The organism is Variovorax sp. YR634, assembly GCF_900106655.1.
In the GTDB taxonomy this organism is placed as follows: Bacteria; Pseudomonadota; Gammaproteobacteria; order Burkholderiales; family Burkholderiaceae_C; genus Variovorax.
Genome location: NZ_FNOL01000012.1, coordinates 109,516 through 164,073, shown reverse-complemented (window position 1 = coordinate 164,073; position 54,558 = coordinate 109,516). Strand labels below are relative to the sequence as shown.

Genomic DNA, 54,558 nt, shown 5'->3' with positions numbered 1-54,558 from the left:
GCGCGAGCGCCAGCTTGACTATCAAAAAGATAGCTACACACGCCGTAATGACCAAGGCCAGCAGGCCATAGAGCACGAATCGCAGGATCTTCTTCAAGGCACGTTCTCGGATCGTCAGATCGGTTTTGCCACCGTGACAGCTTGCCACGGCCCATGGGATTGGCCGCTGGCCGCTGCCCAGTACCAGCTTGAAGTGTCTGTGAAAGCAGTGCCCCGGGCATCGACGATGCGCTCGCAAACGCGGATTTTTTGCGCGCCGTGCCGTTGCGCAACAAAACAGCGCCACATGCGCTCCTGTGCATCGCGTTCCAGGCGCGCCTGTTCGATGCGGTAGCCCAACGCGCGATAGCAATCGGTCGCCGGGTGCAGCATGCGCGTGGGCTGCGCCACCTCGCGCATCACCAGGGTCTGCGTGCCGTCGGTCATGCGGCCGATGGCGCCGGGGAAGCGATCGGCAAAGCGCTGCTCCACGTCGCTCAGGGCTAGCGGGCGCAACGGAACGCCATCCCACTCGCTAGGCCATTCGTGCGACATCACGGCAGCAACCGGTTCGGCTGGTGCGCGCATGGCCGCGGTTGCAGACCACAGCACGCACAGCACCATCGCCAGCGCAAAAGCTGTCTTGTGGCCGATGCGGTTGATGAAATGGTTTGCAAACCAACGTTCAAAGAACGGTGTCGACATGGCGGCTTCCTTGGGTGGTGATCAGGCCTGGAATGGGATGTTCGGCAGCTTGGGGTTCGGACTGCGCCGGCACCATGAGGCGGGCGATGGCGCCGCACACCACGGCCAGCACCAGCAGGCCCAGCGCGTTGTGTGCCCACGGCGCAAGCGGATGGCCGGCGCCTTCGAAGGCGATCAGCACGCTGTTGCGCACGATGTTCCCGGCCAGCACGAAGAGGCCGACCATCGGCAGGCGGCGCATGAAGGCGCGGTCGCTGCGGCGCGCCCACAGTGCGACGGCGCAGGCCGTGAAGTAGCCGAGCCACACCATCTGCACACCCGAGCAGGGCGCATCGACGATCACAAGGCGGCCATCGATCATCAGGCTCGTGCCCTCGCGCGCCACGTCGAAGCCCGGCGCCAGCAGCCAGCGGCTGACTTCGGCCGTCAGCACGCGCAGCGGATAGCCGGCATAGAACTGCAGCGACGACAGCAGCGGCAGCGCGAGCACAGCAAGGCCAGCCACCGGAAACGCCGCTACACGGCGCGGCAGAAAAGCCAGCAGCCCGCAAGCCAGCGCCAGCACGGCCACCAGCCCGGCCGCAAGCGGCGGCAGCGCGGGCATGAAGCCGAGCCCCGTGCGCAGCAGCGTCGCGAGCACGGTGCCAGCGCCGGCCAGCGCGAGCCAGCCCAGCCGCGGCGAGGCGCGCAGTTCATGCCGGCGGCTCCAGGTCAGCGCTGCGAGGGCGAGCAGCGCCAGCAGCCCCATCGGATCGTCGGAGCCGTCGCGCATGCGCTGCACCATCCAGACCCAGGTCGGCATCAGCGCGATGAATTGCAGCCCCAGCCAGCCGGCGGCCGGCGTGCGGTCGATGTGGATGCCCCAGTCCACGATGCGCGGGTGGCGGTGGGCGAGCGTTGCCAAAGACATTTTTCTTCTCTCTCTTTTGCTTTTGTTCAGGCAGTGAAACGACGCGCGTCATTGCGGCGTGCGCGGCGGCGCAGCATCGCGAGCATCGACAGCACGACGGCGATGGCGCCCAGCGATTCGGGTTCGGGCGTGCTCGGCACTTCGGCGCCCAGCGCGAGATTGCTCACGCCCTGCGGCATCGGCAGCGGCTGGTTCACGCCCACGCTGTCTTGCGGCGCCACGTTGCGCACCACCTTGTCGACGGCGATGAAGCTCGTGTACTGCGTGAGCAGGCTGTACTTCAGGCCGAGCTCGGTGATGCGTTCCTTGAAGGCCGTGCCGCCTTCGAGCGTTTCCTGGTCGCTCAGGCTCTGGATGCGGTGGCGGGCCCACAGCGTGCGCAGCGCGGCGGTGTCCTGGCGGGTGCGGTCGTCGATGCGAACTTCCTGGCGGTACGGGCCGCTGGCGCTCTGGCCTTCGATGATCACGCGGCCCTTGGCTTCGCCACGCCATTTGCCGAACACGATCACCGGGCGTTCGCCGAGCACGTCGGGCAGGGCTTGAGGTTCCACGTCGTACACATCGAGCCCGCCGAAAGTGGCCTTCACGCTGGTGAGCACCGGCGACTCGACCATGCGGCGAAACCGCGCGGCCTGCTCGGGCGCCTGCACCGGGTCGGTGATGATGAAGGGCTCGCCCACGCCGGCGCGTGCAATGCCTTCCATCAGGCTGCGGTTGACCGACGAACCGATCCCGAAAGCGAACACATTGGCCTTCGAGAGGTTGTTGCGCACCAGCTCGAAGGCTTCGCGCTCGACCGTCACGTAGCCGTCGGTCACCACCACGATGCTTCGCGATACGTTTTCTTCCTTGGGCTCGGCGTACGCGCGCTTGAGCGCAGGAATGAGTTCGGTGCTGCCGCTGCCGCTGTAGTTCTGGATGGTGGCGAGCGCCTGTTCGATGTTGGCGCGCGTGGCCGGCACCGACTTGGGCGAGAGCATCTTGTTGCTGCCGGAGAACAGCAGCACGTTGAAGGTGTCGCTGGGGCGCAGCCCGCCGATCAGGCGTTCGAGCACCGTCTTCGCGGTGTCGAGCGGAAAGCCGTGCATCGAGCCCGAGATGTCCACCACGAAGATGTAGTCGCGCGGCGAGATGGCGCTGGCGGCCACGGCCTTGGGCGGCTCGACCATCGCGAGGAAGAAGTTCTCCGCGTTCTCGCCTTGGCCCTTGTAGAGCATCAGGCCCGATTCGATTTTCTCGCCCGCCAGGCGGTAGTCGAGTACGAAGTCGCGGTTGTCGGCGGGGCGGCCGTCGGCCTTGAGCGCGATGTCGGCGTGCTGGTCTTCGTCGCTCTTCTTCACGTCGATGGTGTGCGTGGCCGAGCGGATTTCCTTGATGCCCATCGGCGTGTCGATGCTGGCCTTGAGCTTGAAGTTGGTGGCCGGCGCCACGCCAGCAGGCAGCGTGGGCTGCGCGACCCACTTGGCCTGCGCGTTCTCCGACTGCGGCGAGTTGTAGCGCGGCCCGACCACAGTCGGGAACACGAACTGGTAGTTGCCCGACTGCGGCACCAGCAGTTCGGTATAGCGCAGCTCCACCTTCACGTCGTCACCGGGCAGGATGTTGGCGACGTTCATCTGGAACACATTGGGCAGGTGCTGCTCGAGCAGCGCGGCGGTCTTGCCTTCCTTCTTGGCGGTGTCGTATTCGATCTGCGCCTGCTGCTTCTCGCGGATCTGCGCGGTGATGAGCCGGTCGGCCAGACGCACGTTGAGGCCGCTCACGGCAGCCTTGGTCGAGCCGGGGAAAACGTATTTCGCTTCAATGGCGCGCTGGCCTTCGTTGCGGTAGGTCTGCGTGACCGTCACGTCGGCGATCACGCCCGAGATCTTCACCGAGACCTCGGTGCCCTTCAACGGCAGGCGGTCGACCGAGGGGTCGTCGCTCTTCACGAAGAAATACGGGCTTTCTGTCTTCAGGCGCGGGCCGGCGGGCGCTTCCTGCGCATGCGCCGGGCGCACGCCCATAGCGATGAAGCCCGCGGTCGCCAGGCTCACGGTGGCGAGCCAGAGCCAGCGGCCGGGACGTGGGGTGGTGATGTGGGCATCCATGGCGGGGGTCCTTGTCCGTGCGAACTTGCACAGCCGCAACTGTCGGCACCACGCGAGAAGGCAGTTGGAAGGCTTCTTGAAGTCGAAAACACCCGAGCGCGGCTCTGTGAAGTCTGTGTGAAGCGAAGCGGCGCGCACGCTTCACACGGCCTTCGGATCGCGCGGCGAGCATCGCGGCTTCGCTACAGACGAGGAGAGAAAAAATGCTTCAGTTGTTGAAGGCCCTTCAGAGCTCGGTGCTGGCCAAGGTCGCCGGCCTGTTCTTCCTGCTGTTGCTCCTGTGCATTCCGCTGGGGGAGATCGACTCGATCAACCGCGCCCGCGGCGAGAGCCAGCGCGAAGCAGCCGACGAGCTCGCCGCCACCTATGCGGGCCGCCAGACGATGGTCGGCCCGCTGCTGCTGGTGCCGTATGTGGAGCGCTGGATGGAGCCGCTGCGCGACGCACAGGGCAAAGTGATCGGCCAGGAGCCGCGCAGCAAGGAAATGGCCCACGTGGTGTTCCCTGACAAGCTGCACATCGAAGGCACGATGGCGCCGCAGGAGCGCTATCGCGGCATCTTCAAGATTCCGTTCTACACGCTCAACGCCGCGCTCACTGGCGGCTTCACGGTCTTCGACCCGAAGGCCGTTCCGCACAGCGAGTCCGATTCGAGCATCGAGTTCAAGGTGCCCTTCATCGCCTTCAACGTGAGCGACCTTCGCGGCCTCGATGGCTCGCCCGCGATGACGGTGGGCAGCGAGACACTGCGCTTCAAGCAACGCGTGCCGGGCCTGGCCGACGGTGCATGGTTTGCAGACGGCATCCACGCGCCACTCACCGGTGCAGCGCTCAGTGCATGGCAAGCCAGCACACCGATCGCGTTTGAAATGAAGCTCGGCCTGGTCGGGCAGGACACGCTCTCCATCGCGCCCATCGCCGAGGAAACGACCGCGCACCTGACCTCGCCCTGGGCGCACCCCAGTTTCGGCGGCCGCTTTCTCGCGGCCGAGCGCAGCGTGACGCCGCAGGGCTTCGACGCGCACTGGCGTGTGTCGTCGCTCGTGACTTCGGCGCGCGAGCAGGTACGCGCGGGTCTCTCGGGTCGCGGCAACGCCGCTGAAGCCGCCACCACTCAGGCACGCCAGAACATAGGTCCGCTGCAGACCTTCGACGTGTCTCTCGCGCAACCCATCAACGTGTATTCGATGAGCACGCGCGCCGGCAAGTACGGTGCGCTGTTCATCGGGCTCGTGCTGATGGCCGCCTTCATGTTCGAGCTGTTCCGCAAGCTGCGCCTGCATCCGATCCAGTACGGCCTGGTCGGCCTGTCGATCGCGCTGTTCTTCCTGCTGCTGCTCGCGCTGTCGGAGAAGTTCGCGTTCTGGATGGCATATGCGGGTGCCGCCACGGCGAGCGTCGCGCTGCTGGCCGTGTACTTCAGCGCGGTGCTGGGAGGCTGGCGGCGCGGCCTGTCCTTCGGCGCCTTCGTGGCGCTGCTCTATGGCGCGCTCTACGGCCTGCTGGCTTCCGAAAGCAACGCGCTGCTGCTCGGTGCGCTGCTGATCTTCGGCATGCTGGCCACGCTGATGCTCGTCACGCGCAAGGTCGACTGGTATGCGCTCTCGCGGCGCGTGGAACCGGCACCGGAAGCGCAGGCGGCATGAGACTGCTGCGGGTCATCGCGAGTGCATCGGGCTGGCTGGCCCTGGCCACACTGTGGTTCTGGGCCTGGCACCTGAAGGACCCGCACCTGCGCTTCATGCGCGCGTGGGAACTGCCTCTGCTGTTGGCGATGCTGGTGGCCGGCATCGCAATCGCCTGGCGGTTTGCACGGGGCAACTTGCGCCCGGTCGCTCTGGGCCTGGCATTCGCGGCCTTGCTGACTGCCCTGTGCAACGAGGCGGCCTCGCACCAGCACCGGGCCGAAGTGAATGAATCGGAGGGCCCGCTCGCACAGGCGCTGGGCGCGCATTTCATCGTCGGGTACGACGATGCGAAAAACCTGCGAGAGCTGGCCAGGAAGGGGCTGATCGGCGGAATCTTCGTAACCGGCCGCAATGTAAAGGGCCGCACGGCCGCTGAACTGCGCACTGAAATCGAGGGCCTGCAGGCATTGCGCCGCGAAGCCGACCTGCAACCGCTGATCGTCGCAACCGACCAGGAAGGCGGCGCGGTTTCGCGTCTCTCGCCACTGGTCGAACGCCAGCCTGCACTCGCCTCGCTGCTCGACGCCGATGTGCCCGACAACGAGCTCACACAACGCGCCCATGCCTACGGCGCGCAACAGGGCAAGGCGCTCGCGGCTCTTGGCATCACGCTCAATTTCAGCCCGGTGGTCGACCTGCGCCCCGGCCGCGCACCGGGCCGCTGGGACTTCCACACCCGCATCGACGAACGCGCGATCTCGGCCGACCCCGCCATCACTGCGCAGGTGGCGCTCGCTTACGAGCTGGGCCTTGAATCCACAGGCGTTCGCGGCACGCTCAAGCACTTTCCCGGCCTGGGCGGCGTGGCCGAGGACACCCATCATTTCGCCGCCGAACTGCGCACGCCTGTCGCCCAACTCGCCGCGCACGACTGGAAGCCGTTTCAAGACGTGTCGAAACATTCGGATGCCGCGATCATGCTCGGCCATGTCATCCTTGTAGAGTTCGACGCCGAATATCCGGTCTCTTTCTCGCGCAAAATCGTGCAGCGGGTGATTCGAGGCGAATGGGTCTACCAGGGCCTGCTCGTCACCGACGATCTCACGATGGGCGCAGCCTACAACCGCGGTCTTTGCGATGCCACCGTTCGCGCCCTCAGCGCAGGCGTGGATCTGTTGCTGATCGCCTTCGACCACGACAAGTATTTCGATGCCATGCATTGCGCGCTGCAGGCTGCGCGGCAAGGCACGCTCGACCTCCCGATGCAGGAACGCAGCAGCGCGCGGCGGCTCCAATCCTTTCGCTAGCCAGTAAGCAGCCAACTCTTATGTTCAAACGCTCAAGCTCCAAACCTTCCGACGACGGCAATGCGGCGTCCAACGAACCCCGCGCGCCATGGAAGCGCATTGCCGGCTGGGGCGCCATCGCGGTCGGCTCCGGCGCGCTCGTGGTGCTGGTTGCCGCCATCGTCGCTGCGGTCGCCATCTATCCAAAGCTGCCCGATGTGTCGGAGCTCTCCGACTACCGGCCCAAGCTGCCGCTGCGCGTGTACTCGACCGAAGGCCAGCTGATCGGCGAGTTCGGTGAAGAGCGCCGCAACCTCACGCCCTTCGCCAACATTCCGAAGGTCATGAAAGACGCGGTACTGGCTGTGGAAGACGCGCGCTTCTACGACCACGGCGGTGTGGACTACAAGGGCTTCCTGCGCGCAGCGGTGGCCAGCCTGAAGGGCGGCCGCAAGCAGGGCGCGTCGACCATCACGATGCAGGTGGCGCGCAACGTGTACCTGAGCTCGGAGCGGACGATGAGCCGCAAGACCTACGAGATCCTGCTGGCACTGCGGCTCGAACGGCAGCTCACCAAAGACCAGATTCTCGAGATCTACCTGAACCAGATCTACCTCGGCAATCGCGCCTACGGCTTTGCGGCCGCCGCCGAAACCTATTTCGGCAAGCCGCTGCAGAACGTCACCATCGCCGAAGCCGCAATGCTGGCCGGCCTGCCGAAGGCGCCCGGCGCCAACAACCCCGTGGCCAACCCGCGCCGCGCGCGGGCGCGCCAGCTCTACGTGATCGACCGCATGCAGGAAACCGGCTTCATCACCGCCGACCAGGCTGCAGAAGCCAAGAAGGAAGAACTGCACCTGCGCGACGCCGCCGATCCGAACCGCCTGCATGCCGAGTACGTGGCCGAGACGGTGCGCCAGATGATGTACGCGCAGTACGGCGACAGCATCTACACCAGCGGCATGAAGGTCTATACCTCGCTCGTGGCGGCCGACCAGGCAGCTGCCTACAGGTCGCTGCGCAAGGGCATCATGGACTACGAGCGCCGCCAGCCCTACCGCGGCCCCGAGAGGTTCGTCGACCTGCCGACCGAGCAGAAGGAAATCGATGAAGCCGTGGACGATGCACTGGCCGAACACCCCGACAACGGCGATGTGGTCGCGGCCGTGGTGCTCGACGCGAACGCGAAGGAAATCAGCGCCGTGCGCGCGAACGGCGAAACCATCCAGATCACGGGCGATGGCCTGAAACCCGCGCAGTCGGGCCTCGCGGCGAAGGCGCCGCCGAACATCAAGATCCGCCGCGGCGCAGTCATCCGCGTGGCGAAGACGCCGAAGAACACCTGGGAGATCACGCAGTTGCCCGAGGTCGAAGGCGCCTTCATCGGCATGGATCCGCGCAGCGGTGCCATCAAGGCGCTGGTCGGCGGTTTCGATTTCGGCAAGAACAAGTTCAATCACGTGACGCAGGCCTGGCGCCAGCCGGGTTCGAGCTTCAAGCCCTTCATCTATTCGGCCGCGCTTGAAAAAGGCTTCACGCCCGCAACCGTGGTGAACGACGCGCCGCTGTACTTCGATGCCAGCGCCAACGGCGGCCAGCCTTGGGAGCCGAAGAACTTCGAAGGCACCTACGAAGGCCCCATGCCGCTGCGCACCGCGCTGATGAAGTCGAAGAACCTCGTCACGTTGCGCGTGCTGGAGTCGATCGGCGCGCCCTATGCGCAAGACTGGATCACCAAGTTCGGCTTCGACAAGGACAAGCATCCTGCCAACCTGCCGATGGGCCTGGGCGCCGGCTCGGTCACGCCGATGCAGATGGCGGTGGGCTATTCGGTGTTCGCCAATGGCGGCTACCGCGTCAATCCGTACCTGGTCACGCGTGTCACCGACATGAGGGACAAGGTCATCATGGAAACCGAGCCGCCTGTGCTCGACGAAGCGCGCCGCGCCATTCCGCAGCGCAACGCCTTCATCATGGATTCGCTGCTGCAGAGCGTGGTGAAGAACGGCACCGGCTTCAAGGCGCACCAGGCCCTGAAGCGCGACGACCTCTACGGCAAGACCGGCACCACCAACGACTCATTCGACACCTGGTTCGCGGGCTTCCAGCCGACCATGGTCGGCATCGCGTGGATCGGCTACGACACACCGCGCCAGCTCGGCGTGCGCGGTGAAACCGGCGGCAGCCTGAGCCTGCCGATCTGGATCGGCTACATGCAGACCGCGCTGCAGGGCGTGCCGGTGACGCAGCCCGCGGAACCGCCTGGCGTGGTGAACGTCGACGGCGAGTGGTACTTCGACGACTTCACGCCGGGCCACAACGTAGCGAGCCTGGGCCTGGAAAGCGAAGCGCCGCCACCGCCGGCCGAAGAACTCACGGGTGCGCCCATCGGAGCGCCGCCAGTACCGGAAGAACGCAACAGGATCCTCGATTTCTTCCGGTAAGTCGCAAAGCTGAAAAGAGAAGGCGGGTCGCGGTGCCTACACTCGGTGCTGCTTCCCGCCTTCTCTTTTTCTTCTCCACGCATCCATGGAAATTCTTACTCTGGTGGCACTCTTTGCCGCCGGCTTCTACATCCTCAAGTCCAGGGAACAGCGCATGCGCATCGCGCTGCTGGCCAGCCACCTCGGCCGCTACCAGATTGAAAGGCTGATGGAGAGCCTCACCTCCGGCTACATGCGCTGCCTCGGCGAAGACGACGCCGAGCGCCGCCAGCAGATCTGGCACCTGCTCGACGCCACCGAGGAAAAGCTCTCCGCCCAGTTCGACAGCTTCGCCGCAGAGTTCTCGCGCATGCCCGAACCCGCCACGCGCGTGAGCAAGCTGCCGGTGGCCATTCCGCTGTTCACACAATTCTTTCCGGGTTCGACCTTCGATGTGCGCCAGGCCCTGCTCATCCACGCACGCGGCGTTGCCGGCGTGATGCGCAACGAAGCCGGACGCACGCCTAAATCGAAAGCCTTCACCATGTCGGCCGAGCTGTTCCTGATGCAGCACACCTGCCACTGGTATTGCCGCTCGAAGACGGTGGCGTCGGCTCGCATGATCGGGCAGCACCAGACGCAGTACCTGCAGGCGCTCGGGGCTGTGAGTCCGGAAACTCGCAGCGCCTATTGCGCGCTGATCGGCCGCCCTCAGTGATGTGACAACAACGGCAGCGTGAGCGTCGCCACGGCGCCACCGCGCGACGCGTTGCCCAGATCGATCCGGCCGCGGTGCAATGCCGCGATCTCCTTCACGAACGCCAGCCCCAGCCCCGTGCTCTTCTTCTGGCTGTGCGGCCTGGCGAGCGAATAGAACTTCTCGAAGACTTTTTCCTGCGCGTATTCCGGAATGCCCGGACCGTGGTCGCGCACGCTCACGCGGGCCAGCTTCGAGGTCGTTTCCAGCGTGAGCAGCACTTCGCTGTCGCGCGGTGAGAAATCGATGGCGTTGTCGAGCAGGTTGCTGATGGCGCGGCGCAGCAGGAACGGGTCGCCTTCGGTGCGGGCATCGTCTCGGATGTTCACGAGCAGTTTGATGTTGCGCTTGGCTGCCGCGGGTTGTGCGCTGGCGGCGATGTCCTCGATCAGCGAAGCCAGCGCCACCGGTTCTGTGCGGTCCAGCGTGCGCCGCGTCTCGAGCGCGGTGAGCTCCATCATGCGGTCGACGATTTCCTGGATGCGTTGCGTCTCGCGTTCGATGTTCTTCAGGAATCGTTCGCGCTCGGCATGCGGCATCGACGGCTCCTGCAGCAGCTCGGCCGCGCCGCGGATGGCCGAGAGCGGGCTTTTCACTTCGTGCGTGAAGGTCTGCACGTAGTCGGCCACGTAGTTGCGGCCGGTGAGGGCATCGCGCATTTCGCTGAAACCGGTGCGTACGCCGTCGACTGCGCGCCGCGCCATGCGCACGAGGCTCAGGCTGCGCTGCGCGCGCACCCAGGCCCAGTAGTCGCGGATCAGGCCGAAGGGCCGCACTAGCCAGATCGAGACGATGAGCGTGAGCAGCAGCAGCGCGAGTGCCGAGCCGACGCCCACCCAGATGGTGCGCACGCGGGCGTCTTCCACGAACTGGCCGAAGCTCTGCACCGGCTTGCCCACGCTGACCATGCCGACGATCTCGTTGTTCCAGCGGATCGGTGCGCCCACGTACATGACCGAAGTGCGCGGGTCGCCGTCGACATCGCGCGAGGTGCGCGCGCCGTAAAGACCGGCGAGCGTGCGGCTCACGTCGGCCCATTGCGAATAGTCGGCACCGAGATGCCTGCCGAGCGAATCGAACATCACACGGCCGTTGCGGTCGGTGACGTACACGCGCAGTTCGACACGGCTTTTGTGCAGGTTGTAGATCTGGGCGGAGAACTCGCGCGCGTAGACCGTTCGGAACAGAGGCTCGAGCCGCGCCGTGTTGATGGCACCGGCGATCACGTCCTGCTCGACCAGGCTCGCCACCAACTGCGAGGTTTCGACCAACGATTCCTCGGCCGATTCACGGTAGCGTGGGTCGATGTCGGAAACGACGCGGTACAGCAGGAAGGCGATGCCCGCCGTGTAGATCAGCAGGATGCCGATGAAGATCCGCGTGCGCCGGGTCACGACGCCTTGGCGGGCAGTTCTTCGTTCAGTGCGTAGCCGGTGCCGCGCAGCGTGCGGATCGGCTCCACTTCCGGCGCGATTGCCTTGAGCTTGGCGCGCAGGGTCTTGATGTGCGCGTCTACCGTCCGGTCGAAGCTGTCGCTGGAATCGTCCCAGACAAGTTCGAGCAGTTCGTCGCGCGTGAAGACGCGGCCGGGCCGTTGCACCAGCAGTCTGAGCAACCCGTATTCGTAACGGGAGAGTTCCAGCAGGCGTCCGTAATAACGAATCTGCATGCGCTCGTTGTCGAGCGAAAAGGGCAGTGCGGGTGCCTGTGAGCTCGCTGGAGGCGTCTGGGCCTGGATTTGATGGGGTATCCCATGGTTTGGAGCCGCGCCCGCTGTGGAGGCTCCTGCGCCGTTTCTGGCGCTGCGCCGCAGGATGGTCCGCACGCGGGCGACGAGTTCGCGCGGCGAAAACGGCTTGGCGATGTAGTCGTCCGCGCCCAGTTCGAGGCCCACCACGCGGTCTATTTCGTCGCTGCGGGCCGTCAGGAACACCATGGGCACCTCCGGGCCGCCCATGGACTGGTTGAGCGCCTGGAGGCGCTTGAAGAGCTCGAAACCATTGAGATCGGGCAATCCGATGTCCAGGATGGCCAGCGCCGGGGGTTCCTGCGCGAACTGGGCGATGGCTTCTTCGGCCGTGGCGCACCAGACCGGAATGAACCCGTCGCTCTTGAGGACGTACTGCAGCGTGTCGGCGATGCCTGATTCGTCTTCGGCAATCAGGATCCGGGGTTTGAAGCTCATCCACGAATGTTACCGAGGGGAGTGGACCGGGAGGACTGGTTTTGTTCAAAGGCGCCATCGACTGGCGCGGCCGTTCGCGGCTTTTTTTTCGCGCGCAGCTTTCCCTTTCCCTGTCTTCTTATTCTTCTTATTCAAATTAGTAGTAGTAGATAAGGGTTGCCCTCTTCTGTGGACATGCCGTTTTTTTCGTTATGTGACAAGCACTTGTCATGGCTCTGTCACTGTGCGCAGCTGCGCTTCCGGTTTGTACCCGCCACATGAACAACATTGGGTAACCGATCCGGCCTGTGGATAAGCCATGGCTTGTTCAAAAACTGTCCCCAGAGTTGTGCTTTGACTCCTTCCGGAAAATCTGCGAAAGGCGGTTTTTCCCCGGAGAAATTCATTGCTGAAAATTTGGGCGATCTGTAGATTTCCCTTTTAAATCAAAGACTTGCAACTCCGCTACACAGAAGTACCAACGTTATCCACAGAGTTACTCAAGGTTTGTGGGGAGAAGCTCGCCGGAACCTTCCGGCCCCTTCGACGACCGAACCTGATCCTTCATATTGCGAAATGTTGAACATGACACCTTCAGAAACAAAGTCGATAGTTACCCTGAGCCTGCTGGCTGCCTTTGTCGATGGTGAGAAGCACGAGCGTGAACGGGCCGAGATCAAGCGGATTGCCGAGGGCCTGTCGCAGGCCGATGGCCTGAACCTGCCGACGCTGTACCAGGACGTGCTGATGAAGCGCGTGTCGCTGGCCTCGGTGGCCGGAGAGCTGAAAAGCAGCGAAGCCAGGCAACTCGCCTACGAGATGGCGGTGTGCGTGTGCGACGCGGACGGCACGCAGTCGGAGGCGGAGCGCATGTTCCTGGCCGATGTGCGCACGTCGCTGGGGCTGGATGCTTCGGCGGCCGCGTTTTCGCAGCAGGCCGAAGACATTGCGGCGGTGCCTGTTGCTGCCGCTGCCGGCACCGCGGTCGCGGCGCCATCGACGCCGAATACGCCCGACGCCGCCGAGCTCGACAAGTCGATCCTCAACGCCGCCATCCTCAACGGCGCGCTGGAGCTGCTGCCCGAGACGCTCTCGACCATGGCGATCATTCCGCTGCAGATGAAGCTGGTCTACCGCATCGGCCAGTCGTACGGCTATCAGCTCGACAGCGGCCACATCAAGGATTTCCTGGCCACGGTCGGCGTGGGCCTGACTTCGCAGTACCTGGAGCAGGCCGGGCGCAAGCTGCTCGGCGGCCTCCTTGGCAAGGTTGGCGGTGGATTGCTTCGCGGGCTGGGCAACCAGGCCGTGAGCTCGGGGATGAGCTTCGCTTCGACCTACGCACTGGGCCATGTGGCCAAGCGCTATTACGCCGGCGGCCGCACGCTCTCGACGCAGATGCTGAAGGACGCGTTCTCGGGCGTGGTGAAGGAAGGGCAGAGCCTGCAGACGCAGTACCTGCCGGCCATCCAGGAAAAGGCCCGCACGCTGGATGCGGGCAAGGTGCTGTCGCTGGTGCGGGGCGCCTGATCTAGACCTTGCTCAGGTCGTCGAGGATCGGGCAGTCCGGCCTTGCGTCGCCGTGGCAGCAATGAACCAGGTGGGCCAGCGTGTTGCGCATGGATTGCATGTCGGCAATGCGCTGCTCCAGTTCACCAAGATGCTTTTCGGCGATGCGCTTCACGCTCGAGCTTGCGCGCCGACGGTTGTTCCACAGCCCGACCAGCTCCGCGATTTCTTCCATCGAGAAACCCAGGTCGCGCGAGCGCTTGATGAAGCGCAGCGTGTGGATGTCAGCTTCTCCATACTGGCGGTAGCCGCTTTCGGTGCGCGCCACCGCCGGCAGCAGGCCCAGCCCTTCGTAGTGGCGGACCATACGGGCCGACACGCCGGAGCGCTGCGCCGCTTCGCCGATGGCGACGTGGCCCGTCGTCATTGAACCGCGTAGCCCGCGTTCTCGATCGCGGCCACGATGTCCTTGCGCGGCTGTTCGCTCAGTACGTCGACATGACCCGTTTCCAGATCGACCGTGACCTGCGCTTCGGGGTCCACCGTTTGCACCGCGTTCTGCACCGCGCTCACGCAGTGGCCGCAACTCATGCCCGTGACCTGGAATTTCTGGCTCATCGTAGTAGCTCCTTGAAAGTGATTGACTGAGGGCGCAAGTTTGAACCCTCTCACGATGTCAATGTCCAGCGCAGGGGCACTGAATTTCTCCTCTTGACCTTGCCATGGTGTGAGGCTTTAGCCTTGGCGCATGGAAAAAGTTCTGCAGCAGCAAATCCCCGGCACCACCACGCTCGACCTCTCGGTCGGCGGCATGACTTGCGCCTCGTGCGTGATGCGTGTCGAGCGTGCTCTGAAAAACGTGCCGGGCGTGCAAGACGTGAGCGTGAATCTCGCGACCGAATCGGCCCGCGTGGTGACAGGCGGCAACGAAGACATGGACGTCCTGCTGCGCCGAGCCGTACGGGCCGCAGGCTACGAGCCGCGCGCGGCGAGCACAGCGGCCGAAGAAGCCGCGCTGTCGCCATGGCACGGCTTCGGCCCGGTCGCCGTCGGCCTGGTGCTTTCGATTCCCTTGCTGGCACCGATGCTTGGCGATCCTTTCGGGCAAGACTGGATGCTGCCGCCATGGTTGCAGCTGCTGCTCGCAACGCCGGTGCAGTTCTGGCTGGGAGCGCGCTTCTATCGCGCGGGCTGGCATGCGGCAAAAGCGCGCACCGGCAATATGGATCTGCTGGTGGCGCTCGGCACCAGCGCGGCCTTTGGCTTGTCGCTCTGGCTCTGGTGGCGCGCGGCCACCGGCGAGCATGCGGGCCACGGTGCGATGCCGCACCTGTACTTCGAGGCTTCGGCGGTGGTGATCACGCTGGTGCTGCTCGGCAAGTGGCTGGAGGCGCGTGCCAAACGCCAGGCCACGTCGGCGATCCGTGCGTTGCAGCAGTTGCGGCCCGAAGTGGCTCACCTGGTCGGCGCGCGCGGCAAGGAAAGCGATGTGCCGCTGGCCGAGGTGATGGTGGGCGACCGCCTCGCGGTGCGGCCCGGCGAACGCGTGCCTGCCGACGCACGCGTGATCGAAGGGCAATCCGAAGTCGATGAATCGATGCTCACCGGCGAGCCGCTGCCGGTGGCCAAAGGGCCGGGCGATGCATTGACAGGCGGCGCGGTGAACGGCGACGGCCGCATGGTCATCGAAGTGAGCGCGATCGGCGCCGAGAGCGTGCTCGCGCGGATCATCCGGCTCGTCGAAGACGCGCAGGCGGCGAAGGCGCCGATCCAGCGGCTGGTGGACAAGGTTGCGGCCGTGTTCGTGCCGGTGGTGCTGGTGATTGCGCTCTTCACGCTGGCGGGCTGGCTGATTGCGGGTGCGGGCATCGAGACTGCGTTGATCCATGCCGTGGCGGTGCTCGTCATTGCCTGCCCGTGTGCGCTGGGCCTTGCAACGCCCGTCGCGGTGATGGCGGGTACGGGCGTGGCGGCGCGTCACGGCATCCTGATCAAGGATGCGCGTGCGCTAGAAGTCGCGCACCGCGTCGACACCGTTGCATTCGACAAGACCGGCACGCTGACGATCGGCCGGCCGGTGCTCACTGCGCTGGTACCCGTGGCAGGCACCGATGCCAGTGAAGATCAATTGCTGGCGACGGCCGCCAGCCTGCAGAGCGGCAGCGAGCATCCGCTGGCCAAGGCGGTGCTGGCCGCTGCGGCGCAGCGCAACGTGCAGGTGCCTGCGCTGGGTGTGATGCAGGCGTGGCCGGGTCGCGGTGTGCGTGGTGAAGTCGACGGCGTGCACTGGGCCATCGCCAGCCTGCGTTGGTGCCGTGAACTCGACGCGATGCCCGATGCTGCGGAAGTCGATCGTCTGCAGTCTCAAGGCGCCACGGTGTCCGCGCTGTTGCGCTTCGATGAAGCCGGTGCCGCGCACGTGCAGGCATTGTTCGCCTTCGCCGACGAGCCCAAGCCGCAAGCTGCAGAAGCCATCCGCACGCTGCGTGCACGCGGCCTGCGCGTGGTGATGATTTCGGGCGACAACCTGCGTGCGGCTCAAGCCATGGCGGCGCGGCTGGGCATCGCGGCCGAAGACGTACGCGCCGATGTGCTGCCGGCCGACAAGGCGGCGCAGGTTTCAGCATTGAGGAAGAACGGGCACGTCGTGGCGATGGTCGGCGACGGCGCGAACGATGCGCCCGCGCTGGCCGCGGCCGACGTGGGCATCGCGATGGCGCCTTCGGGTGGCGGCACCGACGTGGCGATGGAAGCGGCCGGCATCACGCTGATGCGTGGCGATCTCGCGCTGGTGGCACAGGCCTTCGAGCTCTCTGCACGCACGGTCGCGAAGATCCGGCAGAACCTGTTCTGGGCCTTTGCCTACAACGTGGCCGGTATTCCGCTCGCCGCCTTCGGCTTGCTGAGCCCGGTGGTGGCCGGTGCAGCCATGGCGCTGTCGAGCGTGAGTGTGATGGCCAACGCGCTGCTGCTGCGGCGCTGGAAGCCCTGACGATGCCTTTTCAGTCGAACAGCAGCGCCATCACGTACTCGTCGACGTAGTTATCTTCGCCGGCCCGCTTGTAGTACTTGCGCAGCGTACCTTCGCGCTCGAAGCCCAGCTTCTCGTAGAAGCGCAGCGCGGGCGCGTTGTCGCTTTCGGCGAAGAGCTCGATGCGCTTGACGCCGGCAGTCTTCAGTGCGTCGATGGCCTCGCCAACCATGGCGAGCGCAACGCCCTGGCCATGGAATGCGGGATCGACAGCGAGCGTACCGAGGCCGGCTACATGCTGAATGCGACCCGGATAGCGCGTGGCGCGGTAGAAGCCCGCGATGCGTCCTTCGCGTTCGTAGACGTAGAAGCACCGGGTGTCGAGCAGTGCCTGGTAGATGGCGCGAAAGTCTTCGATCGGCATCGGGTCGTAGCCGAGGAAGCGCACGACCTTCTCGTGCATGTAGAGGGCAAAAACGGCGTCGATGTCTTCGGGTGTGGCCAGCCTGCGCATGATGATGGAATGCTCCCGGTGCGATGAGAGCGCCGAGCATACATAGCGAGGCCGTCAGGCGAGCAGTACCGCCGAAACTCCCAGCAAGGCCAGCTGTGCGCACCAGGCCCATCGCAGCCGCAGTTGCGAGTCGAGCACGGCGCCAATGGACCAGAAGCCACCAACGGCCAGCGCAAGCAGTCCCAGTCCCGTCTGGAACGCGAGGTCGTCGGCGCGCCACAGAAAGGCCAGCGTCACGCCGACCCAGCACGCGAAGTGAATCGAGGCCGAAGCCACCTGCGGGCGCGTCAGCGCCGGATCGTGAATGTGCATCGCTTCTTCCAGCGAAAAGGGTGCATCGGGAAACCGTTGTGCCACGTCGGCCGGCCGCCAGCCCGGCGGCTTGAACCACACGGCAATCTTGTCCTGCCAGCGCCGCGTGTACCAAGCGTCTCGCAGCAGCGGCGCATACGGGCCGAGGATCGCACGCATCGGGTCGAAGCTCGCAAGCGTCTTGCGTGTGCCGTAGACGCAGCGCTCTTTCTCTTCGGCGAAGGTGCCGAACATGCGGTCCCACACCACGAGCATGCCGCCGTAGTTGCGGTCCACGTAGCCGTCGTTCACCGCGTGATGCACGCGATGGTTCGACGGTGACGAGAACACGCGGTCGAACCAGCCGAGCTTGCCGATGTGCTCGGTGTGGATCCAGAACTGGTAGACCAGCACGATCAGCCCCGCAAGGCCGAACTGCTCGGGCGGCACCCCAACCACCGCCATCGGCAGGTAGAAGGCCCAGCCCAGAAAGGCCACGGTGCTTTCCTGCCGCAGCGCAGTGGAAAAATTGAAGTGCTGGCTCTGGTGGTGCACCGAGTGCGCGGCCCAGAACACGGCCGATTCATGGCCTGCGCGATGCAGCCAGTAGTCGAAGAAGTCGAACAGCAGCACGGCGACGATCCAGCCAATGACGCTGTCCCAGAAGCTGGGCCGCGTCCATATCGCGACCAGCGGATAGACCATCGCGTAGAGACCGATCTGGAACAGCTGCGTGCACACTGACAGTGCCTGGCTCAGCAGCCCTTGGCTCAGGCTGCCGAGCGTGTCGCTGAAGCGGTAGGTGTTGCGCCGCTTGAGCCAACCCCATGCGAACTCGCACGCCATGAGCAGCGCGAACACGGGCACGACGAAAACAACCAGCCGGTGCACCGCGTTCGTTTTTCAGGAAGGGTTCAGCGAATCTTCAGCGTCAGGACGCGCGGCCGGCCACGATGACCGCGTTGGTGCCGCCAAAGGCGAAGGAATTGGACAGCACATAGCGGATGCCCTTGGCCTCGCGCGCCTCGCCTTGCACGAAGTCGAGATCGAATGCGGCATCAGGCGTCTGCAGGTTGGCGATGGGCGGCAGCGTCTCGCGCGCCAGTGCGCGCAGCGCCGCAACGAGCTCGATCGCGCCACCACCGCCGAGCACGTGGCCGTGGATGGCCTTGGTCGCGCTGACCGGTGTGTGGTTGCCGAACACCTCGCGGATAGATGCGGCTTCGGCCGCATCGCCTGCGGAAGTGGCCGTGCCGTGTGCGTTGATATGGCCGACGTCGGAGGCTTTGATGCCTGCATCGCGCAGTGCGGCGCGCATTGCGCGCACCTGGCCCGGGGCGTCGGGGTTGGTGATGTGCGTGCCGTCGCAGTTGGTGGCGTAGCCCGCAAGCACGAAGGGCGCGGCCTCGGCGCCGCGTGCGGCTGCATGCGCTTCGGATTCGAGCACCAGCGCGGCCGCGCCTTCGCCAATGGCAAAGCCCGCGCGGTCACCCGAGAACGGGCGGCAGGCCGAAGAGGGCGCATCGGCCGGCGGCGGAGCCATCACGCGCATCGCGTGCCAGCTGGCCATCACGCCTGGCGTGAGCATGGCGTCGTGGCCGCCGACGATGGCAACGTCGATCCAGCCACCGCGAATGGCGCGCATCGCCTCGCCGATGGCCACGGCCGAGGAGGCGCAGGCACAGGCGTAGGCAATGGCCGAACCGCGCGCGCCGAAGTGCAGCGCGAGCTCGGCCACGGCGGCGTTGGGCATCACGGTAAGCACGGTCGTCGGGCGCATGCGGCGCTGTTCGCCGTAGAGCGCGCTGGTGGTGTTGTCGAAGGTGCCGGCACCCGCGAGGCCGCTGCCCCAGAAGATGCCGAGGCGGTCGCGGTCGATGGTGTCGAGGTCGAGCTTCGCTTCGCCAGCCGCGTCCTGCGCGGCGGCCAGCGCCATGGCGGTGCCGCGGTCCAGCGGGAGGCGCGAGGTGCTGCGCACGCCGTTCGAATCGAAGTCGCAGGCGGCAACGGCGAGCAGCATCGGGTCCATGCCCTTGATCTCCAGCGTCTGCGCGCGCACGGCCGAGCGACCCGCGAACAGCGCCTCGTCGAAGGCTTCGACGGTGCGGCCGATGGGCGTGACGAAACCGATGCCGCTCACGCGCACCGGCGCGGAGGCGGCGCGTGCGGCCGAAGCGGCGAGCGCGGCGTGGGCTGCACCGCTGCTCATGCGGTGGCTTCGGCGGGCTGGGCGGCGGCTGCGCTGCCGGCACTTTCCGTGTCGATCACTTCGCACAGGCGCTGCAGCGTGATGCCGGCTTCGCGCGGGTCAAGGCGGTCTTCGGGAATGCGCAGGTGGAAGGCGTCTTCGACGGCGAAGACGAACTCCATCAGCGCGAGCGAGTCGAGGCCCAGGTCGGACAGCGCAGTGTCCGGCGAGATGGCCGAGCGCTCGACGCGGAAGTCGGTTTCCAGGATCGCAGCGATGCTGTTGAAGGTAGGCGAAGAAGCGTTGGAAGAAGACATGGAAATGCTTTCCTTTCGGGCGTGATCGAACGTTGTCGAAGGTGTCAGGCGTACAGCGGATGCTCGGGCATCGTGCCATGCGCCACGGCATCGACGAACGACACTGTTTCGCGCACAACCTGTTGACGATCGTTGTCGATTGTGATCATGTGGTAGCTGTTGGCGACCACCACGGTGCGGAAGGCGCGGCAGCGCAGGCCGCGCGCGAGGATGTCGAGGTTGGCCACGCTGGCCACTTCGTCCTGCTGGGCGTGCAGCGCGAGCACGTTGTCGCATCGCACGCTGTTGAGGTTGCGGCGCACGTGGCGGATGAGCCGGTCGTGCTCGCGCAGATGGCCCACGCCGATGACGGAACTGCCGGCGCGCGAGACCTTGCGGTGGCGCAACTCGCGCTCGATCCAGGCGCGCACGCGTTCGTTCTTCACGCCGTAGGGCGGGCGTTCGCGGTATTGCCAGAGCCGGCCGAGCGGCGTGTAGAAGGCCAGCGGCAGCAGGAACTGCGTGCGTGGAATGGCCCAGCCGTCGAAGCGCAGCGTGGTCGACATGAGCACCAGCGCATCGACTTCGCTGCCGCAGCGGATGGCCGCGCCAAGCGCGAGCGAGGAGCCGGCGGAAATGCCGACGAGCATCACGCGGTCGTGCTGCGCGCGCAGCGCCTTCACCTGCGCCTGGATCGCGTCGAGCCAGCGTTCGTACGGCGCCGCGCGCTGCAGCGGCGCATTGGCGTCGAACGAGTAACCCTCGATCGACAGCGGGTGCACCGAGTAGCCGCGGCTGCGCAGGGCAGACTGCACGGTCAGCAACTCGTCAGGCGTGCTGCATAAACCATGCAGCAGGACCACGGCGGTGCGTTGCACCTCCGGAGGCACCAGGCTCAAAAGATCGGAGGGTTCACGCGCGCTCATCGTGTGGCGTCGGCCATGAAAATGGCCCGTATTTCATCTTGCTGTCGTATGCTCATGTTGCGTTTATCGCTTGGAGCGACTGACCGGCCGCTGACCCGTCGTTCGCAAGGCAGATCACCCCCAACCACTCAATAACCATGCGAATTCTGCTTGTCGAAGATGACGCCGTTCTGCGCGATGTGATGGTGCGCAGCCTCGCGGATGCCGGCCATCGTGTCGACGTGTCGACCAACGTCGAAGATGCCGATCACCTGTGGCGCGTGCAGCCCTTCGATGCCGTGCTGCTCGACCTCAACCTGCCGGCCACCGCGAGCCCGACCAGCGGCCTCGCAAGCGGCCTCACCGCGCTGCGGCAGGCACGTGCGCGCGGCGACCGCACTCCTGTGCTGGTGCTCACCGCGCGCGGTCGCACCGAGGAGCGCATCGCCGGCCTCGATGCCGGCGCCGACGACTATCTCGGCAAGCCCTTCGACCTGGCCGAGGTCGAAGCCCGCCTGCGTGCGCTGGTACGCCGCGCCAAGGGCACCGAAGACATCGTGCTGCTGGGCCAGCTGAAGCTTGACCGCAAGGCACGCCGCTTCTCGACCGCGAGCGGTCCGCTCGACCTGCCGGCGCGCGAGTTCGAGGTGCTGTGGGAACTCATGAGTCCGCCGGGCCGCACTGTGAGCAAGCGTGCGCTGTCCGACAAGCTGTCGAGCTTCGACGAATCGCTCGGCGACAACGCGCTCGAGGCCTTCATCTCCCGCTTGCGTAAGAAGCTGCAGGGCACGGGCGCGAGCATCCGCACGCTGCGCGGCATCGGGTATCTGCTCGAAGCCGAGGTGTGATCCGCGCGTGACCGAGCCGCAGCAACAGCCGACTGAAACGCAACCCGCGGCCATCGTGCGTGCGCCGTCGCTCACGCGGCGCGTGCTGCGCAACGTGCTGGTGCCGCTGGCGCTCACGTGGATGGTCGGTGCTGTCATCGCGCTGGTCATCGCCAACTACTTTTCCGAGCAGGCCTTCGACCGCGGCATGCTCGACGATGCCTATGCGCTGTCGGCCAACGTGCAAGCGGGTGAGCGCGGCATCGAACTGCTGCTGACGCCGCGCGAAGTGGCCACCGTGCTCTTCGACCAGGTCGACAAGGTGTACTTCGCGGTGCAGAGGCTCGACGGCTCGCTGATCTCGGGGCAATCGGGCCTGCAGGCGCCGCTGCCGGTGGACGGCTCGCGCTACCGCTTTTCCGACATCCGCTACGAAGGAGGCACGCTGCGCGCGGTGGTGCTCGAGCATGACGCCGAGCCCGACATCAGCATGCCCTACCGCGTGATCATTGCGCAGACCACGCTGAGCCGGACTGCGCTGGTGCGGCAGCTGCTGGGCTATGCGCTGGCGCCGCAGATCGTGCTGCTGATCCTGTTGGCAGTCTGGCTCTGGTACGGCATTCGCAGCGATCTGCGCCCGCTCGCCGACCTGCAGCGCGCGCTCGACCGGCGCGACGTGCGCGACCTGTCGCCGGTGGCGGTGGCACAGACTTCGCGCGAACTTCAGCGCCTGGGCAATGCGGTCAACTCGCTGTTCGAGCGGCTGGGCAACAGCGTGCAGGCGCAGCGCGAGTTCGTGGGCAACGTGGCGCACGAGCTGCGCACGCCATTGGCCGGCATCCGCGCGCTGGCCGAGTACGGGCTCGCGCAGCAGGACACCAACGTGTGGCGCGAGCAGCTCGAGCGCGTGTCGGAACGGCAGGCGCGCGCCAGCCACCTGATCGACCAACTGCTGGCGCTGGCATTGGCCGAGGAAGCGCGTACCGAGCTCAAGCGCGTGCCGGTGCGGCTCGACGTGCTGGCCGAGCAGACGGTACTGCGGCACCTCGCGCGTGCCGATGCACGCGGCGTCGACCTCGGCGCGCGCGGCCTCGACGACGGCGTGGTCGTGCATGCCAACGAGGCGCTGGTGGAGGGCATCCTCGACAACCTGATCGACAACGCGCTGCGCTATGGCGGGCGCACCATCACCGTCGAGCTCGCGGGCCGCACGTTGAGCGTGATCGACGACGGGCCCGGCATTCCGCTCGAAGCCCAACGTGCCCTGATGCAGCGCTGGGCGCAAGGGCCCGCGGGCGAGAAGCTCGGGCAGGGCTCGGGGCTGGGGTTGTCGATCGTGTCGCGCTATGCGGAGTTGCTGGGAGCTGAGCTGCGGCTCGAAGCGGCCGAGCCCACCGGCCTGCGCGTGAGCGTGGCGTTCGGCGAGGCAATCTAGAGCGTTTGGAGCGGTGTGCCCTGGTGGAACGCCATGCGCCAGCGGCCGGCGCGGCGTTGCCACAGCGAGCTGCGCAGCGAGTCCGCGGCGGGGCGCTGCGCAATGGCTTCGCGGTGCGCGCGATAGGTGACCAGCGCCACATCGGGTGCCATGCGCAGCACGCGAAAGTCCGACATCGTCCGCTGCGAAAACGCCTCGTCGCGCAGCGCTTCGATGATGGCAGCCCGCGTCCACACCGTGCCCGAGACGCCCAGTTCATGGAAGTCGTCGTCGAGCAGTTCTTCGAGTCGTGCGGCGTTTGTGCGCACCTCGCGAAGATGCAATGCGCCTTCGAGCTTGAGCAGCAGCGCGTCGAGATCGGCGGTCGGTGCGGCCTCGTAGAGTTCGAGCGGAAGGCCGTCGGGGTCGGCGAAGAAGGTGAAGCGCCGGCCCGTGAATTCATCAGTGCGCAGTGGCTCGACCGCAATGCCCTGTGCTGCGAGTTCGTCGGCCGCGGCCTGCACATCGGGCACCTCGAAAGACAGGTGCCGCAGCCCCTGCGCCTCGGGCCGCGTGAGGCGCGCAGGCGCATCGGGGAAAGAGAAGAGTTCGATCTGCGAGCCGTCAGGCAGTGCCAGGTCGAGCTTGTACGAGTCGCGCGCGGCGCGGTAGTTTTCGGCGATCACGCGCAGGCCGAGCACTTCGGTGTAGAAGCGCTTCGACACTGCGTAGTCGGCGCAGATGATCGCGACGTGATGGATGCGGGCCAGCTGCATGGCGGTCACTTCAATGGCTTGCGCAGGAAGACACGAGTGCGCTCCGCGAAGGCCAGGCGCTTGTATTCGACATAGCCGATGCGTTCGTAGAGCGCTCGGTTCTCGGTCATCTTCTCGTTGGTGAAGAGGTAGATCGAGTCGTGGCCTTGCCGCAGTGCTTCCTGTTCGGCGAGCTCAAGCAGGGCGCGGCCCACGCCGGTGCCCTGGTGTTGCGGCAGTACGGCGATCACGTCGATCAGGAAGCCTTCGTCGGTAGTGTCGAGCACCAGTGCGGCGATGGTCTCGCCATGCTGCGTGGCGATCCAGACCTGTGCATTGGCGATGGCCGCGCTGTAGTCCCTGGTCATCGGAATCGGCGTGAGGCCCAGGCGCGGAATGTAGTGGCGGAAGGCTTCGACGGCGCAGTTGGCGACGGATGTTGCATCGCTCTCGGTGGCATGCCTGATGGTCCACGTCGTCATGCGTCGAATTCCACTTCGCCTTCGATCTCGACCGGTATGTTGAACGGCAGCTCGGCCATGCCCACCGCACTGCGCGAATGCGCGCCGATGTCGGGTCCGAAGAGCTCGAGGATGAGGTCCGAGAAGCCGTTGATCACTGCTGGCTGTTTGTCGAAGCCGGGCGCCGAAGCGACCATGCCGAACACGCGTGTCCAGGCCGTGATGCGGTCGAGATCGCCGAGCGCGCGCTGCAGGCTGCCGAGCATCGCGAGCCCCGTGAGACGTGCGGCGGTGTAGCCCCGCTCGACGCTCAGTTCGCGGCCCAACTTGCCAAGCGGCGCGGCGATGGTGCCATCGGCATTGAGCGGGCCGTGACCCGAGATCAATGCGCGGCGGCCGACGATGCGGATGAATTGAAAGGGCAGCACGACGCCGGGTGGCGGCGTCACTGTCGGTGGAAGAACGAGGCCGAGCGCGGCCAGTCGTTGCTCGATGCGGGCCATGGCATTTCTCTCCTGGGGCGGATACAAAGCGTCCGCCGCATCTTGCCATGGCCTTTTCCGGATTACGCCAGTGCGGGGTAGTCCGTGTAGCCCTTCGCGCCACCACCGTACATGGTGGCCTTGTCGAGCTCGTTGAGCGGTGCGTTCTCGCGCAGGCGGCGCACGAGGTCGGGGTTCGAGATGAAGGGCTTGCCGAAGGCCACGAGGTCGTCGCCTTCCTTCAGCGCTTCTTCGGCCAGCGGGCGGTCGTAGCCGTTGTTGACCATCCATGCACCCTTGCCGCCGGCTTCGCGGTAAGCGGCCTTCAGCGCTTCGTAGTCGAAGGGCCGGTCTTCGATTTCGCGCGGGCCACCGGTGGCGCCTTCGATGATGTGGATGTAGGCGAGGTTGAGCGTGGCGAGCTGCTTCACCACGTAGGTGAACAGCGGCTGCGGGTTGCTGTCGTGCACGTCGTTGGCCGGCGTCACGGGCGACAGGCGGATGCCGGTCTTGCCGCCGCCGACGGCGTCGACCACGGCACGCGCGGATTCGAGCAGCAGGCGGGCGCGGTTCTCGATGCTGCCGCCGTAGTCGTCGGTGCGCTTGTTGCTGCCGTCCTTGAGGAACTGGTCGAGCAGGTAGCCGTTGGCGCCGTGCAGTTCCACGCCGTCGAAGCCTGCGGTCTCAACCGCGCTGCGGGCGGCCACCGCGTAGGCGTGCACGATGCCGGGCAGTTCGCCGGCGTCGAGCGCGCGCGGCTCGGAGGTCTCGACGAAGGTTGGCACGCCTTCCTTGATGAGCACGGTCTTGGTCTTGGCGGTAATGGCCGAGGGGGCGACGGGCTTGCCGCCACCGGGTTGCAGTTCGGTGTGCGAGACGCGGCCCACGTGCCACAGCTGCACGACGATCTTGCCGCCCTTGGCGTGCACGGCGTCGGTCACGCGCTTCCAGGCGTCGAGCTGCTCGGTACCGTAGAGGCCGGGCACGTCGGCATAGCCCTGGCCCTGGTGGCTGATGGCGGTGGCCTCGGTGATGAGCAGGCCGGCACTGGCGCGCTGCGCGTAGTAGGTGGCGGCGATGTCGGGTGGGATCGCGTTCGGCGAGCGGTTGCGCGTGAGCGGCGCCATCACGATGCGGTTGGCGAGCTTCAGGTCGCCGGCCTGGACGGGGTCGAAAAGGGTGGACATCGTGCGATCGAAAGCAAAGTTGAAAGAGGCGCAAGGCTAAGCCCCCGGCCTCAACCCTGCTGTCGCACGGTTGTCCCGATTGGTGCTAGGCAAGCAACGCCAGCAGCGCGGGGCTTGCGCGCAGGGGCACGGCCAGCAGGATCTGGCCCATGCCCTTGCCGAGCGGGTCGTTGCGCAGCGAGGCCATGCCGCCGCCGCCCAGCGCCTGCTCGCAGACGAAGTTGAAGGCGCCGATGCCCGGCACCTCGTAGCGCGTGACGCGGCCTTTGACGAGGTGCGCGAGCCATTCGGCCACGCGCGCTTCGGTGAGCTGTTCGCGCAGCAGCGGCAGCAGGGCAGGGTGGCGCGCGATGACGCCGATGTTCGATGTGTCGCCCTTGTCACCGCTGCGAGCCCAGGCGAGGCGTATGAGAGGTACCTCGATGGCGTCAGGGGCCGGGGGTGCTTCATGCGTTTCTGGTGCTCTGACAGGCGATGGGATGGGGGCTGACGCGGAAACCTCGCTGCGCGGAACATCGACGCGTTTCCCATCGATGGTCACCGTGGCTTCCACCCGCGACTTGTCGAGCAGGAACGCGTATTGCCGGATCGAAGGCGACACCGAGGCGCGTCCACCGCCCGCACCCGTGGTGCCTGGCGCCCACGATGTGCCCGCCGGTGCGATCTCGCGTGCGAACAGCTCCAGCGCTTCCTTGCGCGGATGCGTCACCGCGAGCCGCAGCACCGCTTCGCGCGTCTGCAATGCCTGCGCATGCGGGCCGTAGCAAGACTCCGCGCCCAGCACTTCGAGCTGCGTGCCGCTGTACGGCCCGAAGCCGTATTGCGAGAACAGCGTGCCCGTGCGCGCGAGGATGGCTTCGCCCGTGCGCTTCGCCTTGGCCACCGCATCGAAGCCCACGATGGTGAGCTGCGCCGCCGTCTTGAAGCCGTCGACATACGTGGCGCTGACCTTGTAGCTCGCGGTCGGCGCATGGCCGCGCGCGCCGTGCACACGCACGTGGTGCTCGCCGGCCTGCTCGATGCGCACCTGCGTGAAGTCGGCCACCACGTCGGGCAGCAGGTACGCCGCGGGGTCTCCGATCTCGTAGAGCATCTGCTCGCCCACCACCGCGGGCGTGAGCTTGCCGCCGGTACCCTCCGGCTTGGTGACGACGAAGCTGCCGTCGGCGCTGCATTCGACGATGGGATAGCCGATGTTCGGCCAGTCGGGCACGGTGTCCCAGTCGGTGTGCAGGCCGCCGGTGGCCTGGCAGCCGCATTCGATGATGTGGCCCGCGAGGCTGCCGGCCGCGAGCAGATCGAAGTCGTCCGGCTGCCACTTGAACTCGTGCATGAGCACGCCGAGCGTGACGGCGGAGTCGACACAGCGGCCGGTGATGACGACCTGCGCACCCGCATCGAGCGCAGCCTGTATCGGCCGTGCGCCGAGATACGCGTTGGCGGTGAGCACGCGTTCGGGCAGCGCGGCGCCGCTCTGCAGTTCGCGCACGGGTGGTTGTGCCTGGCGCAGTTGCGGCAGCAGCGGGGACACGTCGTCGCCGCTCACCACGGCGATCTTCAATGCAACGCCCTGCTCGGCGGCCAGGGCCGCGAGTGCATCGGCACAGCCTTGCGGGTTGACGCCGCCTGCGTTGCTCACCACGCGGATGCCTTGTTTCACGACGTCCTTCAGCACTGCCTTCATCGCGACGGAGACGAAGTCGGTTGCGTAGCCCAGCTCGGGCTTCTTGAGCCGGGCACCCGCGAGGATCGACATGGTGAGTTCGGCGAGGTAGTCGAACACGAGGTAGTCGATCTGCCCGCTGCCCACGAGTTGCGGCGCGCCCACGCTGCTGTCGCCCCAGAAGCCCGATGCGCCGCCGATGCGGACGATGCGTTCGTTGTTGTTGCTGCTGTTCATCGGCCACTCCATTGCGGCTTGCGCTTCTCGCGGAAGGCGAGTTGTCCTTCGGCGGCGTCTTCGGTGAGTGCGAACAGGCCGATCTGGCTTTCGGTGAAGGCCATCGATTCCTCGAAGGCCATCGCCTCGATCTTCTTCATTGTGTAGAGGCCGCGGCGGATGGCGGCGGGCGACTTGTCGAGCATGCGGCCGAGCAGCCAGTCGACGCTTTCGTCGACGTCGTCGCTCACGCGGTTGACGAGCCGCAGTTCGAGCGCCTGCGCGGCGGTGATGGGCTCACCGGTGATGCACATCTCGGCCAGCACGCGGCGCGGCAGCAGGCCGCCGAGCACGCTGAGCACCTGTGCGGGAAAGAGGCCGACCTTCACCTCGGGCAGGCCGAACACGGCCTGGCTGCTGGCCACGGCCATGTCGCACATCGCCATGATCCCCATGCCGCCGGCCATGCATGCGCCGTTGACGCGCGCGATCAGCGGCACGGTCGATTGCCGGGCCTGGCGGAACAGATTGGCAAAGCCCTGGTAAGGCGCGGCGTAGTCGAACTTGAAGGAGGTGCCGCTCTGCAGGTCGGCGCCGGCGCAGAAGGCGCGCGTGCCGGCACCGGTGATGACCACGGCTCGCACGGCGGCGTCGCTGTTGGCGCGGGCCAGTGCGTCGCTCAGGCCGGCGAGCACTGCGCCGTTGATGGCGTTGCGGCGCTCTTCGCGGTCGATGGTGAGCCACATGACGGGCCCGCGCATCTCTTCGCGTAGTTCGACGGGGGGCGGGGTTTCGGGCATGGCGCGGGTTCCTTCTTCGGTCGTCTGAAGTTCTGCCCGTAGCGTGACCCGAAAAAAAAGCCGCATCGTGCGGCTTGTGGCTGAAGCAGTCCGGGTTTTCCCCTAGAGGGGGCATCCGGCCGCTTCAATGCTTCTGCACGCTTTCGCGTGCTTCGGCTTACTTCAGCAGGCCTTCGGCCTTCATTGCATCCTGCACCGCGGGGCGGGCGCCAACGCGTGCGTGCCAGGCCTGGACGTTGGGAAAGCCGGAGATGTCCACGCCCGTGGGCTTGGTCCAGTTGGTGACGGTGAACAGGTAGCCGTCGGCCACGCTGAAGTGGTCGCCCATCAGGTATTGCTTGTTGGCCAGTTCGCCGTCGAGCCATTGGAAGCGCGACTTGAGCTTGTCCTTGAAGATGGTCTTGGCTTCTTCGGGCATGTTCGGGTTGAACAGCGGGCTGAAACCCTTGTGCACTTCGGTGCCGATGAAGGTCAGCCACTCCTGCAGGCGGTAGCGCTGCAGGGTGCCGGCTGCGGGCGCGAGGTTCTTGATGGGTGCGAGGTCGGCGATGTACTGCAGGATGGCCGGGCCTTCGCGCAGGCGGGTGCCGTCGTCGAGCTCGAGCATCGGCACGTAGCCCAGCGGGTTGATGCCGTAGTAGTCGGTGCCGTCCTGCAGCTTGTGGCTCTTGGTGCTGGCCAGCACGGGTTCGACGGCGATGCCTGCTTCGTACAGCGCGATGTGGGGCGAGAGCGAACAGGCACCGGGCGAGTAATACAGCTTCATTCGAAAAACTCCAATGGATGACGAGGTTGATTGATTGTTGTGGGAGACCGCAGCGGATGCTAGCGGGTTTGGCTGCCTCGCGTTTTTGTCCTACGGCCGCACGCGCGAGGCGACTATCGGGCGTGGGCAGGCCGCTTCCTAAGCTGCGTCGCACGGTGGGCAAGGCCTGCTGCAAGGAGTACCCGATGTTGAAGTACGCGATCATTTTTGCGGTCATCTCCCTCGTGGCCGGCCTGCTCGGCTTCGGTGGCGTGGCGGCCGGGGCTGCCGGCATTGCCAAGCTGCTGTTCGGCCTGTTCCTGGTGCTGGCCGTGCTGTTCGTCGTGCTGGCCGCGCTTGGCGTGGGTGCGGTGAAGAAGGCGCTCGACTGATGCACATCTCCCACGTCGATGCGCAGCTCGACTACGAGGTCGTCGCGCCGGCCCACATGCTGCTCAACATCGAAGCGGCGCGCTCGGGTGCGCAGGCCGTCGTCAGCGAGGAGCTGACGATCGAGCCACCGACCGAGATGCAGGTGTTCTGCGACGAGGGCAGCGGCAACCGCTTCATCCGTTTCGACGCGAAGCCCGGGCCGCTGAAGATTCGCTACAAGGCCAGCGTGCAGCGCGCGCATGTGGTGGTGCCGACCGACCTGCGAGAGGTGCCGGTCAGCGAAGTGCCCGACGAGGTGCTGCACTACATGATGCCGACGCGCTACTGCGAGTCAGACCTGATGTCGCGCTGCGCGCAGCAGCTCTTCGGCGACCTGCCGCCGAGCATCGGCCGCGTGCAGGCCATCGTCGACTGGATTCACGAGAGCATCGCCTACGAGCCGGGCAGCAGCGACTCGACAACGACGGCGCGCGAGGTGTTCGTGGAACGCGCGGGCGTGTGCCGCGACTTCGCGCACCTGGGCATCACCTTCTGCCGCGCGCTCAACATTCCGGCGCGGCTGGTGGTGGGCTATGTGTGGTTCGACGAGCCGCCGCAGGATTTCCACGCCGTGTTCGAAGCCTGGCTCGGCGGGCAGTGGGTGCTGTTCGATCCGACGCGCATGGCGCCAGTCGACCGGGTGGTGCGCGTGGGCACTGGGCGCGACGCGAAGGACGTGGCCTTCTGCACGATCTTCGGCAACGTGCGCATGACGGACAAGAAGCTCGTTGTTCGCGAGCTGCAGGATGAAAGCCTTGAACCGTCGAAGGCGCCGCCGCCGACTGGCGCGCTGGTCGGCATCGAGAAACCCGTGCCGGTGGTGCAGGTAGCCGAAGCGACGGGCTGACGCGGATAGTTTGCTATGAAATATATAGCAAACTATCAAGCTTCCATGGGCATTGGCGGGTAATTTGGCATGGCCCTCTAGCTTGTCCACACAAAGGGCGCAGATCGGCCTGGACGATTAAAATCAGTGCCCCTTTTGCGCCGCGCACGCGTCAGTTGTGCGCTCCCCATTTCAAATGCTTTACCCCGAAGAATTCGACGTGATCGTCGTCGGCGGTGGCCATGCCGGCACCGAAGCCGCGCTCGCCGCTGCGCGCATGGGCGCCAAGACGCTGCTGCTCTCCCACAACATCGAGACGCTGGGGCAGATGAGCTGCAACCCGTCGATCGGCGGTATCGGCAAGGGCCATCTGGTGAAGGAGGTCGATGCGCTCGGCGGTGCGATGGCGATTGCCACCGACGAGGCCGGCATCCAGTTCCGGATTCTCAATTCGAGCAAGGGCCCGGCGGTGCGCGCCACTCGCGCGCAGGCGGACCGGGTTCTGTACAAGGCGGCCATCCGCCATCGGCTGGAGAACCAGCCGAATCTGAGCCTGTTCCAGCAAGCCGTCGACGACCTGATGGTGGAGGGCGATCGCGTGGTCGGTGCCGTCACGCAGGTGGGCATCGCATTTCGTGCGCGCACCGTGGTGCTGACGGCGGGTACTTTTCTCGATGGCCGCATCCATGTCGGCCTCGACAACTACCAGGCTGGACGCGCGGGTGATCCGCCGGCGATCAGCCTGTCGGCGCGGCTCAAGGAACTGAAGCTGCCGCAAGGCCGGCTCAAGACCGGCACGCCGCCACGGCTCGACGGCCGCAGCATCGATTTTTCGAAGTGCACCGAGCAACCCGGCGACGGCATGCCCGGTGGGGCAGGGTCGATGCCGGTGTTCAGCTTCATGGGCCGCGCGGAAATGCATCCGCAGCAAATGCCCTGCTGGATTACTCACACCAACGCGCGCACGCACGAGATCATCCGCTCCGGCTTCGACCGCAGCCCGATGTTCACCGGCAAGATCGACGGCGTGGGTCCGCGCTACTGCCCGAGCGTGGAAGACAAGATCAACCGCTTCGCCGACAAGGAAAGCCACCAGATCTTTCTCGAGCCTGAAGGCCTGACGATCAACGAGTACTACCCGAACGGGATCTCGACGAGCCTGCCGTTCGACATCCAGTACCAGCTGGTGCGCTCGATGCCTGGGCTGGAGAACGCGCACATCCTGCGGCCGGGCTACGCCATCGAGTACGACTACTTCGATCCGCGCGAGCTCAAGAGCAGCTTCGAGACCCGCTCGGTCAAGGGCCTGTTCTTTGCCGGACAGATCAACGGCACGACCGGCTATGAAGAAGCCGCTGCCCAAGGCCTGTTCGCCGGCATCAATGCTGCGCTGCAATGCCGTGGCGAAGATGCCTGGCTGCCGCGCCGTGACGAAGCCTACTTGGGCGTGCTCGTCGACGACCTGATTACAAAGGGCGTGACCGAGCCGTACCGCATGTTCACGAGCCGCGCGGAATTCCGCCTGCAGCTGCGCGAGGACAACGCCGACATGCGCCTGACGGAAGCAGGGCGCAAGCTGGGCTTGGTAGACGACGCGCGCTGGGACGCTTTCAGCCGCAAGCGCGACGCTGTTTCACGTGAAACAGAGCGGCTCAAGTCGATCTGGGTGAACCCGCGCAACCTGCCAGCCGCCGAGTCGGAGCGGGTGCTGGGCAAGGCCATCGACCACGAATACAACCTGGCCGACCTGCTGCGTCGGCCCGACGTGAACTACGAAACGCTGATGTCGCTGGACGGCGGCAAGTACGGTGCCCAGACGGCGCTGAGCGAAACCGAGATCGAGCAGATCGAGATCTCGGCCAAGTACTCTGGCTACATCGAGCGTCAGCACGACGAAGTGGAGCGGGCCGCGCACTTCGAGAACCTGAAGCTGCCGGCCGATTTCGACTACGGCCAGGTCAAGGCGCTGAGCTTCGAGGTGCGGCAAAAGCTGGACAAGCACCGGCCGGAAACACTGGGCCTGGCCTCGCGCATCTCCGGTGTGACGCCTGCCGCCATCTCCTTGTTGATGATCCATCTGCGCAAGGGCGGCCACAAGGCCTTCGCCCGCGATACCGCCACCACGGAAGCAGCCACCGAGCCGCAGTCCGCGGAATGACGGCGCCGATCGATACGCTGCGCGCGGGCGCAGCCGCCATGGGCGTGGCGCTGTCCGATCTTCAGGGCGAGCAACTGCTGGCCTACGGCACGCTGATGCTCAAGTGGAACAAGGTCTACAACCTGACGGCGCTGCGCGATCCGGCAAGCGTGCTGACGCACCACCTGCTCGACAGTCTGGCGGCCGTCGCGCCGCTGCAGCGCGAGTGGGCAGGGAAGGGCAAGCTGCTGGACGTGGGTTCCGGCGGTGGCTTGCCGGGTGTGGTGATCGCCATCATGCGGCCTGATCTTGAGGTGAGCTGCCTCGATGCGGTCGCCAAGAAGGCGGCTTTCGTCCAGCAAGTGGCAGCCGAACTGGAGCTCCCGAACCTTCGGGGACTGCACGCCCGGGTCGAATCGCTGGTCGGCAGCTACGAAGTCATCAGCTCGCGCGCCTTCGCATCACTGCCGGATTTCTTCAACGGCTCGATGAATCTGCTCGCACCCGGTGGTGTCTGGCTCGCCATGAAGGGCAAAGTGCCGACCGACGAACTCGCCGCCTTGCCAAAAGGCGTGGCGGTGTTTCACGTGGAACAACTGACGGTTCCCGGCCTGGACGCTGAGCGTTGCATCGTCTGGGCACGCAAAGAAGCTGCCGAAATCGGCGCCTGAATCCGCAAAAGAAGCGGCGACACCGGTAAAAGCCGGTGTCCGAACGATCCTCGCGGTGGTGTGCTCGCTTAGACTCGATGCCTCCCTCCGGTCCCTTTTCCGACTCGCTTTTTCGAGGCAAATCCCATGTTCGGCATCGCTGACTACGGCGCATTCGTCGCCGCCATCGTCCTGTTCCTTCTGATTCCCGGCCCGGGCAATCTGGCGCTGATCACCTCGACGAGCAAAGGCGGCATCCGCGGAGGACTCGCCGCAACAGCCGGCCTGATCATTGGTGACCAGTGCCTGATGTGGGCCGCAGTGGCTGGTGTGTCGGCCGTGCTGGCCGCTTACCCGACCGCTTTCAAGGCAGTGCAGTGGCTGGGCGCCGCCTACCTGGCGTGGCTGGGCCTCAAGATGTTGCTGGCCAAGCCCGGCTCGGCGCCCATCCTCGACATCAAGCCCAGCCATTTCCTGCGCCAGGCCTTCACCATCACCCTGCTGAATCCCAAGGCGATCGTGTTCTACATGGCCTTTTTCCCGCTGTTCGTCGACCCGGCCCGCCATCAGGGCCTGGTCACTTTCGGCGCGATGGCGGTGACGATTGCTGCGCTGACCTTCCTGTACGGCCTGACCTCGACACTGCTCACGCACTTCCTGGCTGAGCGCATCCGTGCGAATCCCCGCATTTCCGCCACGCTCGAGAAGCTTGCCGGCACCTTTTTGATCGCCTTCGGCGTCAAGCTCGCAATCTCGCGCTGATCGATCCTCCGGTACTGACATGGCCAAGATTTTCTGCATTGCCAACCAAAAGGGCGGCGTCGGCAAGACCACCACCACCGTCAACCTCGCGGCCGGCCTGGCCAAGGTCGGCCAGCGCGTGCTGATGATCGACCTCGACCCGCAGGGCAATGCCACCATGGGTTCGGGCATCGACAAGCGCCAGCTGGAGCTGACGGTGTACGACGTGCTGCTCGAATCGGCCTCGGTGGCCGAAGCCCGGGTCAAGGCCGACAAACTGGTGGAGGGCGGTTGCGGCTACGACGTGCTGGGCGCCAACCGCGAACTGGCGGGTGCCGAAGTCGAGATGGTTGCACTCGACCGTCGCGAAAAGCGCCTGCGCACCGCGCTGGCCGCGGTCGGCGCCGAGTACGACTTCGTGCTGATCGACTGCCCACCGAGCCTGAGCCTGCTGACCCTCAACGGCCTGTGCGCCGCCCACGGCGTGATCGTGCCGATGCAGTGCGAGTACTTTGCGCTCGAAGGGCTGACCGACCTGGTCAACACCATCAAGCAGGTGCACGCCAACCTCAACAAGAACCTGCAGATCATCGGCCTGCTGCGCGTGATGTTCGATCCGCGCATCACGCTGCAGCAGCAGGTGAGCGAGCAGCTCAAGTCCCACTTCGGCGACAAGGTGTTCGACACGGTGATCCCGCGCAATGTGCGGCTGGCCGAGGCGCCCAGCTACGGACTGCCGGGTGTGGTGTTCGACCCGGCCGCCCGCGGCAGCCAGGCTTTCATCGCCTTCGCCCAGGAGCTGGTCGACAAGATGCCGCCCGCGAGCGCCTTTGCTTCGGGTGCGGTGGCGCCGCCGATTGCGCCGGTCACGCGCATCGCCCCGGACCTGCCCATTCCCGATGACGTGATGGCACCCGCGCCCGCATCCGACTCCACCAGTGAAAACAATGCCTGACGCTTGCCGCTGCTCGGCAAGGTGCTATCAAGTTCGTAGCAAATGACAACTCCGCGCATCCTGCTGCTGCCCGGTTGGCAGAACAGCGGCCCCGGCCATTGGCAAACCCGCTGGGAGTCGGTGCACGGCGATCACCGTGTCGATCAGCATGAGTGGATGCGCCCGCTGCGCGGCGACTGGTCCGCGCGGCTCGAAGAAGAAGTGCTGGCCTCGCCCGGCCCTGTGGCTTTTGCGGCGCACAGCCTCGGCTGCATCCTCGTTGCCGCGTGGGCCGCGCACTCGCGCAACACGCACAAAGTGCGCGGCGCGCTGCTGGTCGCGCCGGGCGACGTCGAGAGCGACAACCTGCGCCAGCTGATTCCAGGCTGGGCGCCGATCGTGCGCAAGCCGCTGCCGTTCCCGGCGGTGCTGATCGCCGCCAACGACGACCCGTACTGCGAAGCCTCGCGCTCGCAGCAGCTTGCCAAAGACTGGGGCGCACGCTTCATCGATGCCGGCCCGGGCGGCCACCTGAATGCCGAATCCGGCCTGGGCGACTGGCCCGAGGGTCGGAAACTCCTGAACGAAATCTCGAAAGAAAAGAACTGATGGCGACCAAGAAACCCAAGGGCCTGGGCCGCGGCCTCGAAGCGCTGCTCGGCCCGACGGCCGCGCCTTCCGCCGACAACGGCAATGGCGGCAATTCGGGCTCGGAAGAGGGCGGCGCACAGAGGAACCCGACGACGCTGATGCTCGACCAGATGGTGGCCGGCGTCTACCAGCCGCGCACACGCATGGACGAAGGCGCGCTCTACGAGCTGGCCGAGAGCATCAAGGCGCAGGGCATCATGCAGCCGATCCTGGTGCGCCGGCTCGACGCCGAATCGGCAGCCGCCAAGAACGCCGAGTACGAAATCATCGCGGGCGAACGCCGCTTTCGCGCCGCCAGGCTCGCTGGCCTCGACAGCGTTCCAGTGCTGGTGCGCGACGTGCCCAACGAAGCCGCCGCGGCGATGTCGCTCATCGAGAACATCCAGCGTGAAGACCTCAACCCGCTGGAAGAGGCCCAAGGCCTGCAACGCCTGGTGAACGAGTTTGGGCTCACTCACGAGCAGGCCGCACAGGCCGTGGGCCGTTCGCGCAGCGCGGCGAGCAACCTGCTGCGCCTGTTGAACCTGGCCGAGCCCGCACAGCAGATGCTGATGGCCGGCGACATCGACATGGGCCATGCCCGCGCGCTGCTGTCGCTGGACCGTGGCACGCAGATCACGGCGGCCAACCAGATTGCGGCCAAGAAGATGTCGGTGCGTGAAGCCGAGGCGCTGGTAAAGAAGCTCGCGGCCGAGTTCACGCTCACGCCCTCGCGCCGCGGCAACGACGGCGAAAAGTCGCGCGACCTGCAGCGCGTGGAAGAAGAACTGGCCGACCTGCTCACCGCCGAGGTCGAGGTGCGGATCAAGAAGCGCAGCAAGCGCGGCGGCCGCATCGAGGAAAGCGGCGAGCTCGCCATCCACTTCGGCTCCATCGAAGCACTCAACGGATTGATCGAGCGCATCCGCCGAACGGCCTAGTGTTGTGAACGAGGGGGCTGGCGTTCGTTTGATTGATTCCTGCAATCCTTTGCGCGTATCCTCGACCGCTGGTTTTTTCAATCCCAGATCTCTGAACAAACAGAGGGAGTCCACCATGCAGCTCACCAAGTTCCCGCTCGCGGCCATTGCCGTCGGCGCAGTTCTCCTCACCGGTTGCGCCACGACCGACATGCAAATGGGCAGCCAGTCGGCCAAGACCATGGCCACCGGCAGCGCCGCAGGCGGCGCCACCGACAACGCGAGCAGCCAACTCGAGCGCTGCGAATCGCCGCTCGGCACGGTCTCGCTGATCGAAAACCAGAGCGCTGGCTGGTACACCATCCTCACCGGCGAATACAAGCTGCCGCCCACGGCCAACCTGCTGCGCCTGCTGGTGCAGCAATCGAACTGCTTCATCGTGGTCGAGCGTGGCGCGGCCGGCATGAACGCCATGACGCGCGAACGCGCGCTGCAGCAGTCGGGTGAAATGCGCGGCGGCAGCAACTTCGGCCGCGGCCAGATGGTGGCGTCCGACTACGGCCTGTCGCCCGAAATCGTCTTCAGCAACAGCGATGCCGGCGGCGTCGGCGGCGCGCTCGGCGGCCTGGTGGGTGGCGGCCGTGGCCGAGCCCTCGCGGCCCTCGGCGGCAGCATGCAGACCAAGGAAGCCAGCGCGCTGCTGACCCTCATCGACAACCGTTCGGGCGTGCAGGTTGCGGCCGCAGAAGGCAGCGCCTCCAAGACCGACTTCGGCGCTTTCGGTGCGCTGGCCGGTCGCAGCGGTGGCGGCGGCGTGGGTGGCTACACCAACACGGCGCAGGGCAAGGTGATTGCCGCAGCCTTCATGGACGCCTTCAACCAGATGGTTCGTTCGCTGCGCAACTACAAGGCGCAGACGGTGCGTGGCCAGGGCCTTGGTGGTGGTGGGCGTCTGGGCGTGGATGGCGGCGCTGCGCCGTCGCAGACCTATGTGCCCGCGGAGAAGGCACCGGCACGCCGCCGCAGCAACAGCACCAACTGATCGCGCGGCAGCTGCCGCAAGCAGATCAAAGAAGCCCGGCGCTCTTGCGAGCCGCCGGGCTTTTTCATTGAACGCCTGAACGAACGGGTCAGAGGCTGAAGATCTTGCCCGGGTTCATGATGTTCTTCGGGTCGAGCGCGCGCTTGATCGTGCGCATCATGTCGATCGCACCCACGCCCGCTTCGGTGACCAGGAAGTCCATCTTGTGCAGCCCCACGCCATGCTCGCCGGTGCAGGTGCCTTCGAGCGCCAGCGCGCGGCTCACCAGCGCGTGGTTCAGCTCTTCGGCCTTCACGCGCTCTTCGGGAATGTTCGGGTCGAGCAGATAGCCGAAGTGGAAATTGCCGTCGCCCACATGGCCGACGAGGAAGTACGGAATGCCGCTCGCATCGGCTTCGGCCACCGAGTCGAGCAGGCAATCGGCCAGGCGCGAGATCGGCACGCAGGTGTCGGTCGAGATCACGCGGCAGCCGGGGCGCGACTGCACCGCCGCGAAGTAGCTGTTGTGCCGCGCGGTCCACAGGCGCGTGCGCTCTTCCGGCGTGCTGGCCCATTCGAAGGCATTGCCGCCATGGCCGCTCGCGAGCTCCTGAACCGTCTCGGCCTGTTCCTTCACGCCGGCGGGCGAGCCGTGGAATTCCATCAGCAGCATCGGCTCTTCGCGCAGGTTGAGCTTGGCGTACGCGTTCACCATGCGCACCGTGTTCACGTCGATCAGCTCGACGCGTGCGATCGGCACGCCGAGCTGGATGGTCTCGATGGTCGTGCGCACCGCGGCCTCGATGCTCGGAAACGAGCAGATCGCCGCCGACACCGCCTCGGGCAGCGGGTAGATGCGCAGCGTGATCTCGGTGACCACGCCCAGCGTGCCTTCGCTGCCCACCATGAGGCGCGTGAGGTCATAGCCGGCCGAAGACTTCTTCGCGCGGGTACCGGTGCGGATGACCTCGCCGGCAGCAGTGACCACTTCGAGCGCCAGTACGTTCTCGCGCATCGTGCCGTAGCGCACCGCGTTCGTGCCGCTGGCGCGCGTGGCCGTCATGCCGCCGATGGAGGCGTCTGCACCGGGGTCGATGGGGAAGAACAGGCCCGTGCTCTTGATCTCTTCGTTGAGCTGCTTGCGCGTGACGCCGGGCTGCACCGTTACCGTGAGGTCGTCGGCATTGATCGACAGCACCTTGCTCATGCGCGACACGTCGATGCTGATGCCGCCCTGCACCGCCAGCAGGTGGCCTTCGAGCGAGGAGCCCACACCGAAGGGAATGACGGGCACGCTGTGCTCGCTCGCGAGCTTCACCGCGTCGGCCACGTCCTGCGTGCTCTCTGCGAACACCACGGCGGAGGGGGGTGGTGCGTCGAAGGAAGACTCGTCGCGCCCGTGCTGCGTGCGCACTGCCATGGCCGTGGAGCAGTTGGCGCCGAAGCGGGCCTTCAGTCCGTCGATCAGGCTGGCCGGGACGTCGCGCAGATGAAGCTCCGGCATCAGGTGCGAGGTTTGGGTCGGGGCGTTCATCGGGAGTCTCCTGGCGGGTGAGGGTGATCGGCCATTTTACGGAGCGAGCACCATAATGCGCTTCGGAAAAAACATGAACCCCACGACCCTCAGCGCTCTCGCGGCCTTCCCGTCGCAACTGGAGGCCCACTACGCGGCCATTCCCACCGCCTACAGGCATTGGGCGCCGCCCTCGTGGGAGGGCGTGCCCAGCGAGGCCTTTACCGCCATCGAGCAGCTCTGCCATGTGCGCGACATCGAGATCGAGGGCTACCACGTGCGCTTTCGCCGCACGCTGCAGGAGACGCACCCGACGCTCGCCTCCATCGACAGCGAACCGCTGGCCATCGAGCGCGCGTACGGCACCGCCGATGCGGCGAAGGTGCTGGCCGAATTCCGCATGGCGCGCGTGCAGACGATGGAAATCATCTCCAGCCTGAGCGATGCGCAGCTCGCGCGCACGGCAGTGTTCGAAGGCTACGGCCCGCTCACGATGCGCAGCCTCATCCACTACCTCTGCAGCCATGACCAGCAGCATCTTGCAGGCCTGCAATGGCTGGCAGGCAAGATCGACGCATCGACCGTCGATCAGTAAGAACAGGAGCCTCCATGGGCAACCGACTCTCCCAGATCGCCACCCGCACCGGCGACGACGGCACCACCGGCCTCGGCGACAACACGCGCGTGCCCAAAGACCACTTGCGCGTGCATGCGATGGGCGACGTGGACGAACTCAACTCGCAGATCGGCGTGCTGCTGTGCGAGCCCATGCCAGAGCCCGTGCGCGAGCTGCTGGTCGACGTGCAGCACCAGCTCTTCAACCTCGGCGGTGAGCTGTCGATGCCGGGTTTCACGTTGCTGAAGGCCGATGCGCTGCTGCAGCTGGACAACGCGCTGGCCGAGCACAACGCCGCGTTGCCGCGCCTGGCCGAATTCATCTTGCCCGCCGGCACGCGCGCGGCATCGCTCGCGCATGTGTGCCGCACGGTGGCGCGGCGCGCGGAGCGTGCGGTGGTTGCGCTCGGCGCCACCGCCGAACTCAACGACGCCTTGCGCCAGTACCTCAACCGGCTTAGCGACCTGCTCTTCGTGCTTGCACGCGTGCTCAACCGAATGAACGGCGGCGACGACGTCTACTGGAAGAGCGAGCGCATGGCACGCGCAGCCGCTGCAGAAGCCGAAGCAGACGACACCGACACCAAGGAGGTCCCATGAAATTCCCGATCAACACCCTTCGCACCTCGCTCGCCGTGACGATGGCTGCCGCGCTGTGGCTGCCAGCCGGTGCACAAGCCCAGAGCGCGGACAACCCGCCCCAGGCGCAACGCGCCCACACCATCAAGTCGCCCTCCCGCAGCGGCAAGGTCGTGGGCAGCGTGCAGCGCGGCACCAACGCCGCGGGCCGCGGAGTCAACCGCGCAGACGCTGCCACGCGACGTGGCGTGAACAACGTGTCGGAGAAGGCCAGCCGACCGGTGCGCAACGTGGGCGAGGCCTTTGGCCGCAAGTTGTCACCCGGTTCCAGCGGTCGCGCTGCACCGCCGCCTGTCGGTCCGCAGGGCAACGCGCCTTGATCCTCGCGGGTCAGTTTGGGGCGCGCTCACGCCGACGGGGGACATTCGCGGAGGGGAGTACCCGGTGTCATTCGCACGCACCCCGAACAAAACCTCCAAGGCACAAATGGCAAGAAACATCGAGATCAAGGCCCGTATCGACAGCGTAGACCGCGTCGCAAGCATCGCCCTAACGCTGGCCGACCAGGGCCCCATCGAGATCGCGCAGGACGACACCTTCTTCCGCTGCAACGACAGCGCCGACCGCCTCAAGCTGCGCACCTTCGCGCCCGACCGTGCCGAGCTGATCTTCTACCGCCGCGCGAACAGCACCGGACCGAAGGAGTCGTTCTACCTGATCACGCCCTGCAGCACGCCCGACGTGCTGCGCGAATCGCTCACGCTCGCATGGGGACAGGCCGGCCGGGTTCGCAAGCAGCGCCGGTTATTCATCGTGGGCCGCACGCGCGTGCATCTCGACCGTGTCGAAGGCCTCGGAGAATTCCTCGAACTCGAAGTGGTGCTGGAAGAAGGCGAGCCCGCCGAAGCCGGCACAGCCGAAGCACACGCACTCATGTCGCAGCTCGGCATCAGCATCGACCAGCTGGTGCAGGGCGCCTACGTCGACCTGATCAACGGTTGATCAGCGCCAGCCGGCAGCCTTGAGCTGATCCGCCAGAAGCTGCGCGACCTTTTCATAGCCCCGTGCATTGGCATGGATGCGGTCAGAGCGCAGCGACGAATCCGACAGGACGCTCGAATACACATTGGCGACCAGCAGCGCCTGCTGCGACTTCGCCACCTCTTCGTAGAACGGCGCATCGCTGAGCGAGCCGACGGCCGCGCGCATGGCGTCGGGCGCCGGCGTGGCCAGCACGGCGACGTAGGGCGTGTGCGCACGCGCCTGGGTGATCAGCTCGACGAGGTTGTCGCGCGTTGCCGAGGCCGACACGCCGCGCAGCATGTCGTTGCCGCCGATGCCGATCAGGATCGCGTCGTAGCTCTGGGCACTCAGCAGGCCCGGCAAGCGCTGCAGCGCGCCTTCAGAGGTGTCGCCGTTGACGCCCGCGTTCTCGACCTTCCAACCCGTGAGCTCGCCCAGTTTCACGGGCCAGGCTGCGTCGGGCGGTGCGCCATAGCCATGGGTCAGGCTGTCGCCCAGGGCCAGCACGTGAGCATCGGATTTCAGCGCGGTGGCCGAGGCCTTGCGCTTGCCGCAGGCCGACAGAAGGGTGATGGCAGGCACGCCGGCCAGCAGGTGGAGGAGGTGTCGTCGCTTCATGTGGCGCGCAGCTTAAACGCAGCCTGAGGGCGCACGGGCGCTTGTCCCTTTGCTCGGAAAGCGCATAAGCCTCCCCGTTTTTGTTCGTTCCCGGCCGGTGGGCGCAGGCGAAGAATCGTTGCCCTGCACCTTCATTCATCTCCGGGGTTCGACACCATGCCGCTGCTCACTCGCCACCGCTTCCTGCGTCATGTGGCCGCTCTCTCCATGGCCTTGCTGGCCGCGCCCGTCGTCGCCTGGGCCGCGCCCGCCACCGGCGAGCCCGTGTGGTTCGGCGTGAGCGGGCCGCTCACCGGGCAGAACGCGCAGTACGGTGCGCAGTGGAAGGCGGGCTTCGACCTTGCCCTCGAACACATCAACGCGCAGGGCGGCATCCACGGCCGGCCGCTAGCCTACAACTTCGAGGACAGCCAGAGCGATCCGCGGCAGTCGGTGGCCATTGCGCAGAAGCTGGTGAACGACAAGCGCGTGCTCATCGAGCTCGGCGACTTCTCCAGCCCGGCCTCGATGGCCGCCTCGCCCATCTACCAGCGCGCGGGCCTGGTGCAGCTGGGCTTCACCAACTCGCACCCCGACTTCACCAAGGGCGGCGACTACATCTGGAGCCCTTCGATCAGCCAGGCCGACGCGCAGCCGCTGCTCGCCGAACTCGCGGTGAAGACGCTGGGCTTCAAGCGCATCGCCGTGCTGTACCTCAACACCGACTGGGGCCGCACCAGCAAGGACGTGCTGGTGAAGGCCGCGCAGGAACGCGGCGCGCAGCTCGCGATTGCCGAGGGCTACCAGGCCGATGAGAAAGACTTCCGCTCGACGCTGGTGCGCGTGCGCGACGCCAACCCCGACGGGCTGGTGCTCATCTCCTACTACCCTGACGGCGCGCTCATCGCGGGCCAGGTGCGCAGCGTGGGCCTCAAGCAGCCGATCGCCGCCGTAGGCTCGGTGTATTCGCCGAAGTTCATCGAGCTCGGTGGCGCGGCAGTGAACGGCATCTACACCAACACCGCCTTCTATCCCGAGGAGCCGCGCGCCGAGGTGCAGGACTTCGTGAAGAGCTTCCGCGCGAAGTACGGCAAGGAGCCAGACGCCTTCAACGCCTATGCCTACGACGCAGTCGTGTACGCCGCTGCAGCGCTACGCCAGGCGGGCCCCAAGGCCGACCGCAAGGCCGTGCGCGATGCGTTCTACAAGATCAAGGACGTGCCCAGTGTGATCTTCGGCAAGGCGAGCTTCGACCCACAGACGCGCCGCGTGATCGGCGTGAAGAGCGTCAACCTCGTCGTGAAGGACGGCAAGTGGGCGCAGGTCGACGAGAAGGCAGCCGTGGCAGTGGCCAGGTAGTCGATGAGCTTCACCTCCTTCTTCGACTACACCGTCAACGGCCTGATCATCGGCAACATCTATGCGTTGCTGGCGGTCGGCCTCGCATTGATCTTCGGCGTCTCGCACCTCATCAACTTCGCGCACGGCTCGGTGTACACGGTGGGCGCGTACATCGGCTGGGCGTCGATCACCTTCCTGCACACGCCGCTGCCGGTGACCATCCTGCTGGTGGTGCTCGGCTCGGGCGCGCTCGGCATGCTGATCGAACGCGTGGGCCTTCGCCCGCTGCAGGGCGCGGCACGCATCGCGCCGCTGCTGGCGACCATCGGCATCAGTTTCGTGCTCGACATCGTCGTGCAGCTGGTGTTCAGCCCAGACCCGCGCTCGCTGCCCACGCAACTGCCCGACTGGCGCCTGCAGATCGGCACCGGCACCATCGGTGCGCTCGACATCCTGATCGCGGGCATCGGCATCGCGAGCGCGGCCGTGCTGTTCGTCTTCCTGCGTTTCACGAAACTCGGCTGGGCCGTGCGCGCCACCGCACAAGACCGCGACGCGGCCCAGCAGATGGGCGTGGACGTCGACCGCGTGAACCAGACCGTGTTCGCCATCGCCGCCGCGCTTGGCGGTCTCTCGGGCCTGCTGGTGGGCATGTACTACAACAGCATCAGCCCGGCGATGAGCTTCCAGGCCACGCTCAAGGGCGTGGTGGCCACCGTGGTCGGCGGCGTGGGCAACGTGCCGGGCGCCATCGTCGGCAGCCTGCTGCTGGGGCTGATCGAGAGCTATGGCGTGGCGATCCTCGGCACGCCGTATCGAAATCTCTTCGCCTTCGCGCTGCTGCTGGTCATCCTGGTGTGGAAGCCCAACGGGTTGTTCGGACGCAAGCGCGCGTTGCCGCCGGAGCCGCTGACGGGCACCTTCATCGCACCGAGCAAGCCGTGGCATGTGCCGCGGCGTCTGCTCCTTGCGTTGTTTGTAGCAGCGGTGGCGTTGCCGCTCTTCGATCCATCGCCGTACCTGCTGCAGACGCTCACCAATGCGTGGCTCTACGGGGCGCTCGCGTTGAGCCTCACGCTCGTTGCCGGCACCATCGGGCAGATCTCGCTGGGTCATGCGGGGCTGCTGGCCATCGGCGCGTATGCATCGTCGCTGCTGGTGCTCGACCTGCACCTGCCGGTAGGCACAGGCATCGTGCTCGCGGGCATCCTCACCTCGCTGATCGGTACTGCGCTGATCTTCCCTGCCTTCAGGCTGCGTGGCCACTATGTATCGATTGCCACGCTCGGCATCGGCGAGATCGTGGCGCTCACCATCCTCAACTGGGAAAGCCTCACGCACGGGCCCATCGGCGTCTCGGGCATTCCGCCGCTCTCGCTGTTCGGGCGCGATGCATCGTCGAACGAGGCTGTCTACTGGGCGTCTTTCGGCGCGATGGTGCTGCTGGCGTTGCTGCAATGGCGCCTGCTGCGCTCGCACCTGGGCCGCACCTTCCGCGCGGTGCGCGAAGACGAAGTGGCCGCGCGCGCTTACGGTGTGAGCCCCGATCGCTACAAGGCGCTGGCCTTCGGCTTCGGCGGTTTCGCGGCCGGCGTGAGCGGTGCCTTCACTGCGCACATGTACTCGTACATCAATCACGAGACCTTCGGTTCGCAGATCTCGATCCTCGCGCTGACGATGGTGATCCTCGGCGGGCTCGGGAACATCAGCGGCGCTCTGCTCGGCGCGGTCGCGCTCGTGAGCCTGCCAGAGCTGTTCCGCGTGACGGCCGAGTACCGCATGCTGATCTACGGCGTCGCGCTGCTTCTCTTGATCCGCTTCCGCCCGCAAGGCCTGCTGGGCACCGTCTGAAAGAACACATCCCCATGAGCCACCTCAACGACTACCTCGCCGAGAAACGCGCCGCCGTGCTGGCACGCAATGCCGCCGTCGAAGCGGGCACCGCACAGCCTGTGCAACTGAAGGCCAGCGTGAAGGCAGAAGGCCGCAGCGGCGTGCGCCGCCTGCGCATCCGCGAGCACCAGATCATCAGCGACAGCCCGCCGGACTTTGCGGGCTACAACCTCGGCCCCAGCTCGCCCGAGTTGCAGCTGGGCGTGCTCGGCACCTGCGTCACGCACATCTTCCTGATCCAGGCGGCCGAACGGCAGGTGCCGCTCGAAAGCCTCGAAGTGGAAGTGACCGGCATCATCGATCCGCGCGGCGGCAAGCCGGGCCATGAGAAGACACCGATCTGGCCGCACGAGATCGGCTACACGGTGCACATCGATTCGCCCGCGAGCCACGAAGATATCGACGCGCTGTTCGAGGCGGTGGAGCGCAACTGCCCGATCCTCAACCTGCTGCGCAATCCGCAGACCATCCGCGCCGAGGTGAAGCTGGTCAACTCGAAGGCGCAAGCGGCGAAGAAGGAAGCCGATGCCATCGCTGCTTGAGATACGCGGCCTCGTGCGCCGCTTCGGCGGGCTCACGGCCGTCGATGCCGTCGACCTGCACGTGGGCGAGGGCGAACTGCTGAGCGTGATCGGGCCGAACGGCGCGGGCAAGACTACGCTGTTCAACCTCGTCACCGGCCTCGACAAGCCCGACGCGGGGCAGGTGCTGTTCGACGGACAGGACATCACCGGACTGCCGGCAGAGCAGCTCGCGCAGCGCGGGCTGGCGCGCACCTTCCAGCATGGGCGTGTGTTCGCGAACCTCTCGGTGCTCGACAACGTGCTGGTCGGCGCACACACGCGGCTGCGCGCCGTGAAACCTCGCATCGGTGGTGTGCCAGGGTTGGGTGCGTTGGCCGAACTCGCGCTCGCGCTGGTGCAGCCCGGTGCCGTGCGTCGCGAAGAACAGGCGCTGCGTGAGGAGGCACGAGAAATCATCGCGCTCTTCGGCGAACGCCTCGCACCGCGCGTCGACCATCCCGCGTACAGCCTCTCGTACGCCAACCGCCGCCGCGTGGAGATCGCACGGGCGCTGGCGCTCAAGCCGCGCTTGCTGCTGCTCGACGAACCCACTGCCGGCATGAACGAGAGCGAGACGGCGGAGATGCTGGAGATCATCCGCGGCCTGAAGGCGCGCGGCCAGACCATCCTGCTGATCGAGCACAAGCTCGACCTGGTGATGCAGCTGTCCGACCGCGTGGCCGTGCTCGACGACGGCCGCAAGATCGCCGAAGGCCTGCCCGACGAAGTGCGCAACGACCCGGCGGTGATCGAGGCGTACCTGGGCCATCGCCATGTCGGAGAGGCGGTGCCCGCATGATCGCCACCGTCGCGCGCACCGGTCTTTCTCCTTCGCCCCTCTGGGGAGAGGGCAGGGACGAGGGGCTGCCCGAACGCGCCGCTGCACCTGCTTCCAGCGGGTCGCTGCAGCCCCTGCTCCAGCTCAGGAAGATCAACAGCTTCTACGGCCCCGTCCAGGCCCACTTCGACCTCGACATCGAAGTGCGCAAGGGCCAGATCGTCAGCCTGCTCGGCGGCAACGCCAGCGGCAAGTCGACAACAATGAAGATCGTGCTCGGCCTGCTCAAGCCGCGCTCGGGCGAAGTCAATTTCAACGGCGAGTCGACGCTCGGCCTGAGCACGCCGCAGATCATCCGCCGCGGCATAGGCTCGGTGCCCGAAGCGCGCCGCCTGTTTCCCGCAATGACCGTGCGCGAGAACCTGCTGATGGGCGCCTACGCGCGCAGCGACCGCAAGGCCGTGGCCGAAGACCTCGAACGCATGCTGGAGCTGTTTCCGCGCGTGGCCGAGCGTATCGAGTTCCAGGCCGGCACGCTCTCGGGTGGCGAGCAGCAGATGGTGGCGATGGCGCGCGCGCTCATGGGCCGCCCGCAGCTCATCTGCATGGACGAGCCGACCATGGGCCTGTCGCCGCTGTACGTCGACAAGGTGCTGGAGCTCATCGCGCGTATCAACAGCCAGGGCGTGTCGGTGTTCATGGTCGAGCAGAACGCGAGCCTTGCGCTGCAGATTGCGCATCACGGCTATGTGCTGCAGACGGGGCGCATCGTGCTCTCGGGCCCGGCGCGCGAGCTGCTGGCCGATGCGCGCATCCGCGATGCCTACCTTGGCGGTGATGGCGCGGCGCGCACTGCTTCCTGATCCGGCCATCCACGGGAGAAAACACATGCCATTGAAACTCGACCACATCGTCATCGCGGTGCACGACCTCGAACGCACCATTGCCGACTACGGCGCGCTGGGCTTTCACGTGCTGCGCGGCGGCGACCATCCGGGCCGTGCCACGCACAACGCGCTGGTGGTGTTCGGCGACGGCAGCTACTTCGAGCTGATTGCATGGCGCGAACCGTCGCCCACCGAACGCTGGTGGCAGCTGCTGCAACGCCACGGCGAAGGCATCGTCGATTTCGCGCTGCTGCCGCGCGACACCGCCGCCACCGTGGCCGACGCGAAGGCGCGGGGGCTCGCACTCGATGGCCCGCTCGACGGCGGCCGCGTGCGCCCCGATGGCGAGCGCCTGCGCTGGCAGACGGCGCGCGCCCCGTCTGCCGACTTGCCCTTCCTGTGCGGCGACCTCACGCCGCGCGCATTGCGCGTGCCCGAAGGCGATGTGCGCGTGCATGCCAACGGCGCGCTCGGCGTGGCGAGCCTGGCCATTGCGGTGCGCGATCTCGACGCCACGCTGGCGCGCTACCGCGCCTTGCTCGGCACCGTGCCCGACGATGCCGACACGCACATCGGCGAGCCCGTGGCGGTGCCCGGCAGCAACGTGCGGGTGGCGATCATCGCGTTGGGAGGCAGCGTGCTCGTGCTTTCATCGCCGCGCGAGAACAACAATGAGCCGGATGCGGAGGAGGGCAGCGGCATCCTCGCGCAACGCATTGCGGCGCGCGGTGAGGGCCCGTATGCGCTGGTGCTGCATACCGACAGGCCGCAATCTACCGGCACCTTCGACCTTGCACGTGCGCATGGCGCACTGATCGAACTCGACCTGCCACCGCTGGACCGTCACGTGAAGCACGGCAGCAGCTCGCGCAGCGACCAGGTCAACAGCCTGGTCGGCGGATGAGCTGGCCGTTGCCGCACCCTTGAGCATCTTGTATCGACGTTAGTGCCCGCCGAGATGTGCCTTGCGCAGCCCGGCCTGCATCTTCTTCTGCATACTGGCACTGCTTGCATTCAACAAGCGGTTGTTTCAGTCCTCATGAAGGAGAACCGGTATGAGAAAGCTCATCCTCCAGATGCAGATGTCGGTCGACGGCTATGTCTCGCCGGCCAATGGCAACCTCGACTGGCAACTGTGGGGCTGGGGCGAGCGCTGGGCCTGGGACGACAGACTGAAGCAAGACTTCAACGCCGTCTTCGAAGATATAGACACCATCCTGCTGAGCCGGCTGATCGCGGAAGAGGGCTACCTCGACCACTGGGGTCGCGCGGCGAAGAACTTTCCTGCGAACCCGCACTACGCCTTCGCACAGAAGATCGTCGATGCACGCAAGGTGGTGCTCACCGACAAGCTCGCGGCCTCGCGCTGGGAGCGCACAGTCATCGCGCGCGGCGGAATGGCCGAGGAGGTGAATGCGCTGAAGCGTAAACCGGGCAAGGACATCATCACCATCGGCGGTGTCGGCTTCGCATCCGCGCTGGTTGCGGCGGGGCTGGTCGACGAGTTCCAGTTCTTCGTGAACCCCATGGCGGTGGGCGCGGGGCGTTCGGTGTTCCACGACCAGCGCAAGGGCCACAAGCTGCGGCTGCTGCGTTCGACGGGCTACGAATGCGGCATGGTGGTCAACTGCTACACGCCGGGTTGAGCGGTTTGAAGGACAAGGCGCCGCGCGGATACCAGCACTTACCTGATTTCACCTGACCGCGACCTGAAGTGCCCGAAGCGGACACAAGTGCGGCCCACAATGGACTCGTCATCAACGCATGAAGGAGTTCCAGATGATCAGCAATTCAAAGAGCATGGCAGTCGCCGCAGCAGCGCTCGCGATGTGCATGGCCGCAGGGAGCGCCTTTGCGCAAGACCGTCATGGCGATGGCCGCCCGGGCGATGGCCGTCCAGGCGACGGACGCTATGAACAGCGCGACCGCAATTTCGACCGCCGTGGTCCGCAAGGCGGTTACTACCGCGGCAACCAGGACTTCCGCGACGGCCGCCAGTTCGATCGCCGTGGCTTCCCGCAGCCGCATGCCGAATGGCGCCGTGGTGGCCGCGTGCCGCCCGAGTACCGTGGCCGCAACTACGTGGTGCAAGACTGGCGTGCCTACCGCCTGCAGCAGCCGCCCCGTGGCTATCAATGGGTTGGCGTGGGCGGAGACTTCGTGCTCGCGGCAATCGCCACCGGTGTGATCGCAAACATCATCGCTGGCCAGTAAACAGACGGCCAGTCGGGCAGACAGCACAAAAACCGCCACAGGCAACTGTGGCGGTTTTTCTTTTGATGGAACGCCGGAGCGGGTCTTCAGACCAGCGCGGTGGGCGCCGATTGGGCGCACACATTGCGCCCGGTGATGGTCAACCGCAGGCCGCCACCATGCCACTCGAGCCAGTTGAGGCTCACGTACGCGTCGATGTCGGCGTCGTCGATGCGGTCTGCCTGGCGGCTTTGCAGCAGCTCTACCGTTGCGGGCAAGGCTCGTCTCAATCTCTCACGCCGCTCGGCTGCATTGGCCGCCTTGAGGGCGGCCCTTGTTTGCTGTTGCTGCTGCTGCGGGGTCGATGCCATTGCTGATCCGTTTCCAGGAAGCCAGGGAATTAACCCGAATGTACGCCCCTTGTGTGAAGCTGCATTCTTCTTTTTTAACCATTCTGTCGTCCGCAGTACACACCACGCCGCAGCCTCTGGACAGGCTTTAGATTTCGTAGTGAGAGGCCCTGGCCTCGTCGCCCAGAGCCTTTTCGACGACCGCGCGCGTCAGCGTCGGCGCGAACGACTCGATGAAGGCATAGACGTACTTGCGCAGGTAAGTGCCACGCCGCACCGCGAGCTTGGTGAGGTTGATGCCGAACAGCCGCCCCGCATCGAGCGCGCGCAGCTGCGTATCGCGCTCGGCTTCGTAGGCCACACCGGCGACGATGCCAATGCCCAGGCCCAACTGCACGTAGGTCTTGATCACGTCGGCGTCCATCGCGGCCAGCACGATGTTGGGCTGCAGCCCGCGCTGCTCGAAGGCTTCGTCGATGCGCGAACGGCCCGTGAAGCCCGTGTCGTAGGTGATCAGCGGATAGCGCGTGAGCGCTTCGAGCGTCAGCGGGGCGTCGAGCAATGGATGCTCCGGCGGCACGATCACCGAATGCGTCCAGCGATAGCAGGGCAGGGCAACCAGCTGCGGATAGTCGCCCAGAGCCTCTGTGGCGATGCCCACGTCGGCCTCGCCATCGAGCAGCATCTGCGCGATCTGCTTGGGAGAGCCCTGGTGCAGGTGCAGCTTCACGTTCGGAAACTGCGTGCGGAATTCCTGCACCGCCACCGGCATCGCATAGCGCGCCTGCGAGTGCGTGGCCGCCACCGAGAGCAGGCCGCTCTGCTGCGCGACGAATTCCTGGCCCGCATGGCGCAGGTTGCTGCTCTCCATCAGCATGCGCTCGATGATCGGCAGCACGTGCCCGCCGGGCTCGGTGAGCCCCGTGAGCCGCTTGCCGGCGCGCACGAAGAGCTCGATGCCGAGCTCCTCTTCGAGCTCGCGGATCTGCCGGCTCACGCCGGGCTGGGAGGTGTGAAGGGTGTGGGCGACTTCGGTCAGGTTGAAGCCGCAACGAACGGCCTCGCGTACCGAGCGCAGTTGTTGAAAGTTCATCTGGCGCGGAAGAGTCATCAGGGCCCCGGTTGGGACCGACCGGCGATTCTCGGCAGAAGTGCTTATTCGGGGAACGATGCGTTTGTAGGTTTCACATGAGTAAAACATCTTTAAGGCGCTCCAGGAGTGGCTGCTTGAAATTTCGCACGACTGTGCTAAAGTTTGCTGCATGGACGCCAAGACCCAGAAGAGCGAACTCACCCGCGCCGCCATCGTCGGCGCGGCGATGAACCTTGCGCTGGCCGAAGGCCTGGAAGCGATCACGCTGCAGGCCGTGGCCAGCCGGCTGGGCCTGTCCAAGAGCGGCGTGTTCTCGCGCGTGGGTTCGCGCGAGGCGCTGCAGAAGGCCGTCATCGAAGAGTACGGCCGCGGCTTCCTGGCCGAGGTGTTCGTGCCCGCCATGCAGAAGCCCAAGGGCCTGCCCCGGCTCAACGAGATCGTCGCGCGCTGGATCGCCCGCACGCGCGACGTTGAAATGCACACCGGTTGCCTCTACACAGCCGGCGCCTTCGAGTTCGACGACCGCGAAGGCGAGTTGCGCGACATGCTGCTGGGCGAGATCACCCGCTGGCGCGCAGCGCTGCGCCGCACCGTGCTGCAAGCCATCGAGACCGGCGAGCTCAAGGCCGACACCGACCCCGCGCAGCTCGTGAGCGAGCTCAACGGCCTGACCATGACCCAGCTGCACGACGCGCGCTTCCTGCGCGATCCGCAGGCGGCCGACCGCGCCATGCAGACCTGGCAGCGGCTTCTTTCCAGCTACCTCGCCTGACCTGTTCACGAAGCAGGCGGATCTCTCACGTTTCCATTTGCCAGAATTTCGCACAGTCGTGCGATAAACAGGAGAAGCACCATGCTGATCATTGCCCTCTTTCTTGCCGCCTACGCGCTCGTCGTCGGTGCCAAGGGCCTTCGCGACACCTTGCGTAGCCTGCCCCGAAGCAACCAGGACTGGGTCTGGTACTGAACGCCCTGAAGGAACGCCACGCCATGACGAGCACTTCCTCGCCGGCCGCCGGCCATGCCGCGCAGTCGAACTACTACAAGCCCAGCCGCACGATGCGCGCGCTGCGCTTCGGCCTGACCACGTCGCAGCGGCTCTGGCCCGCGCTGGGCGTGCGCGCCGCCTACCGCCTGTTCGGCACGCCGCTGCCGCCCAAGTGGCTCTACCGCGGCCAGGGCCCCGGCGCGGAATGGCGGCGCGAGGGCTGGGCCTTCGAAGACGCGAGCGTCGGCATCTACCACCTGGCCGCGCAGGACTCGGGTGCCGAGTCGGCGCCGGTGGTGCTGCTGGTGCATGGCTGGGGCGGGCACGCGGGGCAGATGCTGCCGCTCGCGCAGGCCGTGGCGGCTGCGGGCCTGCGGCCCGTGCTGCTCGAGCTGCCGGCGCATGGCCGCAGTGCGGGCACGATGAGCAACTCGCCGCAGTTCGCGCGCGCCATCGCCTACGTCACGGCCCGGCTTGCGGCAGGTGGCCACGCGTTGCGTGCCGCAGTCGCGCACTCGCTTGGCGCCAACGGGCTTGCGCTCGCTGCGGCGCGCGGCTTGCCGGCAGAGCGACTTGTGCTGCTCGCGCCGCCTGCCTCGCCGCGCGAATACACGCGCTACTTTGCACACACCTTCGGTCTCAACGAAGCCACGCGCCTGTCGATGCAGCGGCTGTTCGAATCGCGCGAAGGCGTGCTGATGCCGCAGCTGGAGCCGGCCGCCGTGGGCCCGCGCATCGCGCAGCCCACGTTGATCGTGCATGACCGCGACGATCGCGTGAACCGCTTTGCCGACGCCGAGGCGTATCGCGACGCGATAGCGGGCGCCCGGCTCGTGGCTACGCAGGGCTGGGGGCATCGCCGCATCCTCAAGGAGGCCGAGGTACTGGCGCAGGTCACGCGCTTCGTGGCGGCGGACTGAACCCGCGCTACCAGGTGGGGTGGACAGGGGGGAACACCGGCCTGAACAGGTGCCGCCGCACGATCTCCCCATACCCCCGGTAATAGAAATTGCCGTTCGCCTCGAGCACCGCCGCGCGATGCTTGCGGAAGTACACCGGTATCTCGTACCAGGGCATGGTGGGCGCGCGGTGGTGCACGTGGTGCAGGTTGTTGAAGAGGTACAGCAGCCCGAACACGAGATTCGATTCGACGATGGCCACGCGCTCGTGCGGCGTATCGGCCCAGCGATGCTCGGTGAAGGTACGCAGCGACCCCAGCATCATCCCCGGGTACACGAAGTACAGCAGGTACTCGCCGAAGCCCATGTCGCAGACGGCGGTCACGTAATACAGCACCGGCGCCACGCTCAGCGCATGCCAGAGCCACGTCGGCAGGCGCGAGAAATTGCCCGACAGCACCTGGGCGGTTTCGAAGCGCACCAGCTTCCACAGCCGCAGGAACGGCCCCAGCACCACGCGGAACGCGATCGTCTGGTTGGCCATGTAGATCCATCGCCACACCGGGCCGTAGCCCGCCCATGCGGGTGCCGAGTGGTAGGCGCTTTCGTTGTCGCGCTCCGGGTGCGTGAGGTGGAAGTTGACGTGGTGCGAGCTGTGGCCGCGGTTGTAGAACGGATACGGCAGCCACAGGTTCAGCGGCGGCCACACCACCGCGTGGCGCAGCCATTTCGGAAGGTGGCGCATCGCATGGATGCTCTCGTGCTGCAGCGAGAAGTGAAGTTGCGCGAGAAAGCCGCCGGCAAGGAACAGCGCCCAGCCCGGCAGCGCCGCGTGCCACCACAGCAACGCGGCCCATGCGGCATAGAGCACGGTGGCCAGCAGCAGCGTGGGCACTTCGTAGTGCCACCACCAGTGCCGGCGTGTGCGTGCCAGGGCGATGGACGGGTCGGCAGTCGTTGTCATGGTGCGAAGGACTGCGATGCTAGGCATGAAGAACCTGTCTGCATGCGCGCATTTCGCATAAGCATCGGCGTGAAACTTCTTTCCCGCATTGGCGCTATGCGGTCTACGCTTGGTGTTCTTGCCGTTGTTCAGGGTGCGATCACGCCGATGGGGGACATTCGCGGAAGGGAGTACCCGGTGTCATTCGCACGCACCCCGAAAGCAAGTACACATGAATCCGACCAGGGCAAAAACCGTCACCCCCGCAGACCTGCAGGCTCTGCTGCTGCAAGAGCCCGCAGCCGAGCTGGCGCTGCTCGACGTGCGCGAAACCCGGTGGTTCGTCCAGCGCCACCCCAACCTCGCGCGCAACGCACCCTTCAGCGGGCTCGAGCTCCAGGCCGGCACGCTGGTGCCGCGCCGCTCCACGCCCGTCGTGCTCTACGACGACTACAACGCGCCCGACGGCGTTGCACAAGCCGCCGTGGCCGTACTCGCGCGCCTGGGCTACACCGACGTGCGCACGCTCGACGGTGGCCTGCAGCGCTGGGTGACCGAAGGCCTGCCCGCCATCGACGGCTACGGCACGCTGGTCAAGGCCTTCGGCGACCGCGTGCGGCTGCACTACGGCACGCCGGCACTGCCCATCGAGGCGCTGCGCGCACGCCAGCGCGAAGGCCGGCCGACCACGCTGGTCGATGCGCGGCCGCGTGCCGAGTTCGAATTTCTCTCGCTGCCCGGCGCGCGCAATCACGCAGGCACCGAGCTGGCGCTGCGCCGCTTCGAGCCGCACGGGGCCGACGACCATCTCTGGGCCATCAACTGCTTCAGCCGCACACGCGGCAT

At 66.2% G+C, this 54,558-nt stretch carries 57 protein-coding genes (2 of these 57 cut by a window edge); 32 read left to right on the top strand and 25 right to left on the bottom strand.

The window, feature by feature from the left end:
• The 4 genes in view from BLV60_RS20610 to BLV60_RS20595 are tightly spaced (at most 26 nt apart) and all read right to left on the bottom strand, a layout consistent with a single transcriptional unit that may run on beyond the window.
• Nucleotides 1–97, bottom strand: the start of a protein-coding gene (locus BLV60_RS20610) for a biosynthetic peptidoglycan transglycosylase (RefSeq protein ID WP_093057135.1). Its footprint begins 1,169 nt before the window's first position; only the first 97 of its 1,266 coding nucleotides appear in the window; the start codon lies at nt 95–97; its stop codon lies off the left edge, out of view.
• A gap of 17 nt (nt 98–114) precedes the next feature.
• Nucleotides 115–684, bottom strand: a complete 570-nt coding sequence (locus BLV60_RS20605) for a hypothetical protein (protein ID WP_093057134.1) — start codon at nt 682–684, stop codon at nt 115–117.
• Nucleotides 665–1,594 carry an exosortase Q gene (gene xrtQ / locus BLV60_RS20600; RefSeq protein ID WP_093057133.1) on the bottom strand — a complete coding sequence of 310 codons (930 nt, stop codon included), beginning with the start codon at nt 1,592–1,594 and terminating at the stop codon, nt 665–667. The genes BLV60_RS20605 and xrtQ overlap by 20 nt, the downstream gene beginning before the upstream one ends.
• A gap of 26 nt (nt 1,595–1,620) precedes the next feature.
• Nucleotides 1,621–3,684, bottom strand: a complete 2,064-nt coding sequence (locus BLV60_RS20595) for a VIT and vWA domain-containing protein (protein WP_093057132.1) — start codon at nt 3,682–3,684, stop codon at nt 1,621–1,623.
• A gap of 203 nt (nt 3,685–3,887) precedes the next feature.
• On the opposite strand from BLV60_RS20595, the gene creD reads away from it, so the two are divergent.
• The 4 genes from creD to BLV60_RS20575 all read left to right on the top strand — a co-directional run bounded on the left by creD (nt 3,888) and on the right by BLV60_RS20575 (nt 9,739).
• Nucleotides 3,888–5,330, top strand: a complete 1,443-nt coding sequence (gene creD, locus BLV60_RS20590; protein WP_093057131.1) for a cell envelope integrity protein CreD — start codon at nt 3,888–3,890, stop codon at nt 5,328–5,330.
• 128 nt (nt 5,331–5,458) lie between these two features.
• Nucleotides 5,459–6,619 (top strand): glycoside hydrolase family 3 N-terminal domain-containing protein, encoded by a 1,161-nt coding sequence (locus BLV60_RS20585; protein WP_256329378.1) that lies wholly within the window; start codon nt 5,459–5,461, stop codon nt 6,617–6,619.
• Between the two features lie 20 nt (nt 6,620–6,639).
• Nucleotides 6,640–9,042: a penicillin-binding protein 1A gene (locus BLV60_RS20580; RefSeq protein WP_093057129.1), complete on the top strand. Its 2,403-nt coding sequence runs from the start codon at nt 6,640–6,642 to the stop codon at nt 9,040–9,042.
• 85 nt (nt 9,043–9,127) lie between these two features.
• Nucleotides 9,128–9,739: a hypothetical protein gene (locus BLV60_RS20575; RefSeq protein WP_093057128.1), complete on the top strand. Its 612-nt coding sequence runs from the start codon at nt 9,128–9,130 to the stop codon at nt 9,737–9,739.
• On the opposite strand, the gene creC is transcribed toward BLV60_RS20575, so the two are convergent.
• Both creC and creB read right to left on the bottom strand, forming a co-directional pair.
• Nucleotides 9,733–11,172: a two-component system sensor histidine kinase CreC gene (gene creC, locus BLV60_RS20570; protein ID WP_093057127.1), complete on the bottom strand. Its 1,440-nt coding sequence runs from the start codon at nt 11,170–11,172 to the stop codon at nt 9,733–9,735. The genes BLV60_RS20575 and creC overlap by 7 nt on opposite strands.
• The gene (creB, locus tag BLV60_RS20565) at nt 11,169–11,963 is read right to left on the bottom strand and encodes a two-component system response regulator CreB (RefSeq protein WP_093057126.1); all 795 of its coding nucleotides are present in this window, start codon (nt 11,961–11,963) and stop codon (nt 11,169–11,171) included. The genes creC and creB overlap by 4 nt, the downstream gene beginning before the upstream one ends.
• Nucleotides 11,964–12,527: 564 nt before the next feature.
• Here creB and BLV60_RS20560 point away from each other — a divergent pair.
• Nucleotides 12,528–13,472: a YcjF family protein gene (locus BLV60_RS20560; protein ID WP_093057176.1), complete on the top strand. Its 945-nt coding sequence runs from the start codon at nt 12,528–12,530 to the stop codon at nt 13,470–13,472.
• 1 nt (nt 13,473) lies between these two features.
• Here BLV60_RS20560 and cueR read toward each other — a convergent pair whose 3' ends face one another.
• Both cueR and BLV60_RS20550 read right to left on the bottom strand, forming a co-directional pair.
• Nucleotides 13,474–13,878 carry a Cu(I)-responsive transcriptional regulator gene (gene cueR, locus BLV60_RS20555; protein ID WP_093057125.1) on the bottom strand — a complete coding sequence of 135 codons (405 nt, stop codon included), beginning with the start codon at nt 13,876–13,878 and terminating at the stop codon, nt 13,474–13,476.
• Nucleotides 13,875–14,069 (bottom strand): heavy-metal-associated domain-containing protein, encoded by a 195-nt coding sequence (locus BLV60_RS20550; RefSeq protein WP_007833622.1) that lies wholly within the window; start codon nt 14,067–14,069, stop codon nt 13,875–13,877. Before BLV60_RS20550 ends, cueR begins: the two co-directional genes overlap by 4 nt.
• A 130-nt stretch (nt 14,070–14,199) precedes the next feature.
• On the opposite strand from BLV60_RS20550, the gene BLV60_RS20545 reads away from it, so the two are divergent.
• Nucleotides 14,200–16,443, top strand: a complete 2,244-nt coding sequence (locus BLV60_RS20545; RefSeq protein WP_093057124.1) for a heavy metal translocating P-type ATPase — start codon at nt 14,200–14,202, stop codon at nt 16,441–16,443.
• Between the two features lie 10 nt (nt 16,444–16,453).
• Here the strand turns inward: BLV60_RS20545 and BLV60_RS20540 are convergent, their stop codons facing one another.
• The 5 genes from BLV60_RS20540 to BLV60_RS20520 are packed head-to-tail and all read right to left on the bottom strand — an operon-like array spanning nt 16,454 to nt 20,637.
• On the bottom strand, nt 16,454–16,936 hold the full coding sequence (locus BLV60_RS20540; RefSeq protein WP_093057123.1) for a GNAT family N-acetyltransferase: 483 nt from the start codon (nt 16,934–16,936) through the stop codon (nt 16,454–16,456).
• A 54-nt stretch (nt 16,937–16,990) separates the two neighbouring features.
• Nucleotides 16,991–18,118, bottom strand: coding sequence for a sterol desaturase family protein (locus tag BLV60_RS20535; RefSeq protein WP_093057122.1), 1,128 nt, complete (start codon nt 18,116–18,118; stop codon nt 16,991–16,993).
• 40 nt (nt 18,119–18,158) lie between these two features.
• A complete protein-coding gene (locus tag BLV60_RS20530; protein ID WP_093057121.1) occupies nt 18,159–19,436 on the bottom strand; it encodes a beta-ketoacyl-[acyl-carrier-protein] synthase family protein in 1,278 nt (425 codons plus the stop codon).
• Nucleotides 19,433–19,732 (bottom strand): acyl carrier protein, encoded by a 300-nt coding sequence (locus BLV60_RS20525; protein ID WP_093057120.1) that lies wholly within the window; start codon nt 19,730–19,732, stop codon nt 19,433–19,435. Before BLV60_RS20525 ends, BLV60_RS20530 begins: the two co-directional genes overlap by 4 nt.
• Before the next feature lie 44 nt (nt 19,733–19,776).
• Nucleotides 19,777–20,637, bottom strand: a complete 861-nt coding sequence (locus BLV60_RS20520; protein ID WP_093057119.1) for an alpha/beta hydrolase — start codon at nt 20,635–20,637, stop codon at nt 19,777–19,779.
• 137 nt (nt 20,638–20,774) lie between these two features.
• Here BLV60_RS20520 and BLV60_RS20515 point away from each other — a divergent pair, with 137 nt between their 5' ends.
• Nucleotides 20,775–21,464 carry a response regulator transcription factor gene (locus tag BLV60_RS20515; RefSeq protein WP_093057118.1) on the top strand — a complete coding sequence of 230 codons (690 nt, stop codon included), beginning with the start codon at nt 20,775–20,777 and terminating at the stop codon, nt 21,462–21,464.
• Between the two features lie 7 nt (nt 21,465–21,471).
• On the top strand, nt 21,472–22,878 hold the full coding sequence (locus tag BLV60_RS20510; protein WP_176928844.1) for a sensor histidine kinase: 1,407 nt from the start codon (nt 21,472–21,474) through the stop codon (nt 22,876–22,878).
• On the opposite strand, the gene BLV60_RS20505 is transcribed toward BLV60_RS20510, so the two are convergent.
• The 7 genes from BLV60_RS20505 to gstA all read right to left on the bottom strand — a co-directional run bounded on the left by BLV60_RS20505 (nt 22,875) and on the right by gstA (nt 29,187).
• Nucleotides 22,875–23,633 (bottom strand): SMU1112c/YaeR family gloxylase I-like metalloprotein, encoded by a 759-nt coding sequence (locus BLV60_RS20505; protein ID WP_093057174.1) that lies wholly within the window; start codon nt 23,631–23,633, stop codon nt 22,875–22,877. The two genes, BLV60_RS20510 and BLV60_RS20505, sit on opposite strands and share 4 nt — an antisense overlap.
• A 5-nt stretch (nt 23,634–23,638) precedes the next feature.
• Entirely contained in the window at nt 23,639–24,094 is a 456-nt protein-coding gene (locus BLV60_RS20500) for a GNAT family N-acetyltransferase (protein WP_093057117.1), read from the bottom strand.
• Nucleotides 24,091–24,576, bottom strand: coding sequence for a RidA family protein (locus tag BLV60_RS20495; RefSeq protein WP_093057116.1), 486 nt, complete (start codon nt 24,574–24,576; stop codon nt 24,091–24,093). Before BLV60_RS20495 ends, BLV60_RS20500 begins: the two co-directional genes overlap by 4 nt.
• A 62-nt stretch (nt 24,577–24,638) precedes the next feature.
• On the bottom strand, nt 24,639–25,742 hold the full coding sequence (locus tag BLV60_RS20490) for an alkene reductase (RefSeq protein ID WP_093057115.1): 1,104 nt from the start codon (nt 25,740–25,742) through the stop codon (nt 24,639–24,641).
• Nucleotides 25,743–25,827: 85 nt separating this feature from the next.
• On the bottom strand, nt 25,828–27,642 hold the full coding sequence (locus tag BLV60_RS20485; protein WP_093057173.1) for an acyclic terpene utilization AtuA family protein: 1,815 nt from the start codon (nt 27,640–27,642) through the stop codon (nt 25,828–25,830).
• Entirely contained in the window at nt 27,639–28,421 is a 783-nt protein-coding gene (locus BLV60_RS20480) for an enoyl-CoA hydratase/isomerase family protein (protein WP_093057114.1), read from the bottom strand. The genes BLV60_RS20485 and BLV60_RS20480 overlap by 4 nt, the downstream gene beginning before the upstream one ends.
• A 157-nt stretch (nt 28,422–28,578) precedes the next feature.
• Nucleotides 28,579–29,187 carry a glutathione transferase GstA gene (gene gstA / locus BLV60_RS20475; protein WP_093057113.1) on the bottom strand — a complete coding sequence of 203 codons (609 nt, stop codon included), beginning with the start codon at nt 29,185–29,187 and terminating at the stop codon, nt 28,579–28,581.
• Nucleotides 29,188–29,372: 185 nt separating this feature from the next.
• Here gstA and BLV60_RS20470 point away from each other — a divergent pair, with 185 nt between their 5' ends.
• From BLV60_RS20470 to BLV60_RS20430, 9 genes are all read left to right on the top strand, one after another.
• Nucleotides 29,373–29,558: a DUF1328 family protein gene (locus BLV60_RS20470; RefSeq protein WP_013538518.1), complete on the top strand. Its 186-nt coding sequence runs from the start codon at nt 29,373–29,375 to the stop codon at nt 29,556–29,558.
• Nucleotides 29,558–30,445: a transglutaminase-like domain-containing protein gene (locus BLV60_RS20465; RefSeq protein ID WP_093057112.1), complete on the top strand. Its 888-nt coding sequence runs from the start codon at nt 29,558–29,560 to the stop codon at nt 30,443–30,445. The genes BLV60_RS20470 and BLV60_RS20465 overlap by 1 nt, the downstream gene beginning before the upstream one ends.
• Before the next feature lie 175 nt (nt 30,446–30,620).
• Complete coding sequence (mnmG, locus tag BLV60_RS20460; protein ID WP_093057111.1) at nt 30,621–32,582, top strand: tRNA uridine-5-carboxymethylaminomethyl(34) synthesis enzyme MnmG; 1,962 nt, start codon at nt 30,621–30,623, stop codon at nt 32,580–32,582.
• A complete protein-coding gene (gene rsmG / locus BLV60_RS20455; protein WP_093057110.1) occupies nt 32,579–33,232 on the top strand; it encodes a 16S rRNA (guanine(527)-N(7))-methyltransferase RsmG in 654 nt (217 codons plus the stop codon). Before mnmG ends, rsmG begins: the two co-directional genes overlap by 4 nt.
• A gap of 126 nt (nt 33,233–33,358) precedes the next feature.
• Entirely contained in the window at nt 33,359–33,973 is a 615-nt protein-coding gene (locus tag BLV60_RS20450; protein ID WP_093057109.1) for a LysE family transporter, read from the top strand.
• A gap of 19 nt (nt 33,974–33,992) precedes the next feature.
• Complete coding sequence (locus BLV60_RS20445; protein WP_093057108.1) at nt 33,993–34,907, top strand: ParA family protein; 915 nt, start codon at nt 33,993–33,995, stop codon at nt 34,905–34,907.
• Nucleotides 34,908–34,949: 42 nt separating this feature from the next.
• Nucleotides 34,950–35,495 carry an RBBP9/YdeN family alpha/beta hydrolase gene (locus BLV60_RS20440; RefSeq protein ID WP_093057107.1) on the top strand — a complete coding sequence of 182 codons (546 nt, stop codon included), beginning with the start codon at nt 34,950–34,952 and terminating at the stop codon, nt 35,493–35,495.
• Nucleotides 35,495–36,457 carry a ParB/RepB/Spo0J family partition protein gene (locus BLV60_RS20435; protein ID WP_093057106.1) on the top strand — a complete coding sequence of 321 codons (963 nt, stop codon included), beginning with the start codon at nt 35,495–35,497 and terminating at the stop codon, nt 36,455–36,457. The genes BLV60_RS20440 and BLV60_RS20435 overlap by 1 nt, the downstream gene beginning before the upstream one ends.
• A gap of 115 nt (nt 36,458–36,572) precedes the next feature.
• Nucleotides 36,573–37,478: a CsgG/HfaB family protein gene (locus tag BLV60_RS20430; RefSeq protein WP_093057105.1), complete on the top strand. Its 906-nt coding sequence runs from the start codon at nt 36,573–36,575 to the stop codon at nt 37,476–37,478.
• Between the two features lie 88 nt (nt 37,479–37,566).
• On the opposite strand, the gene BLV60_RS20425 is transcribed toward BLV60_RS20430, so the two are convergent.
• Entirely contained in the window at nt 37,567–38,991 is a 1,425-nt protein-coding gene (locus BLV60_RS20425; RefSeq protein ID WP_093057104.1) for an FAD-binding oxidoreductase, read from the bottom strand.
• Nucleotides 38,992–39,064: 73 nt separating this feature from the next.
• Between BLV60_RS20425 and BLV60_RS20420 the strand changes: the two genes are divergently transcribed.
• From BLV60_RS20420 to BLV60_RS20405, 4 genes are all read left to right on the top strand, one after another.
• The gene (locus BLV60_RS20420) at nt 39,065–39,565 is read left to right on the top strand and encodes a DinB family protein (protein WP_093057172.1); all 501 of its coding nucleotides are present in this window, start codon (nt 39,065–39,067) and stop codon (nt 39,563–39,565) included.
• A gap of 14 nt (nt 39,566–39,579) precedes the next feature.
• Nucleotides 39,580–40,185 (top strand): cob(I)yrinic acid a,c-diamide adenosyltransferase, encoded by a 606-nt coding sequence (locus BLV60_RS20415; protein ID WP_093057103.1) that lies wholly within the window; start codon nt 39,580–39,582, stop codon nt 40,183–40,185.
• On the top strand, nt 40,182–40,544 hold the full coding sequence (locus tag BLV60_RS20410; RefSeq protein ID WP_093057102.1) for a hypothetical protein: 363 nt from the start codon (nt 40,182–40,184) through the stop codon (nt 40,542–40,544). The genes BLV60_RS20415 and BLV60_RS20410 overlap by 4 nt, the downstream gene beginning before the upstream one ends.
• A 106-nt stretch (nt 40,545–40,650) precedes the next feature.
• A complete protein-coding gene (locus BLV60_RS20405; protein ID WP_093057101.1) occupies nt 40,651–41,166 on the top strand; it encodes a class IV adenylate cyclase in 516 nt (171 codons plus the stop codon).
• Here the strand turns inward: BLV60_RS20405 and BLV60_RS20400 are convergent, their stop codons facing one another.
• Nucleotides 41,167–41,805 carry a GDSL-type esterase/lipase family protein gene (locus BLV60_RS20400; RefSeq protein ID WP_093057100.1) on the bottom strand — a complete coding sequence of 213 codons (639 nt, stop codon included), beginning with the start codon at nt 41,803–41,805 and terminating at the stop codon, nt 41,167–41,169.
• A gap of 156 nt (nt 41,806–41,961) precedes the next feature.
• Between BLV60_RS20400 and BLV60_RS20395 the strand changes: the two genes are divergently transcribed.
• The 8 genes from BLV60_RS20395 (at nt 41,962) to BLV60_RS20360 (ending at nt 49,460) form a co-directional block, all read left to right on the top strand.
• Nucleotides 41,962–43,143: an ABC transporter substrate-binding protein gene (locus tag BLV60_RS20395; protein WP_093057099.1), complete on the top strand. Its 1,182-nt coding sequence runs from the start codon at nt 41,962–41,964 to the stop codon at nt 43,141–43,143.
• A gap of 3 nt (nt 43,144–43,146) precedes the next feature.
• Nucleotides 43,147–44,976 carry an ABC transporter permease gene (locus BLV60_RS20390; protein WP_093057098.1) on the top strand — a complete coding sequence of 610 codons (1,830 nt, stop codon included), beginning with the start codon at nt 43,147–43,149 and terminating at the stop codon, nt 44,974–44,976.
• A gap of 14 nt (nt 44,977–44,990) precedes the next feature.
• On the top strand, nt 44,991–45,560 hold the full coding sequence (locus tag BLV60_RS20385; protein ID WP_093057097.1) for an OsmC family protein: 570 nt from the start codon (nt 44,991–44,993) through the stop codon (nt 45,558–45,560).
• Nucleotides 45,544–46,380, top strand: a complete 837-nt coding sequence (locus tag BLV60_RS20380) for an ABC transporter ATP-binding protein (RefSeq protein ID WP_093057096.1) — start codon at nt 45,544–45,546, stop codon at nt 46,378–46,380. Before BLV60_RS20385 ends, BLV60_RS20380 begins: the two co-directional genes overlap by 17 nt.
• Nucleotides 46,377–47,222, top strand: coding sequence for an ABC transporter ATP-binding protein (locus BLV60_RS20375; protein ID WP_256329367.1), 846 nt, complete (start codon nt 46,377–46,379; stop codon nt 47,220–47,222). The genes BLV60_RS20380 and BLV60_RS20375 overlap by 4 nt, the downstream gene beginning before the upstream one ends.
• 25 nt (nt 47,223–47,247) lie before the next feature.
• Nucleotides 47,248–48,150: a VOC family protein gene (locus BLV60_RS20370; RefSeq protein WP_093057095.1), complete on the top strand. Its 903-nt coding sequence runs from the start codon at nt 47,248–47,250 to the stop codon at nt 48,148–48,150.
• A 151-nt stretch (nt 48,151–48,301) separates the two neighbouring features.
• Nucleotides 48,302–48,892: a dihydrofolate reductase family protein gene (locus tag BLV60_RS20365; RefSeq protein ID WP_093057094.1), complete on the top strand. Its 591-nt coding sequence runs from the start codon at nt 48,302–48,304 to the stop codon at nt 48,890–48,892.
• Between the two features lie 133 nt (nt 48,893–49,025).
• Nucleotides 49,026–49,460 carry an RcnB family protein gene (locus tag BLV60_RS20360; protein WP_093057170.1) on the top strand — a complete coding sequence of 145 codons (435 nt, stop codon included), beginning with the start codon at nt 49,026–49,028 and terminating at the stop codon, nt 49,458–49,460.
• 86 nt (nt 49,461–49,546) lie between these two features.
• Here the strand turns inward: BLV60_RS20360 and BLV60_RS34860 are convergent, their stop codons facing one another.
• Both BLV60_RS34860 and BLV60_RS20350 read right to left on the bottom strand, forming a co-directional pair.
• Nucleotides 49,547–49,717, bottom strand: a complete 171-nt coding sequence (locus BLV60_RS34860; RefSeq protein WP_371127388.1) for a hypothetical protein — start codon at nt 49,715–49,717, stop codon at nt 49,547–49,549.
• 220 nt (nt 49,718–49,937) lie between these two features.
• Nucleotides 49,938–50,882, bottom strand: coding sequence for a CysB family HTH-type transcriptional regulator (locus BLV60_RS20350; protein ID WP_093057169.1), 945 nt, complete (start codon nt 50,880–50,882; stop codon nt 49,938–49,940).
• A gap of 169 nt (nt 50,883–51,051) precedes the next feature.
• Here BLV60_RS20350 and BLV60_RS20345 point away from each other — a divergent pair, with 169 nt between their 5' ends.
• Both BLV60_RS20345 and BLV60_RS20340 read left to right on the top strand, forming a co-directional pair.
• Entirely contained in the window at nt 51,052–51,654 is a 603-nt protein-coding gene (locus BLV60_RS20345) for a TetR/AcrR family transcriptional regulator (protein ID WP_093057092.1), read from the top strand.
• A 218-nt stretch (nt 51,655–51,872) separates the two neighbouring features.
• Nucleotides 51,873–52,790: an alpha/beta fold hydrolase gene (locus BLV60_RS20340; RefSeq protein ID WP_093057091.1), complete on the top strand. Its 918-nt coding sequence runs from the start codon at nt 51,873–51,875 to the stop codon at nt 52,788–52,790.
• Nucleotides 52,791–52,797: 7 nt separating this feature from the next.
• Here BLV60_RS20340 and BLV60_RS20335 read toward each other — a convergent pair whose 3' ends face one another.
• Nucleotides 52,798–53,733 carry a fatty acid desaturase gene (locus BLV60_RS20335; protein WP_093057090.1) on the bottom strand — a complete coding sequence of 312 codons (936 nt, stop codon included), beginning with the start codon at nt 53,731–53,733 and terminating at the stop codon, nt 52,798–52,800.
• Nucleotides 53,734–53,944: 211 nt separating this feature from the next.
• On the opposite strand from BLV60_RS20335, the gene BLV60_RS20330 reads away from it, so the two are divergent.
• Nucleotides 53,945–54,558: the start of a rhodanese-like domain-containing protein gene (locus tag BLV60_RS20330; RefSeq protein WP_093057089.1), read on the top strand. It continues 1,048 nt past the right edge of the window; the window shows 614 of its 1,662 coding nt (coding positions 1–614); the start codon lies at nt 53,945–53,947; its stop codon lies off the right edge, out of view.

Coding starts and splice junctions, on each gene's coding strand:
- BLV60_RS20480 (WP_093057114.1), bottom strand. CDS start 28,421: ATGCCCGAAACCCCGCCCCCCGTCGAACTACGCGAAGAGATGCGCGGG.
- BLV60_RS20385 (WP_093057097.1), top strand. CDS start 44,991: ATGAGCCACCTCAACGACTACCTCGCCGAGAAACGCGCCGCCGTGCTG.
- BLV60_RS20580 (WP_093057129.1), top strand. CDS start 6,640: ATGTTCAAACGCTCAAGCTCCAAACCTTCCGACGACGGCAATGCGGCG.
- BLV60_RS20440 (WP_093057107.1), top strand. CDS start 34,950: ATGACAACTCCGCGCATCCTGCTGCTGCCCGGTTGGCAGAACAGCGGC.
- BLV60_RS20450 (WP_093057109.1), top strand. CDS start 33,359: ATGTTCGGCATCGCTGACTACGGCGCATTCGTCGCCGCCATCGTCCTG.
- BLV60_RS20525 (WP_093057120.1), bottom strand. CDS start 19,732: ATGTCTTCTTCCAACGCTTCTTCGCCTACCTTCAACAGCATCGCTGCG.
- creD (WP_093057131.1), top strand. CDS start 3,888: ATGCTTCAGTTGTTGAAGGCCCTTCAGAGCTCGGTGCTGGCCAAGGTC.
- BLV60_RS20530 (WP_093057121.1), bottom strand. CDS start 19,436: ATGAGCAGCGGTGCAGCCCACGCCGCGCTCGCCGCTTCGGCCGCACGC.
- gstA (WP_093057113.1), bottom strand. CDS start 29,187: ATGAAGCTGTATTACTCGCCCGGTGCCTGTTCGCTCTCGCCCCACATC.
- BLV60_RS20405 (WP_093057101.1), top strand. CDS start 40,651: ATGGCAAGAAACATCGAGATCAAGGCCCGTATCGACAGCGTAGACCGC.
- BLV60_RS20605 (WP_093057134.1), bottom strand. CDS start 684: ATGTCGACACCGTTCTTTGAACGTTGGTTTGCAAACCATTTCATCAAC.
- BLV60_RS20390 (WP_093057098.1), top strand. CDS start 43,147: ATGAGCTTCACCTCCTTCTTCGACTACACCGTCAACGGCCTGATCATC.
- BLV60_RS20420 (WP_093057172.1), top strand. CDS start 39,065: ATGAACCCCACGACCCTCAGCGCTCTCGCGGCCTTCCCGTCGCAACTG.
- BLV60_RS20445 (WP_093057108.1), top strand. CDS start 33,993: ATGGCCAAGATTTTCTGCATTGCCAACCAAAAGGGCGGCGTCGGCAAG.
- cueR (WP_093057125.1), bottom strand. CDS start 13,878: ATGACGACGGGCCACGTCGCCATCGGCGAAGCGGCGCAGCGCTCCGGC.
- BLV60_RS20415 (WP_093057103.1), top strand. CDS start 39,580: ATGGGCAACCGACTCTCCCAGATCGCCACCCGCACCGGCGACGACGGC.
- mnmG (WP_093057111.1), top strand. CDS start 30,621: ATGCTTTACCCCGAAGAATTCGACGTGATCGTCGTCGGCGGTGGCCAT.
- BLV60_RS20520 (WP_093057119.1), bottom strand. CDS start 20,637: ATGAGCGCGCGTGAACCCTCCGATCTTTTGAGCCTGGTGCCTCCGGAG.
- BLV60_RS20380 (WP_093057096.1), top strand. CDS start 45,544: ATGCCATCGCTGCTTGAGATACGCGGCCTCGTGCGCCGCTTCGGCGGG.
- BLV60_RS20560 (WP_093057176.1), top strand. CDS start 12,528: ATGACACCTTCAGAAACAAAGTCGATAGTTACCCTGAGCCTGCTGGCT.
- BLV60_RS20490 (WP_093057115.1), bottom strand. CDS start 25,742: ATGTCCACCCTTTTCGACCCCGTCCAGGCCGGCGACCTGAAGCTCGCC.
- BLV60_RS20595 (WP_093057132.1), bottom strand. CDS start 3,684: ATGGATGCCCACATCACCACCCCACGTCCCGGCCGCTGGCTCTGGCTC.
- BLV60_RS20400 (WP_093057100.1), bottom strand. CDS start 41,805: ATGAAGCGACGACACCTCCTCCACCTGCTGGCCGGCGTGCCTGCCATC.
- BLV60_RS20465 (WP_093057112.1), top strand. CDS start 29,558: ATGCACATCTCCCACGTCGATGCGCAGCTCGACTACGAGGTCGTCGCG.
- BLV60_RS20470 (WP_013538518.1), top strand. CDS start 29,373: ATGTTGAAGTACGCGATCATTTTTGCGGTCATCTCCCTCGTGGCCGGC.
- creB (WP_093057126.1), bottom strand. CDS start 11,963: ATGAGCTTCAAACCCCGGATCCTGATTGCCGAAGACGAATCAGGCATC.
- xrtQ (WP_093057133.1), bottom strand. CDS start 1,594: ATGTCTTTGGCAACGCTCGCCCACCGCCACCCGCGCATCGTGGACTGG.
- BLV60_RS20550 (WP_007833622.1), bottom strand. CDS start 14,069: ATGAGCCAGAAATTCCAGGTCACGGGCATGAGTTGCGGCCACTGCGTG.
- BLV60_RS20585 (WP_256329378.1), top strand. CDS start 5,459: ATGCTGGTGGCCGGCATCGCAATCGCCTGGCGGTTTGCACGGGGCAAC.
- BLV60_RS20395 (WP_093057099.1), top strand. CDS start 41,962: ATGCCGCTGCTCACTCGCCACCGCTTCCTGCGTCATGTGGCCGCTCTC.
- BLV60_RS20335 (WP_093057090.1), bottom strand. CDS start 53,733: ATGACAACGACTGCCGACCCGTCCATCGCCCTGGCACGCACACGCCGG.
- BLV60_RS20505 (WP_093057174.1), bottom strand. CDS start 23,633: ATGCAGCTGGCCCGCATCCATCACGTCGCGATCATCTGCGCCGACTAC.
- BLV60_RS20425 (WP_093057104.1), bottom strand. CDS start 38,991: ATGAACGCCCCGACCCAAACCTCGCACCTGATGCCGGAGCTTCATCTG.
- BLV60_RS20365 (WP_093057094.1), top strand. CDS start 48,302: ATGAGAAAGCTCATCCTCCAGATGCAGATGTCGGTCGACGGCTATGTC.
- BLV60_RS20340 (WP_093057091.1), top strand. CDS start 51,873: ATGACGAGCACTTCCTCGCCGGCCGCCGGCCATGCCGCGCAGTCGAAC.
- BLV60_RS20545 (WP_093057124.1), top strand. CDS start 14,200: ATGGAAAAAGTTCTGCAGCAGCAAATCCCCGGCACCACCACGCTCGAC.
- BLV60_RS20435 (WP_093057106.1), top strand. CDS start 35,495: ATGGCGACCAAGAAACCCAAGGGCCTGGGCCGCGGCCTCGAAGCGCTG.
- BLV60_RS20540 (WP_093057123.1), bottom strand. CDS start 16,936: ATGCGCAGGCTGGCCACACCCGAAGACATCGACGCCGTTTTTGCCCTC.
- BLV60_RS20575 (WP_093057128.1), top strand. CDS start 9,128: ATGGAAATTCTTACTCTGGTGGCACTCTTTGCCGCCGGCTTCTACATC.
- BLV60_RS20345 (WP_093057092.1), top strand. CDS start 51,052: ATGGACGCCAAGACCCAGAAGAGCGAACTCACCCGCGCCGCCATCGTC.
- BLV60_RS20495 (WP_093057116.1), bottom strand. CDS start 24,576: ATGGCCCGCATCGAGCAACGACTGGCCGCGCTCGGCCTCGTTCTTCCA.
- BLV60_RS20370 (WP_093057095.1), top strand. CDS start 47,248: ATGCCATTGAAACTCGACCACATCGTCATCGCGGTGCACGACCTCGAA.
- BLV60_RS20485 (WP_093057173.1), bottom strand. CDS start 27,642: ATGAACAGCAGCAACAACAACGAACGCATCGTCCGCATCGGCGGCGCA.
- BLV60_RS20430 (WP_093057105.1), top strand. CDS start 36,573: ATGCAGCTCACCAAGTTCCCGCTCGCGGCCATTGCCGTCGGCGCAGTT.
- BLV60_RS20350 (WP_093057169.1), bottom strand. CDS start 50,882: ATGAACTTTCAACAACTGCGCTCGGTACGCGAGGCCGTTCGTTGCGGC.
- BLV60_RS20360 (WP_093057170.1), top strand. CDS start 49,026: ATGATCAGCAATTCAAAGAGCATGGCAGTCGCCGCAGCAGCGCTCGCG.
- BLV60_RS20375 (WP_256329367.1), top strand. CDS start 46,377: ATGATCGCCACCGTCGCGCGCACCGGTCTTTCTCCTTCGCCCCTCTGG.
- BLV60_RS20410 (WP_093057102.1), top strand. CDS start 40,182: ATGAAATTCCCGATCAACACCCTTCGCACCTCGCTCGCCGTGACGATG.
- BLV60_RS20500 (WP_093057117.1), bottom strand. CDS start 24,094: ATGACGACGTGGACCATCAGGCATGCCACCGAGAGCGATGCAACATCC.
- BLV60_RS20515 (WP_093057118.1), top strand. CDS start 20,775: ATGCGAATTCTGCTTGTCGAAGATGACGCCGTTCTGCGCGATGTGATG.
- rsmG (WP_093057110.1), top strand. CDS start 32,579: ATGACGGCGCCGATCGATACGCTGCGCGCGGGCGCAGCCGCCATGGGC.